Source organism: Xenorhabdus bharatensis (genome assembly GCF_037996705.1).
GTDB lineage: Bacteria > Pseudomonadota > Gammaproteobacteria > Enterobacterales > Enterobacteriaceae > Xenorhabdus > Xenorhabdus bharatensis.
The window spans coordinates 1-57,671 of record NZ_JBBMXG010000011.1 but is presented as its reverse complement, the minus strand read 5'-3'; the positions used below and the strand labels follow the sequence as shown (position 1 = coordinate 57,671).

The following is a 57,671-nucleotide window of genomic DNA, read 5'->3' as shown; positions in this document are numbered from 1 at the left end:
GGATCGAGGTATTCCTTATACATCCGGTCCGCAGTGGCTGCATGATCATGTTTTGCCGGAGCGTTGGGTTCTGGCGGTTGCAGGAACACATGGCAAAACAACAACAGCGGGAATGCTGGCATGGATTCTGGAAGCCTGCGGTTATAAGCCGGGATTTTTGATCGGCGGCGTACCGGGTAATTTTGAAGTTTCAGCACAACTGGGTGAAAGCCCGTTTTTCGTGATTGAAGCGGATGAGTATGATTGCGCTTTTTTTGACAAGCGTTCAAAGTTTGTCCACTACAGCCCCCGCACGCTCGTTATGAACAATCTTGAATTCGATCATGCCGATATTTTCGAAAATTTGGCGGCGATTCAAAAACAGTTCCATCACCTTGTCAGAGTTGTGCCGGGAATCGGTAAGATCCTTGCTCCTGATCATGACATTAATCTGAAACAGGTTATCGGCATGGGATGTTGGAGTGAATTGGAATATACCGGGGAAACAGGGAGCTGGCAGGCAAAAAAAACGACTCAGGACAGCAGCACTTATCAGGTGTTCCATCATGGTGAGTTGGTCGGTGAAGTTAGCTGGTCATTAGTGGGTGAACATAATATGCAGAATGGCTTGATGGCCATTGCAGCAGCTTACCATGTTGGAGTACAACCTGCGGACGCTTGTCAGGTATTGGGTAACTTTATCAATGCCCGTCGCCGTCTGGAATTAGTGGGTAAGGTGAATGGCGTCACTATTTACGATGATTTTGCTCATCACCCGACAGCAATTCTGGCAACACTGGAAGCATTGAGAAGTAAAGTTGGGGGTATGGCGCGTATTCTTGCTGTGCTGGAACCTCGTTCAAACACCATGAAACTCGGCATGAGCAAAAATGAAATTGCGCCTTCTCTGGGCCGTGCAGATGAAGTATTTCTGTTTCAGCCCGGTAATATTCCGTGGCAAGTTGCTGAAATTGCTGAACAGTGTATTCAACCCGCCCGTTGGTGTTCTGATATAGATGCGTTGGTACGCATGATCGTTGAATCAGCGCAGCCCGGCGATCATATATTGATTATGAGTAATGGCGGTTTTGGTGGTATTCATGAGAAATTACTGATGGCTTTGAACAAGAAGGAACAGGCAGCCTGATTGTTCATGTGAGAGGATCGCAATGATCGGGCGATCCTCTGTCTGGCTAAATAGCGTTTAGCCTATGATTAATTTACAGTTCTTGATCAAACAAATTGAGTATAGCTTCATAGAGCTGTGTTGTTGTAACGGCCTTTGTCGGCGTAGAAAAAACAGTATCATCTCCGGCGATGCTACCCAGGATCCCTTCCGCTTTACCTAATGAATCCAGCAAACGGGCAATCAACTGTGCTGCGCCGGGGCTAGTGCGAATAACCACGACTGAATGGTTATAATCGACATCCAAGACCAGATTTTTTAATGGGCTGGTGGCAGTAGGAACACCTAATTCAGCTGGCAGACAGTAGACCATTTCCATTTTTGCATTGCGGGTTCTGACTGCACCAAATTTTGTCAGCATTCTGGAAACTTTAGATTGGTTAATGTTTTCAAAGCCTTCTTCCTGAAGCGCTGCCACAATCTCGCCCTGAGAACTGAATTTTTCTTCTTTAAGTAATGCTTTGAACGCTTTTACCAAATCTTCCTGTTTCGAAGGAATTCGCATATTTCACCATCGTTGAATCCGTTATGAAGTCAATATTATGCAAAAGAGTGAATTTTTATGCAAGGAAGGGACTGAAAGACCGTGATAGGCTGCATAATTACATGATTGAGCAAGGTAAATATATTGTTAATAAAATGGAATCACTTGCAGTAAAAGAGAATAACAGATTAATTAACTCATTAATTCATAAGATAGCAAGAATAATTCCTAAAAAAGTGCCCGTTATCTCATTAACAGATAAGCATTTTGTCTAAAATAAAGAACTTTGGTGTTCCATCCTCAGGCTATTAGGTAGATAATCTGGCTGTTAACAGATTGTTTTTAATACGTAGTGATGAGTAAGGCAGAAGGCTTATCCCATACCTGTATTGAATAGGGTAAATTAAGCCTCTTAACCAGACAGATTTCAGTTTATTACAGCACTTAATTTTTAAAGGAGTATCAGGATGAAAGTTGCAGTTCTCGGTGCAGCCGGTGGTATTGGTCAGGCACTTGCCCTTCTACTCAAGACCCAGCTTCCTTCAGGTTCAGAACTTTCTTTGTATGACATTGCCCCAGTAACCCCAGGCGTTGCTGCCGATCTGAGCCATATCCCGACAGCCGTGAAGGTCACTGGTTTTGCGGGTGAAGATGCAACTCCAGCACTGGCAGGTGCAGATGTTGTATTGATTTCTGCTGGTGTGGCACGTAAACCTGGTATGGATCGCTCTGATCTATTTAATATTAATGCAGGCATTATCCGTAATCTGGTTCAGCAGATTGCTAAAACATGCCCGAAAGCATTAATCGGAATTATTACTAACCCTGTGAACACGACTGTAGCCATCGCTGCTGAAGTTCTGAAAAAAGAGGGTGTTTACGATAAAAACCGTCTGTTTGGTATAACAACACTGGATATTATCCGCTCTAATACCTTCATTGCTGAACTGAAAGGCAAGAAACCAGAAGAGCTGGAAGTTCCTGTTATTGGTGGTCACTCTGGGGTAACTATTCTGCCATTACTGTCTCAGATCCCGGGTGTGAGCTTCACTGCTGAAGAAATTGAAGCTCTGACAAAACGTATCCAGAATGCTGGTACTGAAGTTGTTGAAGCAAAAGCGGGTGGCGGATCTGCAACTTTGTCTATGGGACAAGCTGCTGCGCGTTTCGGTCTTTCCCTGATCCGTGCTCTGCAGGGTGACAGCAATGTTATCGAATGCAGCTATGTGGAAGGTGATGGCAAACACGCTCGTTTCTTCGCACAACCTATTCGCTTAGGTAAAAATGGTATTGAAGAACGTTTAGATATTGGTCAACTGAGTGAGTTTGAACAAAACGCACTGAATAATATGTTAGACGTTCTGAAAAAAGATATTGAATTAGGCGAAAAATTTATTAATGGTTAATTCAATTAATTCGTAATTTATTAATATACGAATTAACTTAAATATATTAGATAACTAAAACCGCTAACTGAAATACAGTTAGCGGTTTTTCTTTTCAATAATTATATTGATAGCTAATTATTCTTTTTTCTCTCTGACTTTCCTTTCTAATAATTCTCCGGTGTGGGGATCGAAATAGCGGCTGGGCCATATTTCAGACGGATGAATACCTAAATAGTTTGCTATTATCCATTCTCCCTTGGGCCATGGGCGAGAAAGAGTATTCGCCAAAGTTGATGAGCTTAATCCTGATTCACGGGAAACAGCGGCCAGAGTTGTTCCACGTTTACGTAAAGCAGCAATAATATCAGCAGGATGCCAATCCGATTTCATAGAAATCATTTTTTTAATCCTTTCCTATTAAATTTAGAGCCACATTAGTGGTATAACTAAAGCGTTAGAGTGAAATTAATAACGAACATGGATCTGTTATTAAGAAAATAAAATAACATTATTTTTTCTAAAAATATTTCTAATTTTTTCTTAATAACTTCTTTTTTGAACTTGGTTACAAAAATAGAGAAACATTATGAAAAAAGAGTGGTATACGGCAATGGAGTTGACCGGTGTAGGTGAGTTACCTAGATCACCACAAGGAGTGAATGCCAGAGCGAAACGTGAAGAATGGATGAGACAAAAGCGAGCGGGTGTTCAGGGTAGGGCAATTGAATATCACTATTCTTGTTTTCCTGAATCAACATTATCAGCTCTGGAACTTAATGAAATATCGCCTGAATATCAGGTTCAGAAACAAGACCCTCTATCTATTTGGGTAAGTGCATTTAATTTACTCACGGATGAAGAAAAGGAGGTAATTACAGAAGTGATATTAAGAGATGGTATAAGAAGTTTTTTGGAAAAAATTCTAGCTACCTGAGCCAGCTTTTGAAAAGCCAAATTGAAAAACAAAGGGTATAGAATTTGGTTTCCTCTTTACTGCTCCGGTAATAAGCGAGGAGAGAGAGATGAAAAAAGAATGGTATTCTGCAAAGGAACTCATTGGCCTCGCTGGTCTGCCATCATCCCCTCAGGGGGTGAACCTGATGGCAAGACGTGAAGGTTGGGAACAGCGTCGTAAGCGTGGAGTGCAGGGAAAAGCCCTCGAATATCATGTCAACAGCCTGCCTGAAGATGTTCTGAATGTACTGGCCGTGAGTGAAAGCTCGGTTGAGTACTACCGGAACAAACGGCAAGATCCGTTTATGATTTGGGTGGAAGCTTATTATCAACTGACCAAGCCCGAAAGGGAGCGCATGGTTAAGTTCATTTTACGGAAAGGACTAGCCAGTCTTGTACAATACACAGGAATTCAAGAAGTTGAAACCAAAGGCAGTATCTCAGACTGAACAGTCTGAGATACTGATTGCATAAGCTCAGGAAAGTCGCTGTACAGCGATATGGGCAAGCCCCACAAGGGCCGCTTTGTATGGAGACTCATCAAGTACTTGTAACGCTGAAATTGCCTTATCAGCTTCTTCCTCGGCCCGCTGACGGGTGTAATTGAGTGAACCACACTGTTTCATCGTTGTAAGCACAGTATCCAACAAATGGCGGCCATTCCCTTTCTCAATCGCCTCGCGGATCAAGGCTGACTGTTCAGGAGTTCCATGATTCATCGCATGTAAGAGCGGAAGTGTCGGCTTACCTTCATTCAGATCATCCCCGGTATTTTTTCCGAGCGTATTATCATCGGAATCGTAATCTAAAAGATCATCGATCAACTGGAATGCAGTACCAAGATAGCGACCATAATCGCGTAGTGCTGCTTCCTGATCCGGGGTTGCATTGGACAAAATAGCGGAAGAGTGCGAGGCCACTTCAAACAGACGCGCTGTTTTGCTGTAAATGACGCGCATGTAATCATCTTCTGAAATATCCGGATCATTACAATTCATCAACTGCATCACTTCGCCTTCTGCAATGACATTCGTGGCATCGGACATCAGTTTCAGCACGCGCATTGAGTTGAGGTCAGTCATCATTTGAAACGAACGGGTATAGATAAAATCACCGACCAGTACGCTGGCTGCATTGCCATACATGGCATTAGCCGTTGCCCGCCCGCGACGCATATCGGATTCATCTACGACATCATCATGAAGCAGGGTTGCTGTATGAATAAATTCGATCAGTGCAGCAACTTTGATATGTTTCTCTCCCTCATGACCCAGTGCCTTAGCGACCAGAACGGCAATCATAGGGCGAATGCGTTTACCACCGCCGCTAATAATGTAATAGCCAAGCTGGTTGATAAGTGCAACATCGGAATTTAATTGGTTAAGAATGGTTTCATTAACCGCTGCCATATCATCAGCTGTAAGTTTAATTATCGATTCTAAGTTCATGTTTTGGCTTCGGACTCTGATTCAGAGCTGTGCTCATTAATTAGTATATCAATAGATATCACGTTTTATTGATTGTACTTGAAAAACCGTTCAAATAAATGACAATCGAAAAACTCCGATTTTTTCTCATCTGTTCTAATTCTGCACTTGTCTTCCAAACGGTTTTTGCGTAGAATTCGCGCCCTATTGTGAATATTTTATAGCGCGCTCTGGAAAGAATTTTAGGGGGTGCGCGGAAAGCGGAGTTTATATGTACGCGGTTTTCCAAAGTGGTGGTAAACAACACCGAGTAAGCGAAGGTCAGACAATTCGCTTGGAAAAGCTGGACATCGCAACAGGTGAAACTGTTGAGTTTGACCAGGTTCTGATGGTCGCTAATGGCGAAGAAATCCAGATCGGCGCTCCAGTAATCGAAGGCGTTAAAGTTAAAGCTGAAGTTGTTGCACACGGTCGTGGCGAGAAAGTTAAAATCGTTAAGTTTCGTCGTCGTAAACACAGCCGTAAGCAGCAGGGCCACCGTCAGTGGTTCACTGAAGTTAAGATCACTGGCATCGCTTAAGATATTAGGAGAGCAGATAAATGGCACACAAAAAGGCTGGCGGCTCGACTCGTAACGGTCGCGATTCCGAAAGTAAACGTCTGGGTGTAAAACGTTTTGGTGGTGAGTCTGTATTAGCAGGCAGCATCATCGTTCGTCAACGTGGTACTAAATTCCACGCAGGCAACAACGTAGGTTGTGGCCGTGACCACACCCTGTTCGCATTAGCTGACGGAAAAGTTAAATTCGAAGTTAAAGGTCCAAAAAACCGTAAATTTATCAGCATCGTAGCTGAATAAGTTTTTTGAACTTCGATAGAATCGGAAGCCCTGCAATGTGTGTTGCGGGGCTTTTTATATTTTGGATTACGCCATCTCTGGGTACGATCTGCCATCCAGCTTTATAGTGGCTATCCTACGGAGAAAAATGATGAAATTTGTAGATGAAGCCAGAATACTGGTTGCAGCGGGAGATGGTGGCAATGGCTGTGTCAGCTTCCGTCGTGAGAAATATATTCCAAAAGGTGGGCCGGACGGTGGTGACGGCGGTGACGGCGGTGACGTTTACCTGTTGGCAGATGAAAACCTTAATACCCTGATTGACTACCGTTTTGAAAAATCCTTCCGCGCTGAGCGTGGGCAAAATGGTCAGAGCCGCGATTGCACCGGTAAACGTGGTCAGGATATTACCATTAAAGTGCCGGTAGGAACCCGTATCCGCGATATCGCGACAGGAGAGATTCTGGGTGATATGGTGCGTCATGAGCAGCGTCTGATGGTTGCTAAAGGCGGCTTCCACGGGCTGGGTAACACCCGCTTTAAATCCTCAGTGAACCGTGCGCCGCGCCAAAGGACGATGGGAACACCGGGAGAGACTCGTGACCTGATGCTGGAGCTGATGCTGCTGGCTGATGTTGGTATGCTTGGCATGCCGAATGCGGGTAAGTCCACCTTCATTCGAGCGGTTTCGGCAGCCAAACCTAAAGTAGCTGATTATCCATTTACTACGCTGGTACCAAGCCTTGGTGTTGTGCGTATGGATAATGAGCAGAGCTTCGTAGTCGCTGATATCCCGGGTCTGATTGAAGGTGCATCAGAAGGCGCAGGATTAGGTATCCGTTTCCTGAAACATCTGGAGCGTTGCCGTGTTCTGCTGCATCTCATTGATCTTTGCCCGATCGATGAATCTGATCCAGTCGAAAATGCCCGTATTATTATCAACGAGCTGCATAAATACAGTGAGAAACTGGCTGAAAAACCACGTTGGCTGGTATTCAATAAAGTTGATTTGACTGATCCAGAAGAAGCGAAGCTGAAAGCAAAAGAAATCGCGGATGAACTGGGTTGGGAAGGCGACTACTACATGATCTCAGCCGTGAATCGTCAGGGTGTGAAAGAACTCTGCTGGGATATCATGGAATTCATTAAAGTTCAGCCTCGCCAGATGAATGCTGAAGAAGGCACTCAGCCGGAAAAAGTTGAATTCATGTGGGATGACTATCATAAGGAACAGTTGGAGCAGGCATCTGAGACCGATGATCTGGATGATGACTGGGACGAAGAAGATGAAGAAGGCATTGAGTTTATTTATAAACGTTAATCGCTTATTTCAGATGCTTTAATGATGAAAAAGGGTGCTTGTTAAAGCGCCCTTTTTTCTCTCTGGAATTTCTCTTTTATGATTTCCTTATCAATTATTCTGGTATAAGGATTTATATAAATGATGCTCGAAACGAACCAGAGGAGCCCGACGATTCCGTAGGTTTTCTGGGGTAACAGAGTAGGATGAAATAAATTGGACGAAAGCAATCTGCTGCCCACTAGCTGCGGTCATAAAGCCGGCAAGATTATACACTCCTTGCAGTGAACCTGTTTTTGCAAATACCTTACCATCCACACCCGCAGTATGAAGCCCCGGACGATAGGCTAACGTGCCGTCAAAACCTGCTTTAGGCAACATAGAGATCATATCCAACTCATTGTTGTGCTGTGCAATGAATTGCAGGATTTCCATCATTGTTGAAGGGGTAATGAGATCGTGACGTGAAAGACCAGAACCATCAACGATGACCGCATTGCCGATATCAATACCGGCTTTTTGTTTTAGGATTTGGCGGATAGCATCCGAACCGGATCGCCATGTACCGGGAACATTAAAGTAATAATGGCCCAGAGTACGATAAACCGTATCTGCTATCATATTATCTGATTTTTTCAGCATCACCTTGAGCAGGTCAGGTAAAGGTGCAGAATGATTCATTGCCAGCGTTTTTTCGGGCGGCTGAGGAAGTGATTGGCGTCGTAGGTGGCCTTTCAGTTCAATTCCGGCGATGCGTAATTCATTTTTCAGAATAGTTCCAACATAACTTGCCCCATTCTGGACAGCAAATGCCAGCGGCAAGGGTTCGCTGCGCTGCGTCAGGCAGCCAGTCAGGGTATATCGGTTTAATTCGCCTGTGGTCACATCAAGTTCACAGTATTTTGCTTCTGGTGAGCCTTTAGCAAGTGTTTTAACTTCACTGAAGACGTTGACAGGATAAAAAGAGGGCGTGTGAACAATAGCTGGCTCATTAGCCTGTTCTGCGCTATAGAGTAGGACAGAAAAGCAGTTTTTATCGACAATGGCAGCTCCGGGCGGCGCGCTGAAACATTGGGTCATATCATTCCATACCCAGCCCGGCGCTTTATCGTGGCTGGAAAAAATAGAAATGTCGATGATGAGATCGCCGTTAATCTGCTGTATACCGGATTGTTTCAGCTTTTCTACCATATTGCGTAGTTGCGTACGCGTCAGTGATGGATCGCCGACAAAACGGGCAATAAGGTGACCTTTTAATATGCCATCTTCAATATTGGCATTACTCTCCAGAGTTGTGACAAAACGGAAATCTTTGCCAAGCTGTAATAAGGCAGCCAATGCTGTCACTATTTTCTGAGTACTGGCCGGTAATGCCAGTTGTTGCCCGCGATAATCAATAATAGGTGCTTTTTCACCGACTTTTTGGGCGATAAATGAAACATTGGCCCCTGCTGGCAAATATTCAATATTCTTCTCAATTGAAGAAGCATTTGCACTAAAAACGCTCAGGCTCAAACTGAGCATACAAGCTATTTTGCTGGTAACTTTTAAAAGAGCCATAGGTCTCGCATATAAATGTGGGTGTATTTCAATAAAATTTGTATTAATAATACTAAGACGCAATCTAGGAAAAAGTAAACGATGATCCATCACCAACTCTACGTTAAAATGATAGATTAGCAGGTAGAATGTGTATGTGAACTATCAGACTATTCTGTAGTTTACGCCCCTTTTATTGTCTGGAAGCTCGCCTGATAGGGTGTGCTCATTGTGTTGCAATATATTGCAATCTACTGTTATTGCAAAAATAAGTTGTTCTTTTGCAAAAATCAGGAAGATGTTGTCTGGGCTTAGGATTGATTTAGAGGTTTAATAAATGAAACAAATTCCGATGACGGTACGTGGCGCGGATAAGTTGCGCGAAGAATTAGAACATTTGAAAAATGTACGTCGCCCTCAAATTATTGCTGCAATCGCTGAGGCACGTGAACACGGTGATTTGAAAGAAAATGCCGAATACCATGCTGCCCGTGAGCAACAGGGGTTTTGTGAAGGCCGTATTCAAGAAATTGAAGCTAAACTTTCTAATGCGCAGGTGATAGATATCACGAAGATGACCAACAATGGCCGCGTGATTTTTGGTGCGACGGTAACGGTGCTGAATGTTGATTCTGATGAAGAACAGACTTACCGCATTGTGGGTGACGATGAAGCGAATATCAAAGAAAATCTGCTTTCGGTGAATTCACCTATTGCCCGTGGCTTAATTGGCAAAGAAGTGGATGATGTCGCTGTGATTGAAACACCCGGCGGTAAAGTGGAATATGAAGTTCTGAACGTCGATTACGTTTGATATTTAGCTTAAAAGTTAAGTTTTCCTTCCCACACAATGGTGCGGGAAGGAGAATGGCAAGTGGTCATAATACCGGTAATGATAATGAAAAGGCCCGATGAGGTCTTTTTTTGTCATGATAAAATGGCACTTTTGTATAAAGATATCGAGATTATTTCGGTAAACTAATCTTACGCTCTTCAGAAGGGCGATAGAGAACTAGCATTTTACCAATAATTTGCACATTATATGCACCAGTTTCACGAACAATAGCTTCCGCGATCAAAGTTTTGATTTCACGGTCTTCGCCTGCAACTTTGACTTTGATAAGCTCGTGATGCGAAAGGGTTTGTTCGATTTCGGCCAATACGCCTTCAGTCAGTCCGTTGTTACCGATCATAACAACAGGCTTTAATGAATGAGCGAGACTTTTCAGGTATTGCACTTGTTTCTTGTTAAGAGTCATCGTTTTTTTGCTTAGTTGGGATTGAAAACGACCTATTCTACCGCCATCTCTTATCTATCACCATAAGTGTGTGGTGTGGTTTGATAAGAGAGTGAAAAAAATAAGACTCTCTGTTAGTAACAGTTGGAAAGAACAATGGCCAATAAAAAACGCTCAGCAAGCTCAAGTCGCTGGTTACAAGAACATTTTAGTGATAAATATGTTCTTAAGGCGCAGAAAAAAGGGCTTCGCTCCCGCGCTTGGTTTAAACTTGATGAGATACAGCAAAGCGACAAAATATTTAAACCGGGCATGACCGTTGTTGATTTAGGCGCTGCTCCAGGTGGGTGGTCTCAATACGTAGTCAGTCAGATTGGTGGACGTGGTCGGGTCATTGCCTGCGATCTTTTGCCAATGGATCCCATTGTCGGCGTTGATTTTCTGCAAGGGGATTTTCGTGATGAGCAGGTATTGAAAACATTACTTGAGAGAGTTGGTGATAATAAAGTCCAGGTCGTCATGTCGGATATGGCTCCCAATATGAGTGGAACCCCCGCGGTCGATATTCCTCGATCCATGTATCTGATTGAGTTAGCGTTGGATATGTGTCGTGATGTGCTGGCCCCTGGGGGCAGTTTTATTGTCAAAGTGTTTCAGGGAGAAGGCTTTGATGAATACCTGAGGGAAATACGCTCCCTTTTTACGAAAGTTAAAATTCGTAAACCGGACGCTTCGCGGGCACGTTCGCGTGAAGTATACATTGTAGCGACGGGGCGGAAAGTGTAGTACCCTGCTGCTATTTGTTAACACAGTTGTAATAAGAGGTTAATCCCTTGAGTGACATGGCGAAAAACCTGATTCTCTGGTTAGTCATCGCAGTTGTCTTGATGTTATTGTTCCAGAGTTTTGGTCCCGGCGATTCTAGTGGTCGTAGGGTGGATTACTCTAACTTCATCAGTGAGTTATCACAGAATCAAATAAGTGAAGTACGTATTTCTGGTCGTGACATTGATTTCACTAAGAAAGACAACGGTGGAAAATACAGCACGTATATGCCAGTTCCAGATGAGAAGCTGCTGGATACACTGCTAAACAAACAGGTAAAAGTTGTTGGTGAACCACCAGAACAACAAGGCCTGTTAGCGTCTATCTTTATTTCATGGTTCCCAATGCTGTTGCTGATTGGCGTTTGGATCTTCTTTATGCGTCAAATGCAAGGTGGTGGCGGTAAAGGAGCGATGTCTTTCGGTAAAAGCAAAGCTCGTATGCTGACGGAAGATCAGATCAAAACGACATTTGCAGATGTTGCAGGTTGTGACGAAGCAAAAGAAGAAGTGGGTGAGCTGGTGGAATACCTGCGTGAACCCGGCCGTTTCCAGAAACTGGGTGGTAAGATCCCTAAAGGCATCCTGATGGTAGGGCCTCCGGGTACAGGTAAGACCCTGCTGGCGAAAGCAATTGCAGGTGAGGCTAAAGTACCATTCTTTACCATTTCTGGTTCTGACTTCGTTGAAATGTTTGTTGGTGTAGGTGCTTCCCGTGTTCGTGATATGTTCGAACAGGCGAAAAAAGCCGCTCCTTGTATTATCTTTATCGATGAAATCGACGCTGTAGGCCGTCAGCGCGGCGCTGGTCTGGGTGGTGGACACGATGAACGTGAACAGACACTGAACCAAATGCTGGTTGAGATGGATGGCTTCGAAGGTAATGAAGGTATCATCGTTATCGCTGCGACCAACCGCCCTGATGTACTGGACCCTGCATTGCTGCGCCCGGGCCGTTTTGACCGCCAGGTGGTTGTTGGCCTGCCGGATGTACGTGGCCGTGAGCAAATTCTGAAAGTTCATATGCGTCGTATCCCGCTGGATACCGACATTGATGCTTCCATCATTGCCCGTGGTACACCTGGATTCTCGGGTGCCGACTTGGCAAACCTGGTGAACGAAGCCGCTCTGTTTGCTGCCCGTGGCAACAAACGTGTCGTTTCGATGGTGGAATTTGAGAAAGCCAAAGATAAGATCATGATGGGCGCAGAACGTCGCTCAATGGTCATGACGGAAGAGCAGAAAGAATCTACTGCTTATCATGAAGCAGGGCATGCCATTATTGGTCGTCTGGTTCCTGAACATGATCCGGTTCATAAAGTGACGATTATCCCACGTGGTCGTGCATTGGGTGTGACTTTCTTCCTGCCGGAAGGTGATCAAATCAGTGCCAGCCGTCAGAAACTGGAAAGCCAGATTTCTACTTTATATGGCGGACGTCTTGCAGAAGAGATCATCTACGGCCCAGAAAATGTTTCTACTGGCGCATCTAACGATATTAAAGTAGCAACATCCATTGCTCGCAATATGGTCACGCAGTGGGGCTTCTCAGAAAAACTGGGGCCACTACTGTATGCGGAAGAAGAGGGTGAGGTTTTCCTTGGTCGTTCGGTCGCTAAAGCGAAACATATGTCGGAAGATACTGCTCGCTTAATTGATCAGGAAGTTAAGGTTCTCGTTGACCGTAACTACCAGCGTGCCCGTCAGATTCTGATGGATAATCTGGACATCCTGCACTCGATGAAAGATGCGTTGATGAAGTATGAAACCATTGATGCACCTCAGATTGATGACCTGATGAACCGTACTACTGTTCGTCCACCTGCAGGTTGGGAAGGCGATAATAGAAATGGCGGTAATAGCAATAATAGTAATAACCGTCAGGATACATCGTCTCAGCAGCAGTCTGCGAAACCTGCGGATGGTAACCCAACCGCATAATCTACTCAGGCCAAGGGCAATCATCAGCAACAGGTTGCCTCTGGTTTTGACAGACCGTACTGATTAAACCCCGGGGCAAACCTGGGGTTTTTAACATTAAGGCCCCCTAGCAATGAAACTGACAGCCAGAGGAAGTATCCTTGACCTTTCCCATCCACAGGTTATGGGGATTTTGAATGTCACTCCTGACTCCTTCTCTGATGGAGGTACACACAATACCCTAGATACAGCCTTACGCCATGCTGTCAGCATGATTGAAGAAGGTGCCACGATTATTGATATCGGCGGGGAATCGACACGCCCCGGTGCAGATGAGGTCAGTGAGCAGGAAGAACTGGACCGTGTTGTGCCCGTAATAGAAACTTTGTCCCGGCGTTTTGATGTCTGGATTTCTGTTGATACCTCAAAGGCTATCGTAATACAGGAAGCTGCAAAAGCAGGTGCTCACATTATCAATGATATTCGCTCATTACAGGAGCCGAATGCGCTGGAAGAGGCTGCCAAAACAGGCTTACCCGTTTGCTTGATGCACATGCAGGGACAGCCCCGAACGATGCAGGCAGAACCTCATTACACTGATGTTATAGCGGAAGTAAAAGCATTTCTGGAAGCTCAGATTGAGCGCTGTATCGCGGCCGGTATTGCAAAAGATAACCTGATAATCGATCCGGGCTTCGGTTTTGGTAAGAATTTATCGCATAATTATCAATTATTGGCTCAGTTGAAAGCATTCCATCATCTTGGTGTGCCCATCTTGGCTGGTATGTCGCGTAAGTCAATGATTGGGCAGTTACTTCATGTACCCCCTCAGGAAAGAGTCACGGGAAGTGTTGCTTGTGCTGTCATTGCAGCAATGCAAGGCGCTCAGATTATTCGTGTGCATGATGTAAAAGAAACTGTGCAGGCAATGCAGATTGTTCAGGCAACTTTGTCAGAGAAAAATACGTTGTCAGCAATAGGCAATTTGTGAACAAAGAACGTCTATGAACAAAGAATACGTTTAGCAAAGGAAGAAAGAAGTTTATGAGTAACCGTAAATATTTTGGTACCGATGGCATCCGAGGCAAAGTCGGCAACAGTCCGATTACCCCTGATTTTGTTTTAAAACTTGGTTGGGCTGCGGGTAAAGTACTGGCGCGCCATGGTTCTCGCAAAATTATTATTGGTAAAGATACCCGTATTTCTGGTTATATGCTGGAATCTGCTCTGGAAGCAGGCCTGGCAGCCGCTGGGTTATCAGCCTCATTTACCGGCCCGATGCCAACCCCTGCCGTGGCATACCTGACACGCACTTTCCGTGCTGAAGCCGGAATTGTGATTTCTGCTTCTCACAACCCTTACTACGATAACGGAATTAAATTTTTTTCCATTGATGGCACCAAACTTCCTGATGATGTGGAAGAAGCGATTGAAGCTGAAATGGAAAAACCACTGACTTGCGTAGAATCTGCTGAATTAGGGCGTGCTAATCGGATTGTTGATGCGGCTGGTCGTTATATTGAATTCTGTAAAGGCACATTCCCTAGTGAACAAAGCCTGAATGGATTGAAAGTTGTACTGGATTGCGCTAATGGTGCGACTTACCATATTGCGCCAAATGTTCTCAGAGAACTGGGTGCTGATGTGATAGCCATTGGCTGCGAGCCAAATGGCATTAACATCAATGAAGAATGCGGTGCAACCGATGTTCGTCTATTACAGAAGCGTGTACTGGAAGAACAGGCTGATGTTGGTCTGGCATTTGATGGCGATGGTGACCGCATTATCATGGTTGATCATCTGGGCCATAAAGTGGACGGAGACCAGATACTTTACATCATTGCACGTGAAGCATTACGACAAGGGCAACTGCGCGGCGGAGCCGTCGGCACGTTGATGAGTAATATGGGGCTGGAGCTGGCGTTGAAGCAGCTCGGTATTCCATTTGAACGTGCAAAAGTAGGTGACCGCTATGTACTGGAAAAATTGCAGGAAAAAGGCTGGCGTCTGGGCGCGGAAAATTCAGGCCATATCATCTTGCTGGATAAGACCACTACAGGTGATGGTATTGTTGCCGGTTTGCAGGTATTGAGCGCAATGGTACGTAATGACATGACCCTGCATGATTTGTGCAGTGGCATGAAGTTATTGCCTCAGGTACTGGTCAATGTGCGTTTTGCGGGCAAGAACGATCCTCTTCAATCTGAACAGGTACTGGAAGTGGTTAAAGAGGTTGAAAACGCGTTAGATGGCCGTGGTCGCGTTCTGCTGCGTAAATCAGGCACTGAACCTCTGATCCGCGTTATGGTGGAAGGAGAAGACGAAGAACAGGTCACCGCATTGGCGCATCGTATCGCTGACTCAGTGAAAAGGATGAGCTGATTTGTTGATTTTTTCCTCAATCAGCGCCAGTATTTAAAATTAACCTTGCTTGTCTGAGATGCTTTGGTTAGTATTCACACCCGCTCAATCAGTTAATTTTTCTAATTGAGTGGGTGATGCAGAATAACGTTACCGTAGTATAACGTCACAGTTATGGTAAATCCCACGAGGAAACGGGTACAACATATGTATGAAGCTCTTTTAGGTATATTCTTGCTGGTCGGTATCGGGCTGATTGCTCTGGTTCTGTTGCAGCAGGGGAAAGGTGCTGATATGGGTGCTTCCTTTGGTGCGGGTGCGTCTGCAACAATATTTGGTTCATCGGGTTCTGCGAATTTCATGACCCGTATGACAGCGGTTTTTGCAACATTGTTTTTTGTTATCAGTCTGATTCTGGGAAATATGACCACGAATAGGACGGGTTCAAGCGGCAAATGGGAAAACCTTGCTGAGCCTGTAAAAACTGAAAAACAGGCAGAGACTCCAGCTGTACCGGAAGCTCCAGCTAAACCAAATAGTGATATCCCTCAGTAATTTTTGGTAGAAAGTTTTCTGTCAGGAATAGTCAGTAAAAGAATTGAAGTAGGGTTGTTTATTTAAACAGTTATTATTAGCCGCTTAAGATAACAGTCCTATAAAATCAGTGCCGAGGTGGTGAAATTGGTATACACGCTACCTTGAGGTGGTAGTGCCTAAACAACGGGCGTACGGGTTCAAGTCCCGTCCTCGGCACCATTAATCTAGAAACTTGCGTTTTTAGTATTATCAGCGTAAGATTTGCCACGTTTTCGAACGCGGGATGGAGCAGCATGGTAGCTCGTCGGGCTCATAACCCGAAGGTCGTCGGTTCAAATCCGGCTCCCGCAACCACTTCTTAACAACTATGTACCTTTTCAAACAGTTATAAGCTTAGCGACCATAGAGGTATTAACCCTGATTTGACAGGTTGCTTCATGAGGTATAGTTTTGATAGGTATTACAAGAAGTTGGTTGAGACCACTGGCAGTAAACAGGGTCCAGTTGCATAAAGCCCCGCGTATCGGGGTTTTTTGTTATTTGACAGCAGAACTACTGGGCTAATATAGCCCTTTTTTTATGTCTTGGGGGTGGGCTTGTCCACATTAGAGCAAAAATTAACAGCGATGATTTCAGCACCAGTTGAAGCTTTAGGTTATGAATTAGTGGGCCTGGAGTTTATTCGCGCACGCGTATCGACACTGCGAATCTATATCGATAGTGAGGAGGGTATCACTGTTGATGATTGTGCTGATGTTAGCCATCAGGTCAGTGCAGTACTCGACGTCGAAGATCCGATCCCAGGGCTTTACAACCTGGAAATATCTTCTCCGGGGCTTGAGCGTCCACTGTTTAAGGCTGAACACTACCAGCGTTTCATGGGGGAAGAAGTCAGCCTGATGTTACGCATGGCAATGCAAAATCGTCGTAAATGGCAAGGTATTATCAAAGCCGTTGATGGTGAAATGATTACGGTTACGGTGGATGGAAAAGACGAAGTGTTCGCACTGAGCAACATCCAGAAAGCGAACCTGGTACCCCACTTTTAAAGTTCGGATGAGGCAACTAGGATGAATAAAGAAATTCTGGCTGTTGTTGAAGCGGTTTCTAATGAAAAATCTCTCCCTCGCGAAAAAATCTTCGAAGCATTAGAGATTGCACTGGCGACAGCCACCAAGAAAAAATATGAGCAAGAAATCGATGTTCGTGTCTGCATCGATCGTAAATCCGGTGATTTTGATACCTTCCGCCGTTGGATTGCGGTAGAAGAAGTCACTCAGCCTACCCGCGAAATCACACTGGAAGCGGCAAAATTTGACGACCCGGAAGTTGAACTGGGTGGTTATATTGAAGACCAGATTGAATCGGTAACTTTTGACCGTATCACAACTCAGACCGCAAAACAGGTTATCGTACAGAAAGTACGTGAAGCTGAACGCGCAATGGTCGTTGATCAATTCCGCGAACAGCAGGGTGAGATCGTGACCGGTCAGGTTAAAAAAGTAAACCGTGAGAACATTACGCTTGATCTGGGTAATAACGCTGAAGCGGTGATTTTGCGTGAAGATATGCTGCCACGCGAAAACTTCCGTCCCGGCGACCGTGTACGTGGTGTCTTATATGACGTACGTCCTGAAGCACGTGGTGCACAGTTGTTCATCACCCGTTCCCGCCCTGAAATGCTGGTTGAATTGTTCCGTATTGAAGTGCCGGAAATTGGCGAAGAGATCATTGAGATCAAAGCTGCTGCCCGTGATCCGGGTTCCCGCGCTAAAATCGCAGTGAAAACTAACGACAAGCGCATTGATCCGGTTGGTGCTTGCGTAGGCATGCGCGGTGCAAGGGTACAGGCGGTTTCCAGCGAGCTGGGCGGTGAAAGAATTGATATTGTGTTGTGGGATGATAACCCGGCACAATTTGTCATTAATGCAATGGCTCCGGCGGATGTTGCATCTATCGTTGTCGATGAAGATAACTGCACGATGGATGTTGCCGTGGAAAACAGTAATCTTGCTCAGGCGATTGGCCGTAATGGTCAAAACGTCCGTCTGGCGGCACAATTGCTGAAAAAACATCGTGGTGATGACCAGTGGGAACTGAACGTCATGACTGCGGAAGAGCTGCAAGCAAAACATCAGGCAGAAGCTCACGCTTCTATTGATACATTTACCAAGCATCTCGACATTGACGAAGATTTCGCCACCTTATTGGTCGAAGAAGGTTTCTCTACACTGGAAGAACTGGCCTATGTACCAGTTAATGAACTTCTGGCTGTAGAAGGTCTTAATGAAGAAACCGTTGAAGTTCTCCGTGAACGTGCGAAAGCGGCCTTGACAACGCTGGAACTGGCTCAGAAAGAGAGTCTTGGTGATCAGCAGCCAGCCCAAGATTTACTGGACTTGCCTGGCATGGAACGTGCTTTAGCGTTTAATCTGGCTGCCCGTGGCATCTGTACTCTGGAAGATCTTGCCGAACAGGGTATCGACGACTTATCTGATATCGAAGGACTGAATGATGAGCAAGCAGGAGAACTCATTATGGCAGCCCGAAATATCTGTTGGTTTGGCGATGATGCATAAATAAACTGTAGCAGGAAGGAACAGAATGACAGAGGTAACCGTTAAATTACTGGCAGAAGAGATCCAGACATCGGTTGAACGCCTGATCCAGCAATTCACTGATGCTGGCATTCAGAAAACCGCAACTGACTCTGTTTCCCAGAAAGAAAAAGAAGCTTTGCTGGCCCACCTGAACCGCGAACAAGGTGGTACTGGTGGCCAGCCAGGCAAATTGACACTACAGCGTAAAACGCGCAGTACACTGAACGTCCCTAGCACCGGTGGCAAAAGTAAATCGGTAGCGATTGAAGTCCGCAAAAAACGCACATATGTGAACCGTGACGCGATTGAACAGGCTAAAGCGGAAGAACAGGCGCAGCGTGAAGCGGAAGAGCAGGCTCGGCGCGAGGCAGAAGAGAAAGCGCGGCTTGAAACTGAAGCGAAGAAACTCGCGGAAGAGCAAGCTCAACGTGAAGCGGAAGAACAGGCTAAACGCGAAGCAGAAAAGCAAGCTAAACGTGAAGCAGAAGAAAAAGCCAAACGTGAAGAGGCTGAAAAGGCTCAGCGTGAGGCAGCGGAAAAAGAAAAAGTGACTACTAAGCAACATACCGAAACCAAGTCTAAATCAGTGCAAACTGAGGCAGCAGCGCAAAATGAAAAAGCGCGCCGTGAAGCTGAAGCAGCAAATTTAAAACGCAAAGCTGAAGAAGAGATGCGCCGTAAAGTTGAAGCAGAAGCAAAACGTGTAGCAGAAGAAGCACGTCGCATGGCAGAAGAGAATAAGGATACATGGTCCAACGATGCTGAAGTAAATGACAGCAGCAACAGTGACTACCACGTAACGACTTCCCGTCATGCCCGTGATGCGGAAGATGAGAATGACGCCAAAGTTGAAGGCGATCGTCGTACCCGCAGTCGCGGTGGCAAAAACACCCGCCAGAAGAAAAATAACAAACATTCTGAATCGAAAGCTGATCGTGAAGAAGCACGTGCAGTTGGCCGTACTAAAGGTAAACAGCGTAAACCTAGTGCTTTGCAACAGAGCTTTAATAAACCTGTCGTCGCTGTTAACCGTGATGTCGTGATTGGTGAAACCATCACTGTTGCTGAACTGGCTAACAAGATGGCAGTCAAAGGTTCTCAGGTTATCAAAACCATGATGAAGATGGGCGCAATGGCGACTATCAATCAGGTTATCGATCAGGAAACCGCTCAGCTGGTTGCTGAAGAAATGGGTCACAAAGTTATCCTGCGTCGTGAAAACGAGCTGGAAGAAGCGCTGATGAGTGATCGTGATACTGGTGAAACTCAGGCTGAACCACGTGCGCCTGTAGTCACTATCATGGGCCACGTTGACCACGGTAAAACCTCTTTGCTGGACTATATCCGTTCAACCAAAGTGGCTTCTGGCGAAGCGGGTGGCATTACTCAGCACATCGGTGCATACCATGTGAAAACTGAGAAAGGTATGATCACCTTCTTAGATACCCCGGGCCATGCTGCATTTACCTCCATGCGTGCTCGTGGTGCTAAAGCGACTGATATCGTTGTTCTGGTTGTTGCGGCGGATGATGGTGTGATGCCTCAGACCATCGAAGCTATCCAGCACGCGAAGGCTGCTAATGTGCCGGTTGTTGTTGCTGTTAACAAAATCGATAAGCCAGAAGCTGATCCGGATCGTGTGAAAAACGAATTGTCACAGTACGGCATCATTCCTGAAGAGTGGGGCGGTGAAACTCAGTTCATGCATGTATCAGCCAAAGCTGGCCTTGGTATTGATGAATTGCTGGAAGCTATCCTGCTACAGGCTGAAGTACTGGAACTGAATGCCGTTCACTCTGGCATGGCAAACGGTGTGGTTATCGAATCCTTCCTGGATAAAGGCCGTGGCCCGGTTGCTACCATTCTGGTGCAATCCGGTACGCTGAACAAAGGTGATATCGTTCTGTGTGGCTTTGAATATGGCCGTATTCGTGCGATGCGCAATGAACTTGGTCAGGAAGTCATGACTGCGGGCCCATCTATTCCTGTGGAAATTCTGGGTCTGTCCAACGTACCGTCTGCGGGTGATGAAGCGACTGTTGTACGTGACGAGAAAAAAGCACGTGAAGTTGCTCTGTATCGTCAGGGTAAATTCCGTGAAGTGAAACTGGCTCGTCAGCAGAAATCTAAACTGGAAAACATGTTTGCTAACATGGAAGAAGGTAAAGTCTCTGAACTGAATATCGTTCTGAAAACTGATGTTCAGGGTACATGCGAAGCAATTTGTGATTCACTGCTGAAACTGTCTACTGACGAAGTTAAAGTGAAGATCATTGGTTCTGGCGTAGGTGGTATCACTGAAACTGACGCAACACTGGCCGCAGCTTCCAATGCTATCATTCTGGGCTTCAACGTACGTGCTGATGCTTCTGCACGCCGTATCATCGAAAACGAAAGCGTAGACCTGCGTTACTACTCTGTTATCTATAGTTTGATTGATGAAATTAAACAGGCGATGAGTGGTATGCTGGCGCCAGAATACAAACAGCAAATCATGGGTCTGGCAGAAGTCCGTGATGTCTTCAAATCACCTAAATTTGGTGCGATTGCTGGCTGTATGGTGACAGAAGGTAACATCAAGCGTAATAACCCAATCCGTGTACTGCGTGATAACGTAGTTATCTACGAAGGTGAGCTGGAATCCCTGCGCCGCTTTAAAGATGATGTCAACGAAGTCCGTAATGGCATGGAATGTGGTATCGGTGTGAAGAACTACAATGATGTTCGCGTTGGCGATATGATTGAAGTCTTCGAAGTGGTTGAAGTGAAACGCTCCATCGATTAAAAACCACAATTGACCCGTTAAATTTCAGGTTGTCCCTAAGCAGGCGACAACCTGAATAAAACAGGGTAGAGATTCATTCCATTCTTGGGGGGCTTTATGCCCCCCAAAATGTCAGGAGATAAAACAATGGCAAGAGAATTCAGTCGTACTCAGCGCGTTGCTCAGGAAATGCAAAAAGAGATTGCCATCATTTTACAGCGTGAAATGAAAGATCCCCGCATCGGTATGGCAACTGTTTCAGGTGTTGAGGTTTCCCGCGATCTGGCTTATGCCAAAGTATTTGTGACTTTTCTGAATGCATTAGTGGACGGACACGATTCAGAGAAAGTTAACCTGGGTATCAAAGCACTGAATGAAGCCTCCGGTTTTATTCGTTCACTGCTGGGTAAAGCGATGCGTTTGCGTGTTATTCCTGAACTGACGTTTTCTTACGACAGTTCTTTGATAGAGGGGATGCGCATGTCAAATCTGGTGACTAACGTCGTGAAAAGTGACGAACAGCGTCGTGCTTCTACGGATCACAACGAGGAAAAATAATGGGGCGTCGTCGTAGGGGTCGTGCGATACACGGCGTACTGTTGCTGGATAAGCCGCAGGATATTTCCTCCAATGATGCTTTACAGAAAGTAAGGCGGGTCTTTAATGCCAGTAAAGCGGGCCATACCGGTGCGCTAGACCCGCTGGCAACGGGAATGCTGCCAATTTGTCTTGGTGAAGCGACTAAATTTTCCCAGTTTTTGTTGGATTCAGATAAACGTTATCGGGTTATCGCTCGTCTGGGGCAGCGCACTGATACTTCCGATTCACACGGTAAAATGATTAGTGAACGTGAAGTTCAGCTGACTGCCTCTCAGCTTGATGCAGCACTGGAAACATTCCGTGGGGATACCATGCAGGTTCCTTCCATGTACTCTGCATTGAAGCATCAGGGGAAACCGCTGTATGAATATGCCCGTCAGGGCATTGAAATTGAGCGGGAAGCTCGCCCGATTACTGTTTATGAATTACAGTTTATTCGCTGGGAAGGTGATGAGCTGGAGATGGAAATTCACTGCTCCAAGGGCACTTATATCCGCACCATCATTGATGATTTGGGTGAATTACTGGGCTGTGGCGCTCATGTTATTTATCTGCGCCGTTTGCAGGTCGCTAATTACCCTAATCACCGTATGGTGACACTGGAACAGCTCTATGAACTAAAAGAGCAGGCTGAAGAACAGCAGATTGAAGCAGGAGAGTTGCTTGATCCATTATTATTGCCGATGGATACTGCTGTTATACACTTTCCGGTTATTCAGTTGTCATCTGTTGTTGCTGCTTATTTTAAGCAGGGTCAGCCGGTTCGCAGTCAACATAGCCTGCCATCTGGCGAATGGGTGCGGGTTAATGAAGGTGATGAAAATAAATTCATCGGCATTGCTATTATTGATGATGATGGTTTGGTAGCCCCGCGTCGGCTGGTTGTAGAAACCACCGAAGATGGTGAAATGCATTAAAAGTAGCATTTATGGGGTTATCTTGCGCTTCATCTATTTGCAGCGTAGAATAATGCGCCTGTATATGAGTGGCTGAATTAGAGATCGGCACTCATCATTTTTAAACTATATTTGGAGTTATACTATGTCTCTAAGTACTGAAGCAAAAGCGCAGATTATTGCTGATTTTGGCCGTGGCGCTAACGATAGTGGTTCAAGCGAAGTTCAGATTGCTCTGCTGACTGCACAAATCAACCATCTGCAAGGTCACTTTGCAGAGCACAAAAAAGATCACCACAGCCGTCGTGGTCTGCTGCGTATGGTTGCACAGCGTCGTAAACTGCTGAACTACCTGAAGCGTAAAGATCTGGCATCTTACACCACGCTGATCGGGCGTCTGGGACTGCGTCGCTAATCGATGAGTTTCAGTGGAAAGGGGCCTATCTGGCCCCTTTTCTTCTAGAAAATGGAGATTAAGGCACTTACATTCCATTTTCTTAACTAGTTGAACCTCTTCAGTTACAGTGACTCGCGCGGCTAATGAGAGTACTTAAAAAGACATTTCCGAAAAATTTCAGGTTACACCGCAGCTATTAACGCTGTTACTTGAAAGGTAAAGGGCAATACCCTATGGATTTCGAGTTGCATCGCGGCGGCAAAGGAGTGAACTCCCTGAGCATAGATAACTATGCGACTGGGGTGAACGAGTACAGCCAACAAAGAGGCAACTTGAAAGACGACGGGTATAAGTACTGTCATTAGTCGTGAGGGTGTAGCGAAGAGAACATCCATTGTTGCTGGTGTTTAAACGTAGCAACACAAACGAAGGAATATTATTTTGCTGAATCCGATTGTTCGTAAATTCCAGTATGGTCAGCACACTGTGACCATCGAAACCGGCATGATGGCTCGTCAAGCGACAGCCGCTGTTATGGTTAATATGGATGACACTGCGGTATTTGTTACCGTTGTTGGTCAGAAAAAAGTGAAACCAGGTCAGGATTTCTTCCCACTGACTGTTAACTATCAAGAACGTACTTATGCGGCTGGCCGTATTCCAGGAAGTTTTTTCCGTCGTGAAGGCCGTCCGGGTGAAGGCGAGACCCTCGTTGCTCGTCTGATCGACCGTCCACTGCGCCCTCTGTTCCCAGAAGGTTTCCTGAACGAAGTTCAAATCATTGCAACCGTTGTTTCCGTAAACCCACAGGTTAACCCGGATATCGTTGCTATGATCGGTTCTTCTGCGGTATTGGCACTGTCTGGTATCCCGTTCAATGGCCCGATTGGTGCTGCGCGTGTTGGTTATATCAATGACCAGTATGTACTGAACCCAACCAGTGATGAGCTGAAAAACAGCCGTCTGGATTTGGTTGTGGCAGGTACAAATAATGCTGTACTGATGGTTGAGTCCGAAGCCGAACTGCTGACAGAAGAACAAATGTTGGGCGCGGTTGTATTCGGTCATGAGCAACAACAGATTGTGATTGATAACATCAACGCACTGGTTGCTGAAGCAGGTAAAGAGAAGTGGGACTGGTCACCTGAGCCGGTTAACCAGTCTCTGCATGAGCGTGTGGCTGAGCTGGCAGAAAGCCGTCTGGGTGATGCTTACCGTATCACTGAGAAACAAGATCGTTATGCTCAGGTTGATGCTATCAAAGAAGAAGTTGCCGCAATCGTTCTGGCTGAAGCAACAGAAAAAGATCTGGAACTGGAAGAGTCAGAAGTTTTTGACGTACTGGCTGTTCTGGAGAAAAACGTTGTCCGTAGCCGTGTTCTGCGTGGTGAGCCACGTATTGACGGCCGTGAAAAAGACATGGTTCGTGCACTGGATGTTCGCACTGGTGTCTTGCCACGTACTCATGGTTCATCTCTGTTCACTCGTGGTGAAACTCAGGCGCTGGTTGCAGCAACTCTGGGTACTGAGCGTGATGCACAGGTCATCGATGAACTGATGGGCGAGCGTACAGACCGCTTCTTGTTCCACTACAACTTCCCTCCATACTCTGTCGGTGAGACTGGTATGGTTGGTTCACCAAAACGTCGCGAAATTGGTCACGGTCGTTTGGCGAAGCGTGGTGTTCTGGCGGTAATGCCGAGCATTAATGAATTCCCGTATACCGTGCGTGTCGTTTCTGAAATTACTGAATCCAATGGCTCTTCTTCCATGGCTTCCGTCTGTGGTGCTTCACTGGCACTGATGGATGCAGGCGTGCCGATTAAAGCCGCCGTTGCGGGTATCGCAATGGGTCTGGTGAAAGAAGGTGAAAACTTTGTGGTTCTGTCTGACATTCTGGGTGATGAAGATCATCTTGGCGACATGGACTTTAAAGTTGCGGGTAGCCGTGATGGTATCAGTGCATTACAGATGGATATCAAAATTGAAGGTATCACCCGTGAAATCATGCAGATTGCTCTGAATCAGGCTAAAGGTGCTCGTTTACACATCCTGAGCGTGATGGAACAGGCTATCCAAAGCCCACGTAATGATATCTCTGAATTCGCACCACGCATTCACACCATTAAGATCAATCCGGACAAGATCAAAGATGTGATTGGTAAAGGCGGTTCAGTTATCCGTGCACTGACGGAAGAAACCGGTACAACCATCGAGATCGAAGATGATGGTACTGTGAAGATTGCAGCAACTGACGGCGACAAAGCCCGCCATGCTATCAGCCGTATCGAAGAGATCACTGCTGAGGTTGAAGTTGGCCGCATTTATGCTGGTAAAGTGACCCGTATTGTTGACTTCGGTGCATTCGTTGCTATCGGTGGCGGTAAAGAAGGTCTGGTACATATTTCTCAGATCGCTGACAAGCGTGTAGAGAAAGTAACTGACTATTTGCAGCTTGGTCAGGAAGTTCCGGTCAAGGTACTGGAAATCGATCGTCAGGGTCGTATCCGCCTGAGTATGAAAGAAGCAGTTGCTAATACTGCCGGTGAAGCACCACAATTACCGGAATCATCAGTAGAATAAGTTTGACGTAATGCACGGCGTCCTGTAAAAAGGGCGCGGCTTACCTCTGATATATTTCTGCTCACCTCTGGTAGGTGGGCTGAAAAATAAAGGGTAAGCCAATTTTCCGGCAGGATGCCTGAAATAAACAATGTGGGTGGAGCAACAGGGCATTCTGATTAATGTCTGACTTCGGGAGTAGGAAATGAATTTTTTTCTGCGCTGGTGTTACGTTGCAGCTATTTTTCTCCTTGTGGGATGTGGCAGCACAGGGTGGCGTAAAAATGAAGTTTTTGCTATTCCACTTCAACCGACATTGCAACAAGAGGTTATTCTGGCACGCATGGAACAAATACTTGCGAGCCGTTCTCTCAAGGAAGATGAGTATGCACAGCTTTTATATGAAAGAGGTGTGTTGTATGATAGCCTTGGGCTGAGGGCATTGGCACAGAATGATTTTTCAGTGGCTTTGTCTATCCGTCCTGATATTCCTGAAATTTTTAACTATTTAGGGATTTATTTTACGCAGGCAGGCAATTTTGATGCTGCCTATGAAGCGTTTGATTCTGTTTTAGAGCTTGATCCAACTTACAACTACGCGCGAATGAATCGCGGCATCGCATTTTATTACGGTGGCCGTTATCGTTTAGCGCAGGATGATCTGCAGGCGTTTTATCAAGACGATCCAAATGATCCCTTCCGTTCGTTGTGGTTGTACCTTGTGGAAGAGAAACTCGATCCCAGGGTTGCAATGACTAGCTTGTCAAATCGTTTTGACAAAGCGAACCGGGGGCTATGGGGCTGGAATATCGTTGAATTCTATTTAGGTAAAATCAGTGAAAAAGCACTGATGGAACGCCTGAAGCAGAATTCGACAGATAACACTTCGCTCGCTGAGCATCTCAGTGAAACTGACTTCTATTTAGGTAAACATTACCTAAGTCTGGGGGATGAGGATAGCGCGGTTGCGTTATTCAAGCTGACGGTAGCTAACAATGTCCATAACTTTGTTGAGCACCGCTATGCATTGTTGGAATTGGCGCTGCTAGGCCAAAGACAAGATGATTTATCGGAATCGAACCAACAATAGCTGACGAACATTTTCACGACAGATTTTTAAGTCCACATCTCAAGAGGTGGGGGCTTGTTTGTTCGTTTAATAACATAATTTGAGCCAGTTCACATTTTAAATGAAAATGACAGAAATTCTTTTCACTGTGTTATGTAGACTGGCCGCCACGATTAATGAGGCACCATTACATGACCACTGAGACTGAAATCTCTTTTGCTGATTTAGGGTTATCAGCACCTATTCTTTCTGCATTGCAAGACATGGGCTATGAGAAGCCCTCTCCAATTCAACAGCAATGCATTCCTCACCTGTTAAATGGTCGTGACGTGCTGGGTATGGCACAGACTGGTAGTGGTAAAACTGCGGCATTTAGCTTACCTCTACTGCATAATATTGATGCTGAGCTTAGAGCTCCACAGATCCTTGTGTTAGCACCGACCCGTGAACTGGCGGTACAGGTTGCTGAAGCATGTTCAGATTTTTCTAAACACATGCGCAGTGTGAATGTTGTCGCACTTTATGGTGGACAGCGTTATGACGTTCAGTTGCGTGCTTTGCGTCAGGGGCCACAAGTTGTTGTAGGTACACCGGGTCGTCTGCTGGATCACCTGAAGCGTGGTACGCTGGATCTGTCCAACCTGAAAGGTCTGGTACTGGACGAAGCTGACGAAATGCTGCGTATGGGCTTTATCGAAGATGTTGAAAACATCATGAGCCAGATCCCGGCAGAACATCAGACTGCTCTGTTCTCAGCAACTATGCCTGAAGCGATTCGTCGTATTACTCGTCGTTTCATGAAGGAGCCACAGGAAGTTCGTATCCAGTCCAGCGTCACCAACCGTCCGGATATCAGCCAGAGCTACTGGTCTGTTTACGGTGGTGTACGTAAAAACGAAGCACTGGTACGTTTCCTTGAAGCAGAAGATTTTGATGCAGCGATTATTTTCGTACGTACCAAGAATGCAACTCTGGAAGTGGCAGAAACCCTTGAGCGTAACGGTTATAACTCTGCGGCACTGAACGGTGACATGAATCAGGCTCTGCGTGAGCAGACTCTGGAGCGTCTGAAGAACGGTCGTCTGGATATTCTGATCGCAACTGACGTTGCTGCTCGTGGTTTGGATGTTGACCGTATTAGTCTGGTGGTTAACTACGACATCCCAATGGATGCGGAGTCTTATGTACACCGTATCGGCCGTACAGGTCGTGCAGGTCGTGCAGGTCGCGCGCTGCTGTTTGTTGAAAACCGTGAACGTCGTCTGCTGCGTAACATTGAACGCACAATGAAGCTGACAATCCCGGAAGTAGAACTGCCGAATGCAGAACTGCTGAGCCAGCGCCGTCTGGAGAAGTTTGCTGGTAGTGTTCAGCAGCAGCTGGAAAGCAGCGATCTGGATCAATACCGCGCTCTGCTGTCTAAGCTGGGCACGGGTGAAGAGCTGGATATGGAAACACTGGCAGCGGCACTGCTGAAAATGGCACAAGGTGAACGTCCACTGATCCTGCCACCAGATCCTGTTCGTCGTCCTCGTCGTGAATTCAATGATCGTGGTGATGATCGTCGCCGTAATGGCAATGGCTTCGGTGAGCGTGACCGTGGTGACAGAGGTGACAGAGGCGAGCGTGGTGATCGTCCTCGTCGTGAGCGTCGCGATGTTGGCGATATGGAGCTGTACCGCATTGAAGTTGGCCGTGATGATGGTGTTGAAGTTCGCCACATTGTTGGTGCTATCGCTAACGAAGGTGATATCAGCAGCCGTTACATCGGTAACATCAAACTGTTCGCAACTCACTCTACCATTGAGCTGCCAAAAGGGATGCCGGGAGATCTGCTGTCACACTTTACTCGTACCCGTATCCTGAATAAACCACTGAACATGCAGCTGTTAGGTGATGCACAGCCATTTGAACGTCGTGAGCGTCGTGGTGGTGGTCGTAACGGCGGTAATGGTGGTAACGGCGGTAACGGTGCACGCCGTGATCGTGACGGTTTCGGCAACGGCAATGGCAACGGTGGTGGCCGTCGCTTTAATAACAATGAACGTCGTGGTGGCGGTGAGCGCGGTTCTTTCCGTGGTCGCAGTAATGACGATTTCAACGGTGGTCAACGTCGCCGTCAGCAACCAAGCAATGGCAACGTATAATACGCTGTTGAGTGTTGTTAAGTGTTAGCGATAACACATTGAAATTTTGAATAAAAAAAGCCCTTTCTTCTTATTGGAGAAAGGGCTTTTTTGCGTATTTGTCTTTTTATTCTGTTATACACTTCGTCTTTCAAGTTGCCTCTTTGCTGGCTGCGTGTATTCCGGATGAAACTGAATCAGTTCAGGATAATCAGTTTTATGGTATTTTTACGTAAATTACCGGAAAAAGATAAAAAAATTATTCTGAAAGCGAGTTCAGATAAAGAATTTAACGACATTCTCCGTAGTTTTTTTAGGATTGAAATTAGAGTACCCAAGATGGTAGGAATAAGATTTGGTCAATATTTTAGGTTTCACTTCGGGGCTAAGTGACATACATTGTTCAATGGCATTTTTATTGGTTACACTCACTTACCCCGTTCTCTGTCACATAGTAATTCCATCTCTATCAGCTGGATTGCCGTTTTTCTTTAACTTATACACCTGAAAATAACTACTCACTTTGATAAATAATTATTTTTTTGATAACTGAATTCAATTCTCACAAGCCAGTAACTAATCATCAAGAGGGTTAAAATGTTTAAAAAATATTATAATTCACTATTAAATAACACGTTGACGGTGGAAGAGAAAAAAAACCTTGTTGCTTTAAGGCTACAAGATGTTTACCGTCAATCAGTATCAATCCGCGTTAATAATAAAATGCTTAAAAAAGGAGGGGTGTGGAATAATAATTTTTCATTACCTGGATTATCAAAAATAAATATTAAAAATCTAAAAGAAAAAGTAAAAGTAGATTCATTAACAATAGATGAAAAAGATTTTTATCAACGTTTTTTAGATGCTAAATTTTATGCTGTTCATGCAACAAATAGTCCAAAGGTGATTGATAAAGAAAGTAATTTAACTTTATTTTCAAGAAATAAACTTATTGAAAAAGGGATTTCATTTCCAAAGAAAAACACGACACTGGTTGACAGAACCTGGATTGCAAATGACGATAACGTGTTTTTCTCATTGGAAGTCGGCTTTGCACCGAGTAAAAATCCTAGAGAAAACAAAGGTAGTCGATTCGGAAATACAATATATAAAATTCCTTTCATAGCCCCTGTTTTTGATTGTGCATCTATGGTTCTTTTTGATCAGATAGAACTGGAGAACCCACGTTGTCATATTAATGGATTAAGTTCTCAAGCAAAAAGTCTGCTGGAACGTCGTTTTAAGCCCAATCCTAATGATATTTGTTTTTATGACCGAAAAGATATTTTGAATTCAATAGCGTTATCAATTATCGAGATAACTCGGAGATTCAAGGAAAAAGATAAAAAAATTATTCTTGGCGCAAGTTCAGATAAAGAATTTAACGATATTCTTCGTAGTTTTTTTAGAATTGAAATTAGAGTTCCTAATACGGTGATGATAGCACATGAAAAGTATTTCCGATTCCACTTTGGATCATGATGAGATATGCTTATCATGTTCATCATCCCCGATTATATAGCTATTTAGATCTCTGCGGATCAGTTAGTAATATTGTTTTAACTTCGGCATCGGAAAGTGCGATTTCACTTTGATGAATAACCATTTTTTTTATTCTGGATCGAGCACCACGATGCGCCACTTCCATGAGTACACGTTCTTCTACGGCACAAAGGCCGCCTTCGGATTGAGCTAGTGGGTGGACGAGCATCCGGTGCTTGCTTCCAAAGAACCTGCGAATAAGTTGCATAAGGCCATGTTGCTTAAACAACAAATGCAATTGCAGCTCTGCATCATAGAAGTCCCCAACGAGTAGGCGGGAAGTGCTGAAATTTCCTGTAATACTCAGTTCTTTTTGATTATTGAGATTTTTCAGGATCATTTGATTGGTTTTAATTTTCAGATAGAGGTCGACCATACATATTCCTTATTTTATTTTGACTTATACACTTCGTCTCTCAAGTTGCCTCTTTGTTGGCTGCGCTCACTTACCCCAGTCACCGTTTTTATAAACAAACGGTTATCTATGCTCCCGGGGATGAGTTCCCTTGCCGCCGCGACGCATTTTGAAATCCATTGTGTATAGATAGGGTGCAGACAAAATGATTAATTCAATCCCAGCGCCTCTTTGAGCGGTTTTAAATAACGGCGGCTGACGGGAATACGTGCATCATTACGTAAAACTAATTCTGCGTGACCGTTTTCTCCGAAAACAATTTCCCGCAGATGGGTCATATTGACCAGATACTGGCGATGGCAGCGGGTCAGGGGAGTGCGGGTTTCCAGCGTACGCAGAGTTAACTCTGTAAAACCTTCTTGCCCATTGGTGTTCATCACATAGACACCGCTCATGCGTGAGGTGATGTATAACACTTCATCCAGTTGCATGAGCCATATCCGGCTGTGTCCTGTGCAGGGAATATACTTAAGCTGCTCATTTTCTGGCTGTAAGTCTGCCAGATGCTGTTTCTGATAGCCTGAACGCAGTCGATGTAATGTTTTGCTCAACCGCTCTTTTTCCAGCGGCTTTAGCAGATAATCAAAGGCATGCTCCTCAAAGGCTTGTATAGCATATTCATCAAAAGCAGTGAGAAAAACGATATAGGGGCGATGCTCTGGGTCGAGCATCCCGACCATTTCCAGCCCGGTAATGCGGGGCATTTGAATATCAAGGAAAACCACATCTGGTTTCAGGCGATGAATAGCACCAATTGCTTCTACTGCATTGGCACATTCACCAATGATTTGAATATCCGTTTCTTCTGCCAACAGGCAGCGTAGATTTTCGCGGGCCAGCGGCTCATCATCAACAATCAATACATTCATATTTACGCTGTCTTATCAGTTTCTTCTTCCAATGGTAAACACAAAATGACACGGGTAAACTCTTCTGGCTGGCAATCAACACGGACACCGTAGTGCTCACCGTAGCGAAGCCGCAGTCGTTTATCTACCAGACTCATCCCAAGCCCGTCCCCCAATTTTTGTGGGCAATACAGCCCTGCATTATCTTCAATTTCAACCAATAACAGATTATTTTTCTGGTAGGCTCTAATCGTAATTCTTCCTGTATCCAGTAACTGTGATGTGCCATGTTTAATTGCATTTTCGACCATAGGTTGCAGGGAAAAAGCGGGTAATCTGGCGTAGCGCAGTGATTCCGGGATATCTATGATTATCTGTAGGCGCTCACAGAAGCGCGCTTTCTCAATCTGTAAGTAAGCATTCACATGCTCGATCTCATTTTGCAGAGTGGCAATTTCTTCCGGACGTTTCAGATTCTTGCGGAAAAATGTTGAAAGGTACTGTACGAGCTGGCCTGCCTGTTGGCTATCACGTCGTATCACGGCCTGCAATGTATTCAGGGCATTAAATAAAAAGTGAGGATTTACTTGCGCGTGAAGCAGCTTCACTTCTGATTGCAGCAAAGATTGTTTATTCCGCTCATACTGCCCGGCAAGAATTTGGGCTGAAAGCAAGCTGGCAATTCCTTCCCCTAGCGTCCGGTTGATTGAACTGAATAAGCGGTTTTTGGCTTCGTACAATTTGATTGTGCCGATGACTTGCTGATTCTCACCCCGCAAAGGAATAACCAATGCTGAACCCAGCTTACAAGTGGGGTTTAGAGAGCAGCAATAAGGAATTTCATTACCATCGGCATAGACGACCTCATTATTGGCGATTGCGCGATGTGATTGCTCCGAGGCAATGGGAGTACCCGGCAGGTGATGGTCTGAGCCAATCCCAATAAACGCCAGTAACTTATCCCGATCTGTAATTGCCACAGCACCGATTTCGAGTTCCTGATAGATGACTTTTGCCACACGCATACTGTTAATTTCATTAAACCCTTTCAGTAATATACCCTCGGTACACACTGCAATTTTCAAAGCCTGAGCAGAAAAGGCGCTGGTATATTTTTCAAAGATAGCCCGTCTGTCCAACAAGATACGGATAAACATGGCAGCGCCGATACTGTTGGCGATGATCATAGGAGCGGCAATGTTTTTTACTAACTGGAGTGCTTCATTGTAGGGGTTAGTAAACAGTAGAATAATGCCCATTTGGGCACATTCTGCAAAAAAAGTCACAATAGCCGCAGTCCATAAATTAAGTAATTTATTAATCCTGCCGCGCTTCATTAAATAAATATGGACAAGGCCGCCAAGTACACCTTCTATGATTGTTGATACCATACAGCTGAATGCTGTCATGCCACCAAGAGAATAGCGATGTAATCCCCCAGTGAATCCGACCATTGCCCCAACAGTCGGCCCACCCAGTAAGCCCCCTAATACAGCTCCGATAGCGCGGGTATTGGCGATAGAATCATTAACATTCAGGCCAAAATAGGTTCCCATTACGCAGAAAATGGAAAAGATGACATAACACATGAGCTTGTGAGGTAAGCGTACACTCACTTGCAATAGAGGAATGAACAGAGGTGTTTTACTCAACAGCCAGGCAATCACCAGATAAATACACATCTGCTGAAGAAGTAATAACACGAGGTTAAATTCATACATTTTTTTTTCACAGTAGATTTGATAATTATAAATAAATTTATACAGTTATTATCAAAGTTTGAATTTAACATCGTCAATAGAATCGCAAGAATTAATGTAGTTTTGGATGGGTAGAAGGTAATCCGCCCTTAACAGAGCGGATTTTTACTCAGGAAATGAGCAGGATGATTATATGCAGATAACGTAATCGGTCACTATTTCATTGATAACATGGGCTGTTCCGTCATCAATATTGACGGCAAAATGGGCATTTTTACCGTCTTCATCTATACCTGATGTTGAAGAACGATAAGAACGGAATTGTGGCCAGCCGTACAGATCATGCATTTCATTCTGCTGGTGGATTTGGTACAGGCTGAGCAAGTCTTCTTTTGTCGGTAATTCTTTGTGTATTTTATGGCAATACCATATGGCTCCCCGATAAATACGGCGGGGCCAGTGTTCACCATTTTCGGTGTATGTCGTCATTCCTTTCATCCCCATCTGATCCAGTTCTGCTTGTAACAGAGGTCGGCCAAAGACGCTTCCATTTGCGCCTGTCACTGTATTAGCCATATGTCCCCAGAAATTGGCATATTTAGAATCAGGGCTGGTTGCAACAGTAAAGATGACATTCTCAGTTTGCAGCGCTGAAACGCCATACCCTGCTACTTGTAACGTTGTTTTGACACCCAGACCCTGTGGATCAGTGAGGGGAAGGGATAATATGCCATTATCACCAGTGGCTCCCTGATAGTGACCGGTATTACCATTGACCTGTAGTGTAACCGCTTGATGAATGCTCTGACGATTCAGTGCCTCAGTGGTTTTTACTTCAACCGGAACATTTCTTACGGATTGGCCGTGATTGAATGCCTGTACACGCAGAGTAATTGTTTCGCCTTTTTTAGCTTTGCCAGTATTGATGGTGACTTTCAGATGATCAGCAATCCCTTTGATTTTGCCGCCTTCTGTGCCGCCATAGGCGTAATTACCCTGTTCCTGACCCATACTGGTATCAATCGTTTTTGTGTTTCCGGTAATATTAAGCCCATTTTGTGCCTGAACAACGAGTGCTTTGACTCTGCCTGCATCTTCCAGTGTCAGTGTATAAGCGGGGATTTTACCTGATTCAGTCACTGTTGAGCCTTTAGTTATATCAACATTTCCTTTATCTCCCCACACATAGCGTGATTTATCTGTATTTTCGCCATTGTTAGCATTGAAGGTATAGGTTGCTTTGAGCGTGTGGCCCATTTCCAATCGGCCTGACATTCTGACATCTTTAATAATGGGTTTATCAGGATGGAAGAAAGTGATCTCTATGGGTTTTAAATTCAGCTCTTTGAATTTAGCGGTGACGGTCAGTACACCTATTTTCTCGCCAGCAGTGAGCTGTGCTTCATAGGTGCCCGGTTGAGTTTCTTTGATTTTTCCAATCGTTGGCGCTTCGCCTGCTCCATTTAATTCGCTACTGACGAATTTGAGATCTTCAGCAGAGTCAGGAATTGGGTTGCCATTGCCATCTTTTAGTATCAATTTAAGGGTGGTACTGGAATGACCATCAGCGGACAACTCGTGATCTCTTGCTGTAAATGTGGATTTATCAACACTGGCCTCTGCTTGTAGCACCTGCACCTGAGTTTCTGCCCGTTTGGAAGCATTATCATGTTCATCATAAGCAATCGCGCTTATGGTATAAGTATTGTGACCACTATGGTGATATTTAGGTAGTGTCAGCAGGTAGAGCTTGTCGCTCTGGCGTTCAATTTTACCACCATTGGCGAGCAGGTTTGCTGCATCCCACTGAATCGCTTTCAATCCATACTTGCTGTTTACGCTAATATGAATCGGTTTTATTTCACCGGCATGACCGGAAATCAGGCTATCTAATGTCAGGCGGATAACTTCCCGTTTACGGTATTCCAGAACGATTTGGTTATTACGATCAACGAGATCGTAGCGGCTACCCTGTAGCGTATGACTGAAACCAACGGCATCAGGATTAATCTGTTTTGACCACGGAGTACCGATTTCATAATTCATTTCTAAATTGAACTGAGTATCTCCATTGCCGGACATATCCTGTTTGCGGTCGATACCGAAAGTCAGTAGCGGGATAGGGGTATAGTTAATGCCTGCGGTAAACGCGGCCGGATTTTTCCCACGGTGATCTTTATTGATTAATCCGACTTCATGACCGAAATATTGTTCATATACCAGCTTACCCCCCAGTTGTGGCAGCGCGGGGATATAACCTTGTGCTCTCAGATCGAACCCATTAGCAGGACGCTCATCATAATCTTTCAGTAAGCGAGATTCTCGCCAGTGACTTAAGCGTAAATAGCCGTTCATACCCAGTTTCAGATAATTGCGTGTATATTCTGCACCGAGGCCAAACCGGGTGTTATTTCCGGTAAAATCGTGATCCAGAAAAGCGTTGTATCCCAACATCCAGCCATCAAAAAATTGTCGCTGCCCGACACCGATATTAATGGTATTGCGTTTATCAATACGGCGTAGACCAAACTGAGTAAAATCCATTTTACTGTTGCTATCATACAGAGGCAGCAGCATATCAAGCTGACTGCCATCCAGATGACCACGTCGATCAATATTAGTCTGTACCCGTGCTGTGCCGTAATGTCCCAGCCAATTCTGGAGTTGTTGATTGGCTTCGCCTACAGCCAGATTACTTAACTGATTGATTGCGCTGTTACCTATTTTGTCACTACTCAGTATTTCTCCGATGCGAGTGGCGGAATTTGCCAGAGTATTGCCGGTATCATCAGTTTCAGAGGACTGCCCTGATACAACCTGACTTGGTTCCATTTGTCCTGATACAACCGGCTTTGATACGAATTGTGCCGATGAAAAGTAATTGAATGGTAAATACTTATTAGGCCGCGCTTTGGGAACGTTAATCTCATCACCAGCACTAAGTTCTGCAAATGGCTTATTGAACGCGTGTAACTTATTTATTTCTTTAAGTTGGTCGATGGTGAAACTATAGCGTTTAGCAATTGTGTAAATAGTTTCTCCTGGCTTCAGAATATAAGACTCTGTCGGTATCGCTATCAAAGGAGCATATTGTGAAGTCGTCGGTGTTTCAGCCATGGCGATAGTGGGAGCAAATGCGCCAGCCAGTGGAAACGAAAATTGGGCGATAATGTTTATCCAGGCTACTCGTTTCAGCGCAGCTTGCTGATTTTTTACCCATGGATCATCAAATTTTTTATACATAAATATTAAACCTGTAACAGTAAAGCGTCAGGTGATGACGATATAAAAGAATGGCAAAGTGACTTTGCCTTATTTAAGGCATCACAAATAAGCTAGTGAAAATTCTGCTAGCCCATTAATGCATGAATTATTTATCTGGCATAAATAATATATGTGGTTTTTTATTCCAGCATAAAATTATTTTTTGGTCAACACTGCTTTCTGTATTAGTCGTTTAAAATAAAAAAATGAGAGCCAGAAAAAGAATAATTAAGAGACAATCTATACCTGTTTTATTATTTTGCAACACTATGATTTTATTGGTTATATTAATTAATTCTAGCGTTTCATAGTGCTTATTTACATGAAGGGAAATTATCTGATGAAGTAATAAAATAATTCTAAATATAATGGGGTTTTTGACAATTAAATTTCTATTGCTAATTATTACTGGTTTTTGTTTTCATTTTCATTTTATTAAGCATTGCTACTTTGATTTATTATCAGAATGTATTCCAGATGCAGAGAAAATAAGAGTAGTTCCTTTATTTATAATAAAATATTAATTAATAAATTAATTTTAATTATAAAAAGTATTAAGTCAGGCAATCCGACTTTGAAAATTTATTAATTTTCTCCTGTGCCGCCCCTAAAAATTGATTAGGTATATAATGTTATAAATGATTGAGCAAAGTATTGGACTTTTGTCAATGACGAAGCGCACGAATTTCTAAAAAGGATTTATGAAAATAGTGTCACACTAGGCAACTCATCGTCATTCGATAAGAAACGGAGCATAGAGATTGGTGGCTGAAACGATAGATTAATACGTTGTCGTTTAATGAGTGCAGCTAAACTTAATGCCGTAAATCTCCGACGAGTTTTGTTCGGGTAGTATGTTTGGAGCTTACAAAACATAATGAAGAAAAGAACACTTTTCACAATATTGCTGATTATTTTTCTGACTGCAATGGCTGTACTTTTTCGTTCACATCATCAGGATTTATTGTTACAGGGAGAGGTAGACGCTCCTGAAGTCATCATTACATCCAAAGCATCTGGACGTGTAGCCGCACTTCACGTCAGGAGAGGTGACGATGTTAAAGCAGGGCAATTGCTGATCAGTCTTGATGGCCCTGAATTGGCAGCAAAAGTTGCCGCCGCTCAGGCAGCCCGTGATCAGGCCAAAGCAAAACTCGATTTATCCATCAGTGGTACACGGGAAGAGAATATCCGTAGTCTGGAAGCGGCATTTTTGCAGGCAGAATTTAGCTATAAAAATGCAAAGCGTGAATTTGAACGGCTAAACAATATTTCAGCCAAAGGCTATTCATCTGCCAGTGAACTGGATAATGCCCGAAATGCCCGCGATATTGCCTATCAGAAAATGTTGGCGGCGAAAGCAGAGCTGGACGCGGGAAAAAGTGGCGATCGTATTGAACTAAGGCAACAGTATCAGGCTGCACTGACTGAAGCGGAAGAAAAATTACAGGAATTAAAAATCCAGAGTAATGATTTACAGGTAACAGCACCTGTTGCTGGTGAAATCGGGCCACTGCCGGCAGAAGTCGGTCAGCTTTTTAATGCCGGCAGCCCATTGGCAACCCTCGTGCGTATTCCTGAAACTTACTTCGTCTATAACCTGCGTGAAGATATTCTGGCCAAAGTGCGCAAAGGTGACAAAGTTAAACTGCGTGTACCGGCGTTGGATAACAAAGAGATTGAGGCAGAAGTGCGTTATATCGCGCCAATGGGGGATTACGCGACCAAACGTGCAACCCGTGCGACAGGGGACTTCGATCTGAGAACATTTGAAGTACGTTTATACCCATCGCAACCCGTTGATGGTCTGCGTCCTGGTATGAGTGCGTTATGGCTCTGGGATCGCTAAGGTGGCAGGCGGATGAACAGAAAAGGTGGATGGTTTGGTGTTAAATGGCGTAGCGTTGGATGGAATAGTTTTAGATGGCATGCTGATGAGTGGAATATCTTTAAGCAGGCCTTTAATAAGGAACTGAAGGTTGCATCCCGTAGCCCGGTTTTTCACTGGCTGAGTTGGCTGTTTCCGTTGTTGCTGTTTATCTTAATCAGTGCCACCTTTTCGGAAGGAACACTGTTAAACCTGCCTGTTTCGGCAGTGGATAATGATCACAGTTCCTTATCACGATCGTTGATCCGCAATTTGAATGCAGCCCCCCATGCTGATATCAAAACTTATGATGGTGGTCTGGCTGAGTCATTAGATCGTCTGGGTAGCGCAGAGGATTATGCTCTGCTCTATCTTCCTTTTGATCTTGAAAAAGATGCGCTGAGTGGTAAACAGCCAACGGTGAGGATGTATTACAATGCACTGTTTTATGGTGCGGGCCGTTATGCATCTGTGGATTTCAGTGGGCTGATGGCAGAAACAAATGCCAAATATCGTGGTGTCATTGCATCTGAAATGGGGCGTCAACTCCCTCCGCTTGCCAGAGCGACTATGTCTTATGACAGTCTGTTCAATGCCAGTGGCAGCTATATTTACTATCAGCAATTCGCTGCCACCATCCACTTATTACAGCTTTTTGTTGTAACCGGTACGATTTATACCATGGCGAGAGGCAAACACCTCCTGAGCGAAAAATCTTTTGTACCGGCTTTAATCGGGAAACTGGCCCCGCATACTGTGATTTTTACCCTATTGCTGATGGTGGAAATTATGGCGCTGGTGGCGTTTTCTGATGCCAAAGTTGCAGGTAACCCACTCTATATGCCTGTGGTCGGGTTTTTCTATGTGATTGCTGCTCAAAGTATTGGCCTGTTACTGTTCACTTTTACTAACAGTGCAATAACGGCTTATACATTGATTGGGATGCTGGTGAGTATCGCAATGTCGTTTTCCGGCATGGTTATGCCAGAATTATCCATGGTATGGCCAGCAAGGCTTATTTCAAATCTGGAACCATTAACCCATGCTTTAAACGCTATGTTCGATATTTTTTTACGGGAAGTGTCATTAAAAATCATCGCTTACGTTTGCATGTTACTCGCAATTTACCCTCTGGTTTGTGCCTTACTGGTTCGCAACCGCCTGTGGAAACGGTTAAGTCAGTCTCAGGAGAGCCTATAATGCAGGGAAAAGTCGGAAAATGAATAATTGGAAAATGTACTGGCAGACTTTCCGCACTGTATTGTTGTCCATGTTGGAAAAACCCATGTGGCTGATGTTAATTGTTTCTCTGTGCGTCATGAGTCTGGTTTATGTGAACCCCACATTATGGGATCTGCCAGTCGCAGTTATTGATCAGGATAACAGCCATATGAGCCGTGCGCTGATCCGTCACGTTGATGCCACAGCAAAAGTAGAAACCAAAAATTATGCCAGTCTCTCGGATGCCCGTGCTGACATGCTGCATCGTGAAATATTTGCCATTATCATTGTGCCGACAGATTTCGAGAAGCGTCTTTTGGGCGGGGAAAACGTGACAGTTCCGGTTTATGGTGATGCGACTAACCGTCTGGCAAACGGGGAGATTCAACAGGATTTGATACTGGCTTACCAAAAGTTACTATCAGAATACAATACAAAATTACTTTTGAAGTCGGGGTTCAGTACAGAACAGGTGAAGGTTCTGCTGCAACCGATCAAAGGGGAAACAGTCGGATTATTTAACCCGGGAGTGAGTTATGCTGCCATTATTTTCCCCGGGTTATTAGTCATGCTTTTGCAGCACTCCTTACTGATTGCTTGTGTGCGTGTAAGCATCGCTATGCGTGAAACCCCCAAAGGCCAGCCTCCGCTACCTGTCTATCTGGGAGCACTGTCCGCACTGTTGCCTATCTGGTTGTTTTTATCTGTCATCTTTTTTGTGCTATGGCCGTGGGTGCTGGGATACCGGCAGGATGCGCCAATCTATCAATTGCTGTTGATGACCTTTCCATTCCTGCTGGCGGTATTGGGGTTGGGTAAACTGGTTACAGAATGCTTACGCAGCGTGGAGATGATTTATCTGACACTGGCATTTATTACCACGCCGGTGTTTTATATTTCCGGTACAACGTGGCCCATACAGGCAATGCCAGATTGGGTAAGGGCGATTTCATCCGTTTTGCCATCCACATGGGCAACCAAAATTATCGCAGGAATGAACCAAATGAATATGCCTCTGCAAAGTATGCTGGGGGATATCGCGATGATCTTACTCCTTGGGGTTATCTATATGTTCCTTGGGATCTTGGTTGGGATGCTACGTAATGGCGAATTACGGGGGCTGAAAGTGTTTATGAAACGACTGAGAAAGAAATAATAATAATCTCGAATTATCGTCAGGCCGATAGTGAAAATATATTGATTTGGGGCAGGTTCCGTGTAAAGGTTTCAGGTGCTGATTTACTGCATCTCAATGTCAGTTTTTATGACGGATTTTTGAGGTAGCATCAGGAAATATCACAGTATTTTGGCAGGATAACAAATTCCTTTTCATGAAAAAGGAACCGGTTTTTTTTAGGTTAAATTCACTCTCCATTTTGATTTATTATAGTTAGCTGAATTTATCAAAATGGAACAGAAAGAGGGCGCTGATCAGCACGATCGCGCGTTATCGTCATGTTAATCAGGGTCGAAATTCCGGTTGATGCTATGGGGATTGATCGCTTGCTGCGGGAATCCTTTGAGACATCAGCAGAAGCTGAGTTAGTCCACAGGTTAAGAGAAGATGGCTTGTTGACACTGGGTGTTGTTGCGACTGATGATGAAGGTCACGTGATTGGCTATGTTGGTTTCACACCGGTTGATGTCAATGGACAGGATCACAACTGGGTTGGGTTAGCGCCATTGGCGGTGGCTCAATCGTACCGTCGTCAGGGGATTGGCGAGAAGCTGGTATATGAAGGCTTGGACAGCCTGAATGAGTTCGGCTATGGGGCAGTTGTCGTACTTGGTGAGCCTGAATATTATCAGAGGTTTGGTTTCAGGCCTGCCGAAGAATATCAACTACATTGCCAGTGGCCGGGTAGTGAACGATATTTTCAGGTTTACACACTGGCAGATGTCTCGCTGGATGATTGCCATGGTCTGGTCACGTATTCCCAGCATTTTGCTGACGTATGACATGTTACCGGCATTCTGATGGCAACATGTAAGTTAACAAAACTCAGTTAACAGAACTTATGATAAGTAGGTAACTATACAGACAGGCTGGGCAGTCACCAGCCTTTCTTTTTGCTGCTTACTCAGTTGTTTTACCTGATATTCCAGTCTCAAAGCCGTACTCCTGTCCGGCACTGCGCTATGATAGACCAATGTTAATGGCCCTTTTCCTTTCAGCGCTTTTGCACCTTTTCCGGCTGTATGTTGAGCCAGACGACGAGAAATATCTGTCGTAATTCCAGTATATAATGAACCATTCTGGGTTTTTATCAGGTAAAGATACCAATCAGATTCTTTAATATTCATTATTTTTTTTAAGTTATTTTCAATGTATTAATTACAAAAAAAACTAATACATTGCTTGGCTATCATTATCATGATTACATTTTTACAATTATAACTTATGGATTATATTAAATTATATGTCTATTAACCGTATGTGATCATTTTTTTAGTTCAAAATTATTGAATAAGAATAGCAGTAATAGCTAATTATCATTTTTCCGATAAGCGTATAAATTGATCCGCATCACAAGGGTAACACCTATATTTAAAAGTAGTCAGAGGATCTAAAGATGAAAAACGTAAAATTTATTGCTGCCGTGTTGTCATTAAGTGCTATTTCATTTGGTTCATTTGCTGCAACCGAAGTTAAAAGTGCTACTGGAGAGAAGATTGGTGTGGTTTCTGTCGCTGGGGCGGAAACACTGGATAGTCTGACTGAAGAATTATCCAAAAAAGCTGATAAAGCCGGAGCCGAATCTTTCCGTATTATTTCTGCAACAGGCAAAAATAAATTGTATGGTATTGCTGAAATCTATAAATAACTTATAGTTATTTCAGACTATGCTTATTTTTTAGATTAAATATCAGAACACGTCACTGGAATCTATCTAACGTGTTCTGATTAAAAGACAGAAATATAACGGTATATAAACAGATGGAATCGGATAAAAAAAAATTAACAATATGTCAGTATCTTGCCAATCAACATGTCTTCACACTTTGTACTTCTTCACCTCATGATCTCTGGTGCGCCAGTTGTTTCTATCTCTTTGATGCAGAAAAAATGGTTCTTTGGTTTATGACCGAAGCTGACACGCGTCACGGTAAAATCATGCAGGAAAATGCCGTCGTTGCGGGGACGATTGCAGAGCAAACGCATAATATTTCCCAGATCAGAGGCATTCAGTTCCGTGGTGAGGTTGTTGCGCTGACAGGAAAAGATGAAACCATTGCCAGAGCGGCTTATTGCCACCAGTTTCCTGTTGCGATAACGGCAAAAACACCTATTTGGCAATTGAACCTGAATGAGATAAAAATGGTGGATAATTCGCTCGGTTTTGGCAAAAAATTATACTGGCAGCGTTAATATCAGCGCAGATTCAGCGCAGATAGTGAATCACCTGATTACGACTGCCTCGCCAGATTAGCCGCGGATCTTGTTGCTCTTGTTCAAATTTCCCATCAATTAACACGTTAATATAGCTGACAATCTCCTGCTGAAGTCCACTTAATTCGCCGAGAACATAGCCTGTCCATAGCCAGATATCTTTATCCGGGCACTCTTTTTTGACCCGTTTGACCAACCGGAGAATTGTTACTGTGTTATCGGGATGAAGAGGATCGCCACCGGATAATGACAACCCTTGTCGCTTGATACGATGATCATTCAGATCTGCAATGAGCTGATTTTCAACTGACAGCGTGAAAGGGCAACCGGAATCAATCCGCCATGTTGTTTGGTTATAGCAGCCACGACACTGGTGGGAGCAACCCGCGACAAACAGCGTACAGCGGGTTCCGGGGCCATTGACCACATCGACCGGATAATATTGATGATAATTCATGGATATTAGCCAATATTCCCATTATTGAGATGTTTAATGCGGCGTTTTACCTCTTCCTGTTTACCCGTATTAAATGGGCGGGCATCAGGGCTGCCAAGGTATCCGCAAACCCGTCTTATCACGGAAACCTGAGTTGAATCATGATTACCACAAGCGGGGCAGGTAAAGCCTTTGCTGGTACAGGAAAACTCACCGGTAAAACCACATTGATAGCATTCATCGATCGGGGTATTGGTTCCATAATAAGGAACACGGGAATAACTGTAGTCCCACACATCTTCCAGTGCCTTTAAATTATGCTGTAGGTTGGGATATTCGCCGTAGCAGATAAAACCGCCATTCGCTAACGGAGGATAGGGTGCTTCAAAATCCAGTTTATCGTAAGGATTGACCTTCTTTTCTACATCCAAATGGAAGCTGTTTGTGTAATACCCTTTATCTGTAACCCCGCTGATGACTCCGAACTCAGCAACATCAAGACGACAAAAACGGTCACATAAACTTTCGCTCGGCGTACTGTATAAACTGAAGCCATAGCCGGTTTGCTGTTTCCATTCATCAATGGTTTTTCGCAGATGTTTGACGATAGCAAGAGCTTTTTTGCGGCGCTGTTCATCATCAAATAAATGAGTATGGTCACCATATAACGCATTAATCGTTTCATGGATACCGATATACCCTAACGAAATAGAAGCCCGCCCATGTTTGAAGATTTCGGCAATGTTGTCATCTTCTTTTAGTCGTATCCCACACGCTCCTTCCATATAGAGAATAGGGGCGACCCGTGCTTTGGTACTTTCCAGTCGTTCAATGCGCGTCATTAACGCTTTTCTGGCAATGAGCAAGCGCTGATCTAATAATTGCCAGAAGTGTCTCTCATCACCTTTTGCTTCAATGGCAATGCGGGGAAGATTCAGGCTGATAACCCCCAGATTATTGCGTCCGGCATGAATTTTCTGACCATTCTCTTCATAGACGCCAAGAAAACTCCGGCAACCCATCGGAGTTTTAAATGATCCGGTGACTTTAACCACCTGATCGTAATTAAGAATATCGGGATACATACGCTTACTGGCACATTCCAGCGCCAATAATTTGATGTCATAGTTGGGATCACCAAACCGGTGATTTAGTCCATCACGAATGGCAAAAACCAATTTGGGAAATACCGCCGTTTTGCGGTTTTTACCCAGACCGGCGAGGCGATTACGTAAAATAGCGCTCTGAATTAAACGGGATTCTTTTGATGTGCCCAGCCCAAATCCAAATGTCACAAACGGCGTTTGCCCATTGGCGGTATGCAGCGTATTCACTTCATATTCCAGAGACTGGAACGCGTCATAACATTCCTTTGCCGTGCGTGACTCTGCGTAAGCTTTCTTATCTGCGATTTGCCACTCTTCAGCAATAATCAGGTGCTTGTGATAGCTGGCTTTAACAAAGGGAGCAAGCACTTCATCAATGCGGTCAATGGTTGTGCCGCCATAAATATGACTGGCGACCTGAGCAATAATTTGGGCTGTGACGGCAGTTGCTGTGGAGATCGATTTTGGCGGCTCAATTTCAGCATTTCCCATTTTAAAGCCGTGGGTCAGCATCCCTTCTAAATCGACCAACATACAGTTAAACATCGGGAAAAATGGCGCATAATCCAGATCATGGTAGTGAATTTCGCCTTTCTCATGTGCCAGAACAATATCATCCGGTAGCATATGCTGTTTGGCATACTGTCTGGCAACGATCCCCGCCAGCAAATCACGCTGAGTAGGGATAACTCTGGCATCTTTATTCGCGTTCTCATTGAGCAAAGGCAGGTCACTTTGTTCGATCAGCCCGCGTATTTCCTGATCCAGACGATCATGCCATTCGTGGCGATTTTCCCCGACGTTAACCGGATGGTCATTGCGCTGTATCACAACCGTTTTCACAATAGGATTCCTCAGTATGTTATCCATCACCCCATCACAACGACCATTGCATAATGGTTAGTTTCTGATTCTGTGTGGATAACCTTGTGCATAAGCACTATATATAGTGAATATTTTATATTTAAGCACAATATGTGGAGTTTTGAAGGGAATATACCGCTCAATAAGTTGATCTGAGACAAAGAAAGGGAAAGTTGTTCCGGAAAGAGATATACACAAAAAAGAGCAACCAACCCCGATATTGAGCCTATCAGGGTTGATAACGCTATGAATTAGCTACGTACTGCAATCGCTTCGATTTCGATTTTTACATCTTTTGGCAGACGGGCAACTTCAACACATGAACGGGCAGGGAATGGCGCGTTATGTTCAGTGAAGAACGCTTCATAAGCAGCATTCACAACAGTGAAGTCATTCAGGTCTTTAACAAACACAGTTGTTTTCACAATATTGGCAACTTTCAGGCCAGACTGCTCAATAATGGCTTTCACGTTTTCCAGTGACTGGCGAGTTTGTGCAGTAATATCTTCAGAAACAGCACCGGTTTTTGGATCAACAGGGATTTGACCGGAAGTAATAACCATGCTGCCCAGATCAACACCCTGAACATAAGGGCCAATTGCGGCTGGTGCATTTTCGGTATGAATGGAACGTGACATTAGGAACTCCTGTTTAACGTCAGAATGAAAGATACCCGTCGTCTTTCAAGTTGCCTCTTTGTTGGCTGCACTAGCTCACCCCAATCACATAGTTATCTATGCTCAGGGGACTTGCTCCTTTGCCGTCGCGATACAACTGGAAATCCATAAGGTATATGTTGAGAAGGCTTTATTATAGTGCCACTCAGCCCGGCATCAACTGCGGGATCTTAATCGTTGTTGATAACAGCCTGACGATCAAACTCTTTCTCACAGTACTTGCAGCGAACGATAACATCATTTGCCGTTTCCATGACATGGAAGCTGCTTTCTACAGGCTCATTATGGCTGATACAGTTACCATTAGGGCAGACAAGGATACCGTCAATCTGTTCTGGCAGGTTGATTGGCATTTTCTTTACAACAACATAATTTTCAATGTTATTGACGGTTGCATGTGGTGCGTACATAGCGAGCTGGTTTGCCTGCTGGGCTGTCAGGAAGGTATTTTCGAGTTTAATCAGATCTTTCTTCCCTAAGTGATTGGAAGGCAAATTCAGGCCAATAGTAATACGCTGATCAGTTTCTGTGAGTTTGAAGAGAGACAATAATTTAAAACCGACCTGAGCCGGAATATGGTCGATAACTGTGCCGCATTTAATGGCTTCTACTTGCAACTGATGGTCTTGTGGGTGCGCTTGAGTCATGTTGTGTTGTGAATACCGTCTGGTATTCTTCCTCCGAATATTAGGGGATACCGACACATATTTTGTCATATAAGATTTGGCATTGCATCTGGTGTAACCGACACAATTTTAAATGATATTTAACCTGCTCAACAGAAAGAAAATTAAAATTTGATAGCTTTTAACTTTGTTGCTAGTCTGTAAATACCTTGTTATTTTCAAATAAATTAAATTAATGATTAAAGTCTCTTTTATTTAACTAATTAATAAATTTTATTTAAATATAACTAAGTGAAAACAAAAAAGAAGATGAAGGTTAATATGCTGCATTCTTTTACTGAGCAGAAAATTAGTACAAAAAAGCTTTTTGACTGGGAAGCTATTAATAAAATATCTATTAATGAATGTCATGAGCCTTTAGAAATCATTGATGAAACGGATAAGATAAAACTGAAACCGGTTTATTTTCTTGCTGGTATCAACGGTGCTGTTGAATATTGTGCAGTAAGGAAAAGTGTGGCTGAAAAATTAATACAAGCCTCCAAGTTATTACCTTCTCATTTAGGGCTTTTAGTTTTGGATGGGTGGCGTTCACGGGAAACTCAGCTTGCATTGCAGGAGAAAACACGGGCTACCATTGCACAGCAGTACAGCGACTTATCCCTTGAAGAACAAAAAGAATTACTGGAACAGTTTGTGGCACCGGCCCCGACTGAGCAAAATCCGGTGAGTCCCCATCTGACAGGGGGTTCAGTGGATGTGACGCTGTTTGATATGGCCTCCGGTAAGGCACTGTTTATGGGAACAGAATTCGATGAAGTTGATGACCTGTCTTACACCGCAGCCTTAGAACAAGCATCGGATACAAACATGCCCGCAATATTATATCGCCGGATACTGCATCACGTTATGGTTCAGGCTGGCTTTACTAACCTGCCGACTGAATGGTGGCATTACGATTATGGCAATGCTCTATGGGCATTCTATAAAAATGATCAAGCTGTTTATGGTGCAGTGGAAGGCATCAGGGGATCAGACAGCACAATATAGAATATTATCGGCCTGAACAGAATAAGAGGTTAAATGACATAATGAAAAATACCTTAATTAACGCTGATAATTCATTAATGCTGTGGGCTTTTATTATGATTGCGGTCGCGGCTGCAATTATACTGGAACAAAAATATAAATGGGCGACTAAAATACCGGGCGCTGTTATTGCTCTGGTCATAGCCATTCTGGCTTCTAACTTACATATTATTCCGACCGAAGCACCCGCTTATGATGTTGTCTGGGAATATATTGTCCCTTTAGCCATTCCGCTGCTGTTATTTAAAACTAATTTACATAATCTGATTACCGGTAGTTGGCGCTTATTTATATTATTTTTGATTTCTTCTGTCGCAACAATGATTGGTACTGTTGTTGCCTTTCATTTACTCCGGGGGTATATCCCTGAGCTGGATAAAATCAGTGGGATGATTTCCGCATCTTATACCGGTGGTGGTGTCAACTTTGCTGCAATGGCGGCCAAATTAGCACCATCTGAAAGTATGACAGCATCCACTATTGTCGCCGACCACATGATGATGGCGGCGTATTTTATTATCCTGATGGTTATATCCGGTTGGTCAGTGGCAAGGAAATTCTGGGGAAGCCCTTATTCTGATGCGATTGACAATAATCCTGAACTGGATAAATCTCAGACGTTAGCGGCTGCTTACTGGAAACCAAAAAATATTGCTCTGAAAGATATTGCGTTGGCACTGGCATGGTCAATTTTTATCGTGGCGCTGTCATTCCATCTTTCGTCATGGTTAAAGGCACTGTTCGGGCAACCTGACAGCATCTATCAGGAACTGGTTTTCAGTTTGATATCAGATAAATATCTACTTCTTACTACAGTGACATTTATTCTGGTATCGATATTCAAAAAAACATTCAGCAATCTTAATGGCACGCAGGAATTAGGTACTTACGCTATTTATATGTTTTTTGTTGTTATCGGCATACCGGCTTCTGTCCACGCTATTATCAGCAATGCACCTTTACTGTTTGTCTTTGTTTTTATTATTGCCATGATTAACCTGTTGATTACTTTCTCAGCAGGGAAAGTATTTAAATTTAGTCTGGAAGAAAATATTCTTGCCTGTAATGCCAATATCGGCGGGCCAACCACAGCGGCGGCAATGGCAATCAGCCGCGGCTGGAATTCTCTGGTCGGGCCGATTATGGTCATTGGTACAGTCGGTTATGTTATTGGTAATTATGTCGGCACGTTTGTTTACTTTGTGGTGGAGTATATGTGATAACCGGTTAAATTTAGTCTGTTAGGAAAACGTCATTTTCCTGAGCATACTGTTCACAATAATACTGTGTGCAAAAGAGACTGGGATCATATACATTTTCCCGAAAAAATTATGGGTAATAACGGATGCTGTGATTGTAACTTTATCGTCTTTTTTCTGATTATCACTTGATAAAATATTCAGGGAAACTAGAACGGTTAAGTGTATATCTTCTGATAACAGACATAATTCATCATCACTGATATGGGTAATCTTAAAAAAATCAACAGAGCTTCCTTCACGCACATTTTCTTCTGAATGCCCGCCAGAGAATCCATGGATTTTTTCAACACCCGCGAGGCTGGATATTCTATCTCTTATTGCAAAAGACAAACGTATCCATAATGGTGTTTTCTTTGTCATTTCATTATAAATAGTCAGGGCAGTGGTTTTATTTTTAATAAAAGTATGTTGCTGGCTGTAATAGTCTAATTGATCTTTTTTATTTAAAAGCAAGAAACCAAACTCATCACGATAGTACATATGACACCACGCTATTATTTTTTCCTGATTGGAATTAGGAATATTCGGCTTGTTCGCCATTTTGCAGTAGATACCTTACGCCTTTCAAGTTGCTTCTTTCATAAAGTATAAAAAATGCACACAATTGAATTAAAATTGAACAATACTTTACCTTGCTAACGTCTTATCATTGTATTTATTTTCGCCAATTCAAATAGGTTATCTGGCAATGTGATGGACATCACATTGGAGGTCACCGTATTAACGGGAAGATAATTCGGTTTTCTCGTTGTATAAGAACGGAATAAGTATCACAATAAATCTGTTCGGCGTTCCTGATTCATCTGCCAATCCGTGGCCAATTCTTTGACCACCATGTTAAAAATAGAGATTGTTATGAAATTCAAATCAAAAATAAAACCCTATCACGCTGCGGCGGGAGGCTGGGGGTCATTGGAGGCAACAACACGCTTTGTCTTTGATAGTAAACAAGTATTAAAGAACATGGTTAATCTGATGCGCATGAACAAACCCAGAGGCTTTGACTGCCCGGGATGTGCATGGGGTGATGATAACAAAAGCCTTTTCAGCTTTTGTGAAAATGGCGCGAAAGCAGTGACTTGGGAAGCCACCCGGCGTCATGTAGACCGGACGTTTTTTGCCACACATAGTGTTAGCAAACTCTACGAACAAAGTGATTACTTTCTGGAATATCAAGGGCGCGTTATTGAACCGATGCGCTATAACCATGAGACCGATCACTATGAGCCGATTAGCTGGGATCAGGCTTTTTCTTTGATCGCCAGACACATTAACGGAATGGAAAACCCTAACCAGCTGGAACTGTATACTTCCGGTCGGGCCAGTAATGAAGCTTCATGGCTGTATCAGCTATTTGGCCGGGTACTGGGAACTAATAACTTTCCTGATTGCTCAAATATGTGTCATGAAGCAAGCGGTTACGGCTTACTGAAAAGTCTGGGAGTGGGTAAGGGAACGATTCGTCTGAATGATTTTGATCATGCAGATGCTATTTTTGTCTTTGGGCAGAATCCCGGTACAAACCACCCACGGATGCTGCATAGTCTGCGGCATGCGGCAGAACACGGAGCCAGAATTGTCACCTTCAATACATTGCGTGAACGCGGCTTAGAGCGCTTTGCTGATCCACAAAAACCCCTCGAAGTTGTTACTCCAATGGCAGGCAGTATCAGCCACCGTTATTATCAGCCTAAATTAGGCGGAGATATGGCTGCTGTGCGGGGGATGGTCAAAGCGTTGTTGGAAATTCATAACTCTCGTATCGCTGCCGGAGCAGCGGGTATTTTTGATCAAGACTTTATTTCAGATCATACCGAAGGTGTGGATGCTTATTTACAGGAAGTGACCGTGACTAAATGGTCATTTATAGAGGAACAATCTGGTCTGACGCAGCAACAGCTACGTGAAGCTGCGGATATTTATCTACATGCTGAACGTGTGATTTGTACTTGGGCAATGGGGATTACTCAGCATAAACACTCTCTTGATACAGTCCGTGAGATCACAAACCTGCAATTACTGTTTGGCCAGTTAGGTAAACCCGGTGCTGGTGTATGTCCGGTGCGTGGTCACAGTAACGTACAAGGAAACCGGACGATGGGGATTAATGAGCAACCGCCTCAGGCTTTCCTTGATAGTCTGGCAAGCCACTTTGGTTTCGAACCTCCCCGTGCTCATGGTCATAATGTGGTGGAAGCGCTGGAGGCGATGCTGCGTGATGAAGTGAAAGTGCTGATTGCGCTGGGAGGAAATCTCGCTGCCGCTGCGCCGGACAGCCCACGAACAGAAACAGCACTCCGGCATTGTGATTTGACTGTTCATATCAGTACAAAATTAAATCGGAGTCATCTTGTTACCGGTAAAAAAGAGGCTCTTATCCTACCGGCACTGGGGCGTACAGAACAGGATATTCAGCGCAGTGGTGCGCAGTTTGTGACGGTAGAAGATTCTTTCAGCATGGTGCATGCTTCTGAAGGGATAAACAAACCACTCTCTGATACACAGCGTTCTGAAACTGCAATAGTTGCGGGCATTGCTGATGCGGTCTTAGGCAATACTCCGACAATTAACTGGCTGGAATTAGCCGGAGATTACAACAAAATCCGCGATCATATTGGGGCAACTATTCCCGGATTTACTGGTTTTAATAAAAAATGTGAACATCCGGGCGGTTTCTATCTTGGTAATGCGGCAGCGGAACTGCGCTTTCAGACCCCGAGTAAAAAAGCTGAATTTAGCCATGCACCATTGCCAGACACACTGTTTCCCCAAATTGATGGAAAAGACGTTCCCTTTGCTTTGCAGACCCTGCGCTCCCATGATCAATACAACACAACCATCTACGGTTTAGACGACCGCTATCGTGGCGTTTATGGTCAACGGGAAGTCTTGTTTATGAACCCGGAAGATATTGCTCAGTTGGGTTATCAGGAGGGCGATCTGGTCGATATTGAGACAATCTGGCATGACGGCATTAAGCGCAAAGTCTATGGATTTAAATTAGTCCCTTACACTATCCCGCGCGGTAATCTGGCCGCTTATTACCCTGAAACCAATCCGTTAGTACCGATGGACAGCATTGGTCATGGTACAGGTACACCAACATCCAAATCTGTTCCGGTGAAATTATCATTGACTGCATTGCAGGATTCAGAATCTCAGCGCCTCATATAATACCTTAATTCAGGCTCGTTTTTGGGAAAGACATTAAAACCGAGCCTGTTGTTCTATTTTTAATCAAATAAAGATGCGTAATCAGAGCAGATTAAATTTTTCGTTAGGTTGTAATAAAGCCGGCAATGGTGTCTGGTCATTCATTTCCATCAGATGGCGTTCAATAACGGTACAAATTGCATTAAGGGGTAAATCATTGGGTGAAGTTCCGAATGGATCTTCTAACTCTTCAGCCAACGCATCCCATGATAAAAAAGCATAAGAAATAAATACCGAAACAAACGGTGTCATATAGTGTAAATCGGTAACCAGAGCAAAAGGCAGCAGGGTACAGAAGAGATAAACCGTTCGCTGGAGTATCAGCGTATAGGCGAAAGGAACGGGCGTACTGGCGATACGCTCACAGCCACCCAGAATATGGGAAAGCTCATTGAGGTTCTTATCCATCATTTCATAGGTGATATCACTTAATAAACCTTCTTTCCTCCATCTACCGAGGAGAAGGCTCATTTTCAGTAATAACCGATTAGTTGGCATCGGGCTGCGAATAATTTCAGCATATATTTCTGCGGGCAGAAGGCGATATAAATCTTCTTTTGGATCAGTGCCACGTAGCTGATGTTTTAAACTCCAGCTAAACGCGATAAGTAAGACAGAAAATTGTTGATGTAAGTGAGTTTCATCTGGCTGGATACTCTTAATCTGGCGTAACAACGAGCGCTGAGTCACCAATAACGATCCCCACAGTGCTCTGGCCTCGACAAAACGGCTGTAACTGGTGTTATTACGAAAGCCGAGAAAAATGGCGATAGCGATCCCCAGCAGGCTGAACGGGGCGACCGTCAAATGAATGCCAAGGTGTTCATACCACTGATAACTCACAACTGCGATGATAGACATGAGTATATTCAGCATTAAACGGAAGGTTATTTTTGATAAGACTGAGCCGTGCCAGTCAAATAAACGAAAGAACCAGTGTTGGTTAGGACGGATGATCATGGTGAATACAAACTTTTATAATTATTAACTAACTAAATAAGACCATCCTAATACTATTGTAATTCCAGCTCCAGAATTTCGCAGTTTTTCTTAGTCTTAGGTTAAAAAAGCGCCTCCAATCAGGAGGCGCGAGCCTGTAAACTATGTGGGACAAACTCCTTCGCGAAAACGTCAGCATTTCTTTGTTCTTTATCGAATAATATTTCATCAAGTGCCGATTTTCTCGTCAGACAATAAAGGAATCCTTGTAGCGGTTCCTTTAGTGGCGAGGATTATATTTTTCTCAAAGCCAAGACTCATTATTCTGGGAGTTAGTTTGCAGTTCATCAGAAATTTTGCCTACCGCTGCTTTCTGTGCTCATTTTGGTCACGTATTCAAGGCGTTGATCTTGCGATGAACAATGCCGGCATCAGTGACACTGCCAAAGCCCTGCATATCAGTATTAATGCGGTCGTTCGTGTTTTAAAAAACTCCAGCCACGGTGACGATTTCACCACTGGGTGAAGTTGAAATTGTATTTATTTGTGAAGTTGACGAAATGTGGTCATTCGTCGGGAATAAAAAGTGCCAACGTTGGTTATGGTATGCTTGGGAGCCTCGTCTAAAATGCATTATTACGTATGCTTTTGGTAGACGAAACAAAAAAACGCTAAAAAAGTCATTGAAAAAACTGTCTAAATTCAAGGTAGCCTTTTAGTGTACTGATAATTACCGAGCCTATAATGTACTGCCTCCAGCCAAACATCTGGTTGGAAAATATTTTACTCAACATATCGAACACGAAAACTTAACCTTACGTAACCGAATTAAGCGTCTTAACCGTAAAACACTCGGTTATTCAAAGTCACCTGAAATGCATGACAAAACCACTGGCACTTTTATTGAACTGAATATTATGTTTGAAGGTGGTTAACGTGTTGAATACATGGCCAGGAATGGAAATCTCTATCCGTAGTTTTCATCGCACATAAATTGCCATCAATACTTTCGATACATATAGATAGGGGCGCTTTTCCTAGTTTGTTACTTAGTAATGGAGTAGTAAGTAACTCTTTTGGGTTGCAATAAATGGCGTCGGGGTTATTTTGCTCAGAGCTTTGGCTGGTATATTGTACCATTTAATATCATTCATGATTTTTCTATCCATTTTTAATTGTTTTTTATTTTCTCTTTCTAAATTTAATTCATAAATATCAACCAGCTGAATACCTGCTGGTTGATGTAAAGTAGCGATATCATAAATGTCGTAACATAATTTATCTGACTATTTATGTATTTTTCTGACTGTTATCCCTGCCATCTCGTTTGTCCAGTTCCGCCAAAATATGCTCTAGCTGTTCATTAAAATCTGCGGGTTTTTTATCCTTGAATAAGAACAAAGCGGGAAAACGTTTATAATCAGTAGCTGCAACGGCATCTTTGCCTTGTATAAGGTATTTAACGATAAAGGCGTGTGCTTCATCTTGTCGTAGTTTTGTGTTGAATCCTAATATAGAACCATAAGAGAGACACATCTGGAAAGCACGACGAGTCAATGTATTGTTTTCATCCAGTGTATACATGGCTAACCCCATCAGATGGATAATTTTCATGGGATCGGTTTGATTGGAAACACCTACCTGAGAATAGCGGGCAGCATAGACTTTGCCTTTATACCAACTGAAAAACAATTGCCGTTCTCGATCAATAAATATGGGTGCTTGCAGTTTCCAGAAAAAGCATCTGTGTATTAAATAGAGAGAATATGCAAGCAGAAACCCAAAGAGAAGAAGATCCTTAATTAAAATTCGGGTACTAGCGTGATAATAGTTGTAGCGATAGTAAAGATATTTCCAAAAAGAAACGGTGTTATCATTACCAATAAAACGGGCGTTTTCCATATAATCAGGAAGATCTTTACGTAGATAAAAGTTTTCTCCATATTCTTCACGAACAAGTTTAACCCATCGCAGAATATATTCTTCATCACTTTTTTTCTGATCAATAAAGTCAATGATACTGTAATGAAAAGCTAGCAATATACCAATAAATATAGGGAATAGCACAAACATTCTGGCAAGTCGTTGAGAATTACGAAGAGTACATTGAGTATTGTCAATGCTGTTAAGAGGAAGATAACTTTGTAATGCTTCGTAACTTTTTCTCTCTATTGGTGTGGCTAACAGGGATTCCTGCTGATCGATCAGTGGAATTGGTGTCACATCATGAAGGGTTGCGGATATTTTTTTTGAATAGCTCATTTATCGGAACTCCGTGCCTTTAAATCCTAAAATAGGTTTTTTACTGATATCTGATTTTTCTGTTTTATGTGCTAAATAACGTAATGGAACAGCGGCATCTTCGAATGGAATATAGTGCCAGAATAATTCAGCTGTTTTTAAAGATTCCCGGAATCTTGCCGTGAGTTCTTTATCATATACATAGAGTTTTCCATCAATCTTTTCTGCTTGAGACTTGAGTTTTTCATAGTGCTCTTGTTCTTCTTTGAGTGATTTTACATGTTTTTGTATAAGTTCACTGGGAGCTGCGTTGCCTGATAGCCATGTATTTACCGGCTTTTGAGGTTGAAGTTGGTAGAACGCATATTGAAGGTCAGATGTTCCTCGTTGGAATGCAGGCAATTTGAAGGTATAAATACTGCTGAATTTGTTGTATTTCTGCTTACGTGTAATGGTTAATTCAGGCATAAAAAATAGATTTAAGAATTCCTGACTCTCAATTTTGAAGGCTTTTTGGGTCTTACTATTCATTTTTCTGGCTATGTCTAGTTGCCTGTTAAAAGATGGGCGTTTGTCTTCATTCCAAAACGGATACTTATCTCCATTTCCCCAAAAACTATTACAGAATAGATTTTGTGTATCAGAACGATTAAATATTATTAAGCTAATAGTGCCACCAATAACTAATACCCATCCCATAAAAGCCATACCAGCCATCAATGTAGCTCCTATTGCTACGGAATTGGCACTAGCAGCCATATCAATACTCACCATACCTAATGCTGCACTTCCCAGCCCTATTGCATAGTTACTGTATGCCGCTCCTTTATTACTGATAGCGCTGGCTTTTCTTCCATCAATACGTCGCAGAGCATGGAGTACTTTCAGGTTTCACCAAATCTGCCACCCGCAGCACAAACTGGGCTTTGATATTGCATATTCAGAAGGGGCAAGGCGCTCTTTCTGAACGCGGGTCATATACAGAATAGCCATGTTTACATTCCTCTTTTATGACTTTCAGCCTTGGACTGGGCAGGCGAAAAAAAGCGCCTCCAATCAGGAGGCGCTATGCCGTAGTTCATTTCGTTCAAATCTCCTTAAATAGAAGGCCTAATATTTGTTTAATGGCGATTAGAATGTAAGTAGATTACTGAAGAAGCGCCATGCGCTGGCTGGATTTCATAGGATATCTGTGCCGTAGAGTGCAGTTCATGGTTGATAAACTGTTCAGCCGATATCGTGAATTTCCCCTTCCCGAATAGGTAAGGCCCGCAAGACCAGTCTCCGGATTCAGTAACGGTGGTATCACACGCTTTATTATCACCTTTTTTGCCTATATGTATTTGGGCACCGGGTTCGCCTATTCCGGCAATGTCAAAAGGTTTCCGGTGGAATTTAGCACTCTGTTCAGGCGCTGTGATACTGATTCGGTTTTGGGTGATCTCATATTGGCGTGTCACTTCCGAGGTTCTTTGATAATGGTGTATGGTCAGATCTTCTGAGGGGAGTTCTTGATATTGGGCGGCATAAAGGGAGAATATTCCTTCCAGTTTTGCCGTCATGACGGGATTATTTGGGCATACCCATTTACCGTTGGCATCCACTTTGGTCTGACAAATCAGTGTGCCAGATGAAGTCGGCAGGACGGTTTCTTTTGGCGGTAAAAACGATTTTGAACTGGCGATAAGGATCAGTTGGCCGGGAGTACCTTCTCCCTGAATTGATATATCGCTATTTATCCGGTAGTGAGCGTTTTTTTGCGGCTCGGTAATCCGCATTGGCATGGTAAAGTGCCATTCGATAGGTATACCAATTTTATTCCCATCCTTGGTTTCCTGTATCACTAATGTATAGGCTTCTCCTCCGTGTAATTTGCTTGTGTCAATGTTTAACCCCCAATGAGGCATAGCAAGGCCAGCTATGATAGCAACAGCACCGATAACAGCACCCGAAGCCACTCCGGCCAGCCCGGTGGCAAGCCC

At 43.9% G+C, this 57,671-nt stretch carries 50 protein-coding genes, 2 tRNA genes and 3 pseudogenes (1 of these 55 running past the window's edge); 35 read left to right on the top strand and 20 right to left on the bottom strand.

Annotation, left to right across the window (positions count from 1 at the left end; translation table 11 throughout):
• Nucleotides 1–1,126: the 3' portion of a UDP-N-acetylmuramate:L-alanyl-gamma-D-glutamyl-meso-diaminopimelate ligase gene (gene mpl / locus AAC855_RS12015; protein WP_340609873.1), read on the top strand. The gene continues 245 nt to the left of window position 1, outside the view; 1,126 of the gene's 1,371 nt are visible here — the last part of the coding sequence; its start codon lies off the left edge, out of view; it ends in the stop codon at nt 1,124–1,126.
• 73 nt (nt 1,127–1,199) lie between these two features.
• Here mpl and argR read toward each other — a convergent pair whose 3' ends face one another.
• A complete protein-coding gene (gene argR, locus AAC855_RS12010) occupies nt 1,200–1,670 on the bottom strand; it encodes a transcriptional regulator ArgR (protein ID WP_340609872.1) in 471 nt (156 codons plus the stop codon).
• A gap of 446 nt (nt 1,671–2,116) precedes the next feature.
• Here argR and mdh point away from each other — a divergent pair, with 446 nt between their 5' ends.
• A complete protein-coding gene (gene mdh, locus AAC855_RS12005; protein WP_340609871.1) occupies nt 2,117–3,055 on the top strand; it encodes a malate dehydrogenase in 939 nt (312 codons plus the stop codon).
• A gap of 117 nt (nt 3,056–3,172) precedes the next feature.
• Here the strand turns inward: mdh and AAC855_RS12000 are convergent, their stop codons facing one another.
• A complete protein-coding gene (locus AAC855_RS12000; protein WP_099120009.1) occupies nt 3,173–3,436 on the bottom strand; it encodes a helix-turn-helix domain-containing protein in 264 nt (87 codons plus the stop codon).
• Nucleotides 3,437–3,623: 187 nt separating this feature from the next.
• On the opposite strand from AAC855_RS12000, the gene AAC855_RS11995 reads away from it, so the two are divergent.
• Both AAC855_RS11995 and AAC855_RS11990 read left to right on the top strand, forming a co-directional pair.
• The gene (locus AAC855_RS11995) at nt 3,624–3,971 is read left to right on the top strand and encodes a DNA-binding protein (RefSeq protein ID WP_099120010.1); all 348 of its coding nucleotides are present in this window, start codon (nt 3,624–3,626) and stop codon (nt 3,969–3,971) included.
• Between the two features lie 88 nt (nt 3,972–4,059).
• Nucleotides 4,060–4,440: a DNA-binding protein gene (locus AAC855_RS11990; protein ID WP_340609869.1), complete on the top strand. Its 381-nt coding sequence runs from the start codon at nt 4,060–4,062 to the stop codon at nt 4,438–4,440.
• Nucleotides 4,441–4,467: 27 nt separating this feature from the next.
• On the opposite strand, the gene ispB is transcribed toward AAC855_RS11990, so the two are convergent.
• A complete protein-coding gene (gene ispB, locus AAC855_RS11985) occupies nt 4,468–5,439 on the bottom strand; it encodes an octaprenyl diphosphate synthase (protein WP_099120011.1) in 972 nt (323 codons plus the stop codon).
• Nucleotides 5,440–5,689: 250 nt separating this feature from the next.
• Here ispB and rplU point away from each other — a divergent pair, with 250 nt between their 5' ends.
• The 3 genes from rplU to cgtA all read left to right on the top strand — a co-directional run bounded on the left by rplU (nt 5,690) and on the right by cgtA (nt 7,576).
• The gene (gene rplU / locus AAC855_RS11980; protein WP_340609867.1) at nt 5,690–5,998 is read left to right on the top strand and encodes a 50S ribosomal protein L21; all 309 of its coding nucleotides are present in this window, start codon (nt 5,690–5,692) and stop codon (nt 5,996–5,998) included.
• A 20-nt stretch (nt 5,999–6,018) separates the two neighbouring features.
• Entirely contained in the window at nt 6,019–6,276 is a 258-nt protein-coding gene (rpmA, locus tag AAC855_RS11975; RefSeq protein WP_038261469.1) for a 50S ribosomal protein L27, read from the top strand.
• 130 nt (nt 6,277–6,406) lie between these two features.
• The gene (gene cgtA, locus AAC855_RS11970) at nt 6,407–7,576 is read left to right on the top strand and encodes an Obg family GTPase CgtA (RefSeq protein WP_340610013.1); all 1,170 of its coding nucleotides are present in this window, start codon (nt 6,407–6,409) and stop codon (nt 7,574–7,576) included.
• A gap of 90 nt (nt 7,577–7,666) precedes the next feature.
• Here the strand turns inward: cgtA and dacB are convergent, their stop codons facing one another.
• Nucleotides 7,667–9,115, bottom strand: a complete 1,449-nt coding sequence (dacB, locus tag AAC855_RS11965) for a serine-type D-Ala-D-Ala carboxypeptidase (protein WP_340609865.1) — start codon at nt 9,113–9,115, stop codon at nt 7,667–7,669.
• A 316-nt stretch (nt 9,116–9,431) separates the two neighbouring features.
• On the opposite strand from dacB, the gene greA reads away from it, so the two are divergent.
• Nucleotides 9,432–9,908: a transcription elongation factor GreA gene (gene greA, locus AAC855_RS11960; protein WP_340609863.1), complete on the top strand. Its 477-nt coding sequence runs from the start codon at nt 9,432–9,434 to the stop codon at nt 9,906–9,908.
• A gap of 151 nt (nt 9,909–10,059) precedes the next feature.
• Here greA and yhbY read toward each other — a convergent pair whose 3' ends face one another.
• Entirely contained in the window at nt 10,060–10,353 is a 294-nt protein-coding gene (gene yhbY / locus AAC855_RS11955) for a ribosome assembly RNA-binding protein YhbY (RefSeq protein WP_038261477.1), read from the bottom strand.
• Between the two features lie 135 nt (nt 10,354–10,488).
• Between yhbY and rlmE the strand changes: the two genes are divergently transcribed.
• The 17 genes from rlmE (at nt 10,489) to AAC855_RS11870 (ending at nt 30,470) form a co-directional block, all read left to right on the top strand.
• Entirely contained in the window at nt 10,489–11,118 is a 630-nt protein-coding gene (gene rlmE / locus AAC855_RS11950) for a 23S rRNA (uridine(2552)-2'-O)-methyltransferase RlmE (protein ID WP_099120015.1), read from the top strand.
• A gap of 47 nt (nt 11,119–11,165) precedes the next feature.
• Nucleotides 11,166–13,097: an ATP-dependent zinc metalloprotease FtsH gene (gene ftsH, locus AAC855_RS11945; RefSeq protein ID WP_169926585.1), complete on the top strand. Its 1,932-nt coding sequence runs from the start codon at nt 11,166–11,168 to the stop codon at nt 13,095–13,097.
• A gap of 112 nt (nt 13,098–13,209) precedes the next feature.
• Nucleotides 13,210–14,067 (top strand): dihydropteroate synthase, encoded by an 858-nt coding sequence (gene folP / locus AAC855_RS11940; protein ID WP_340609861.1) that lies wholly within the window; start codon nt 13,210–13,212, stop codon nt 14,065–14,067.
• A 53-nt stretch (nt 14,068–14,120) separates the two neighbouring features.
• Entirely contained in the window at nt 14,121–15,458 is a 1,338-nt protein-coding gene (glmM, locus tag AAC855_RS11935; RefSeq protein WP_340609859.1) for a phosphoglucosamine mutase, read from the top strand.
• Between the two features lie 186 nt (nt 15,459–15,644).
• A complete protein-coding gene (gene secG / locus AAC855_RS11930) occupies nt 15,645–15,992 on the top strand; it encodes a preprotein translocase subunit SecG (RefSeq protein WP_340609858.1) in 348 nt (115 codons plus the stop codon).
• 111 nt (nt 15,993–16,103) lie between these two features.
• Nucleotides 16,104–16,193: transfer RNA gene (locus AAC855_RS11925), tRNA-Leu, on the top strand.
• A gap of 58 nt (nt 16,194–16,251) precedes the next feature.
• Nucleotides 16,252–16,328, top strand: a tRNA-Met gene (locus tag AAC855_RS11920).
• A 242-nt stretch (nt 16,329–16,570) separates the two neighbouring features.
• A complete protein-coding gene (rimP, locus tag AAC855_RS11915) occupies nt 16,571–17,023 on the top strand; it encodes a ribosome maturation factor RimP (RefSeq protein ID WP_340609856.1) in 453 nt (150 codons plus the stop codon).
• A 21-nt stretch (nt 17,024–17,044) separates the two neighbouring features.
• Nucleotides 17,045–18,553, top strand: a complete 1,509-nt coding sequence (nusA, locus tag AAC855_RS11910) for a transcription termination factor NusA (protein ID WP_340609854.1) — start codon at nt 17,045–17,047, stop codon at nt 18,551–18,553.
• Between the two features lie 25 nt (nt 18,554–18,578).
• Nucleotides 18,579–21,359, top strand: a complete 2,781-nt coding sequence (infB, locus tag AAC855_RS11905; protein WP_340609852.1) for a translation initiation factor IF-2 — start codon at nt 18,579–18,581, stop codon at nt 21,357–21,359.
• A 126-nt stretch (nt 21,360–21,485) separates the two neighbouring features.
• Nucleotides 21,486–21,896: a 30S ribosome-binding factor RbfA gene (gene rbfA, locus AAC855_RS11900; protein WP_099109403.1), complete on the top strand. Its 411-nt coding sequence runs from the start codon at nt 21,486–21,488 to the stop codon at nt 21,894–21,896.
• Entirely contained in the window at nt 21,896–22,855 is a 960-nt protein-coding gene (gene truB, locus AAC855_RS11895; RefSeq protein WP_340609851.1) for a tRNA pseudouridine(55) synthase TruB, read from the top strand. The genes rbfA and truB overlap by 1 nt, the downstream gene beginning before the upstream one ends.
• 124 nt (nt 22,856–22,979) lie before the next feature.
• Nucleotides 22,980–23,249 (top strand): 30S ribosomal protein S15, encoded by a 270-nt coding sequence (gene rpsO, locus AAC855_RS11890; RefSeq protein WP_340609849.1) that lies wholly within the window; start codon nt 22,980–22,982, stop codon nt 23,247–23,249.
• 423 nt (nt 23,250–23,672) lie between these two features.
• Nucleotides 23,673–25,814 (top strand): polyribonucleotide nucleotidyltransferase, encoded by a 2,142-nt coding sequence (gene pnp, locus AAC855_RS11885; protein WP_340609847.1) that lies wholly within the window; start codon nt 23,673–23,675, stop codon nt 25,812–25,814.
• A 184-nt stretch (nt 25,815–25,998) separates the two neighbouring features.
• Complete coding sequence (nlpI, locus tag AAC855_RS11880) at nt 25,999–26,883, top strand: lipoprotein NlpI (RefSeq protein WP_340609845.1); 885 nt, start codon at nt 25,999–26,001, stop codon at nt 26,881–26,883.
• Between the two features lie 170 nt (nt 26,884–27,053).
• Nucleotides 27,054–29,009, top strand: coding sequence for a DEAD/DEAH family ATP-dependent RNA helicase (locus AAC855_RS11875; RefSeq protein WP_340609844.1), 1,956 nt, complete (start codon nt 27,054–27,056; stop codon nt 29,007–29,009).
• 576 nt (nt 29,010–29,585) lie between these two features.
• Complete coding sequence (locus tag AAC855_RS11870; RefSeq protein WP_340609842.1) at nt 29,586–30,470, top strand: hypothetical protein; 885 nt, start codon at nt 29,586–29,588, stop codon at nt 30,468–30,470.
• 40 nt (nt 30,471–30,510) lie between these two features.
• Here the strand turns inward: AAC855_RS11870 and AAC855_RS11865 are convergent, their stop codons facing one another.
• The 4 genes from AAC855_RS11865 to AAC855_RS11850 all read right to left on the bottom strand — a co-directional run bounded on the left by AAC855_RS11865 (nt 30,511) and on the right by AAC855_RS11850 (nt 36,736).
• Nucleotides 30,511–30,906, bottom strand: coding sequence for a hypothetical protein (locus tag AAC855_RS11865; protein WP_340609840.1), 396 nt, complete (start codon nt 30,904–30,906; stop codon nt 30,511–30,513).
• Nucleotides 30,907–31,094: 188 nt separating this feature from the next.
• Complete coding sequence (gene btsR / locus AAC855_RS11860; RefSeq protein WP_340609838.1) at nt 31,095–31,814, bottom strand: two-component system response regulator BtsR; 720 nt, start codon at nt 31,812–31,814, stop codon at nt 31,095–31,097.
• Between the two features lie 2 nt (nt 31,815–31,816).
• Nucleotides 31,817–33,514, bottom strand: coding sequence for a LytS/YhcK type 5TM receptor domain-containing protein (locus AAC855_RS11855; RefSeq protein WP_340609837.1), 1,698 nt, complete (start codon nt 33,512–33,514; stop codon nt 31,817–31,819).
• Nucleotides 33,515–33,682: 168 nt separating this feature from the next.
• Nucleotides 33,683–36,736 carry an inverse autotransporter beta domain-containing protein gene (locus AAC855_RS11850; protein WP_340609835.1) on the bottom strand — a complete coding sequence of 1,018 codons (3,054 nt, stop codon included), beginning with the start codon at nt 36,734–36,736 and terminating at the stop codon, nt 33,683–33,685.
• An 898-nt stretch (nt 36,737–37,634) separates the two neighbouring features.
• Between AAC855_RS11850 and AAC855_RS11845 the strand changes: the two genes are divergently transcribed.
• From AAC855_RS11845 to AAC855_RS11830, 4 genes are all read left to right on the top strand, one after another.
• Nucleotides 37,635–38,606, top strand: coding sequence for an HlyD family secretion protein (locus tag AAC855_RS11845; RefSeq protein WP_340609833.1), 972 nt, complete (start codon nt 37,635–37,637; stop codon nt 38,604–38,606).
• Between the two features lie 12 nt (nt 38,607–38,618).
• Nucleotides 38,619–39,824: an ABC transporter permease gene (locus AAC855_RS11840; RefSeq protein WP_340609831.1), complete on the top strand. Its 1,206-nt coding sequence runs from the start codon at nt 38,619–38,621 to the stop codon at nt 39,822–39,824.
• A gap of 19 nt (nt 39,825–39,843) precedes the next feature.
• The gene (locus tag AAC855_RS11835; protein WP_340609829.1) at nt 39,844–41,001 is read left to right on the top strand and encodes an ABC transporter permease; all 1,158 of its coding nucleotides are present in this window, start codon (nt 39,844–39,846) and stop codon (nt 40,999–41,001) included.
• 299 nt (nt 41,002–41,300) lie between these two features.
• Entirely contained in the window at nt 41,301–41,804 is a 504-nt protein-coding gene (locus tag AAC855_RS11830; protein ID WP_340609828.1) for a GNAT family N-acetyltransferase, read from the top strand.
• 57 nt (nt 41,805–41,861) lie between these two features.
• On the opposite strand, the gene AAC855_RS11825 is transcribed toward AAC855_RS11830, so the two are convergent.
• Nucleotides 41,862–42,149, bottom strand: a complete 288-nt coding sequence (locus AAC855_RS11825; RefSeq protein WP_422824378.1) for a GIY-YIG nuclease family protein — start codon at nt 42,147–42,149, stop codon at nt 41,862–41,864.
• Between the two features lie 269 nt (nt 42,150–42,418).
• On the opposite strand from AAC855_RS11825, the gene bhsA reads away from it, so the two are divergent.
• Both bhsA and AAC855_RS11815 read left to right on the top strand, forming a co-directional pair.
• Nucleotides 42,419–42,670 carry a multiple stress resistance protein BhsA gene (gene bhsA / locus AAC855_RS11820; RefSeq protein WP_340609826.1) on the top strand — a complete coding sequence of 84 codons (252 nt, stop codon included), beginning with the start codon at nt 42,419–42,421 and terminating at the stop codon, nt 42,668–42,670.
• Between the two features lie 113 nt (nt 42,671–42,783).
• A complete protein-coding gene (locus tag AAC855_RS11815; protein WP_340609824.1) occupies nt 42,784–43,215 on the top strand; it encodes a YhbP family protein in 432 nt (143 codons plus the stop codon).
• 13 nt (nt 43,216–43,228) lie between these two features.
• Here AAC855_RS11815 and nrdG read toward each other — a convergent pair whose 3' ends face one another.
• From nrdG to pyrI, 4 genes are all read right to left on the bottom strand, one after another.
• Complete coding sequence (nrdG, locus tag AAC855_RS11810; protein WP_340609823.1) at nt 43,229–43,693, bottom strand: anaerobic ribonucleoside-triphosphate reductase-activating protein; 465 nt, start codon at nt 43,691–43,693, stop codon at nt 43,229–43,231.
• Between the two features lie 5 nt (nt 43,694–43,698).
• On the bottom strand, nt 43,699–45,606 hold the full coding sequence (nrdD, locus tag AAC855_RS11805) for an anaerobic ribonucleoside-triphosphate reductase (protein WP_422824381.1): 1,908 nt from the start codon (nt 45,604–45,606) through the stop codon (nt 43,699–43,701).
• Between the two features lie 287 nt (nt 45,607–45,893).
• On the bottom strand, nt 45,894–46,280 hold the full coding sequence (gene ridA / locus AAC855_RS11800) for a 2-iminobutanoate/2-iminopropanoate deaminase (RefSeq protein ID WP_086955166.1): 387 nt from the start codon (nt 46,278–46,280) through the stop codon (nt 45,894–45,896).
• Between the two features lie 209 nt (nt 46,281–46,489).
• Nucleotides 46,490–46,966 carry an aspartate carbamoyltransferase regulatory subunit gene (gene pyrI / locus AAC855_RS11795; RefSeq protein WP_340609822.1) on the bottom strand — a complete coding sequence of 159 codons (477 nt, stop codon included), beginning with the start codon at nt 46,964–46,966 and terminating at the stop codon, nt 46,490–46,492.
• 300 nt (nt 46,967–47,266) lie between these two features.
• Here pyrI and AAC855_RS11790 point away from each other — a divergent pair, with 300 nt between their 5' ends.
• Complete coding sequence (locus AAC855_RS11790) at nt 47,267–47,995, top strand: M15 family metallopeptidase (protein ID WP_340609821.1); 729 nt, start codon at nt 47,267–47,269, stop codon at nt 47,993–47,995.
• Between the two features lie 41 nt (nt 47,996–48,036).
• A complete protein-coding gene (locus tag AAC855_RS11785; RefSeq protein ID WP_340609820.1) occupies nt 48,037–49,254 on the top strand; it encodes a DUF819 family protein in 1,218 nt (405 codons plus the stop codon).
• A gap of 21 nt (nt 49,255–49,275) precedes the next feature.
• Here AAC855_RS11785 and AAC855_RS11780 read toward each other — a convergent pair whose 3' ends face one another.
• Nucleotides 49,276–49,776, bottom strand: a complete 501-nt coding sequence (locus tag AAC855_RS11780; RefSeq protein ID WP_340609819.1) for a DUF2867 domain-containing protein — start codon at nt 49,774–49,776, stop codon at nt 49,276–49,278.
• A gap of 375 nt (nt 49,777–50,151) precedes the next feature.
• Here AAC855_RS11780 and AAC855_RS11775 point away from each other — a divergent pair, with 375 nt between their 5' ends.
• A complete protein-coding gene (locus AAC855_RS11775; RefSeq protein WP_340609817.1) occupies nt 50,152–52,470 on the top strand; it encodes an FdhF/YdeP family oxidoreductase in 2,319 nt (772 codons plus the stop codon).
• Nucleotides 52,471–52,551: 81 nt separating this feature from the next.
• On the opposite strand, the gene AAC855_RS11770 is transcribed toward AAC855_RS11775, so the two are convergent.
• Nucleotides 52,552–53,469, bottom strand: a complete 918-nt coding sequence (locus tag AAC855_RS11770; protein ID WP_340609814.1) for a bestrophin family protein — start codon at nt 53,467–53,469, stop codon at nt 52,552–52,554.
• A 322-nt stretch (nt 53,470–53,791) separates the two neighbouring features.
• Between AAC855_RS11770 and AAC855_RS11765 the strand changes: the two are divergent.
• Nucleotides 53,792–54,373, top strand: a pseudogene (locus AAC855_RS11765) (IS1 family transposase); the annotation flags it as partial.
• 365 nt (nt 54,374–54,738) lie between these two features.
• Here the strand turns inward: AAC855_RS11765 and AAC855_RS11760 are convergent.
• The 4 genes and pseudogenes from AAC855_RS11760 to AAC855_RS11745 form a co-directional block, all read right to left on the bottom strand.
• Nucleotides 54,739–55,710, bottom strand: coding sequence for a hypothetical protein (locus AAC855_RS11760; RefSeq protein WP_340609812.1), 972 nt, complete (start codon nt 55,708–55,710; stop codon nt 54,739–54,741).
• On the bottom strand, nt 55,711–56,448 hold the full coding sequence (locus tag AAC855_RS11755; protein ID WP_340610021.1) for a hypothetical protein: 738 nt from the start codon (nt 56,446–56,448) through the stop codon (nt 55,711–55,713).
• Between the two features lie 96 nt (nt 56,449–56,544).
• A pseudogene (locus AAC855_RS11750) lies at nt 56,545–56,676 on the bottom strand (aspartate carbamoyltransferase); the annotation flags it as partial.
• Nucleotides 56,677–56,810: 134 nt separating this feature from the next.
• Nucleotides 56,811–57,671 (bottom strand): annotated as a pseudogene (locus AAC855_RS11745) (S1 family peptidase); the annotation flags it as partial.

Coding starts and splice junctions, on each gene's coding strand:
- argR (WP_340609872.1), bottom strand. CDS start 1,670: ATGCGAATTCCTTCGAAACAGGAAGATTTGGTAAAAGCGTTCAAAGCA.
- mdh (WP_340609871.1), top strand. CDS start 2,117: ATGAAAGTTGCAGTTCTCGGTGCAGCCGGTGGTATTGGTCAGGCACTT.
- AAC855_RS12000 (WP_099120009.1), bottom strand. CDS start 3,436: ATGATTTCTATGAAATCGGATTGGCATCCTGCTGATATTATTGCTGCT.
- AAC855_RS11995 (WP_099120010.1), top strand. CDS start 3,624: ATGAAAAAAGAGTGGTATACGGCAATGGAGTTGACCGGTGTAGGTGAG.
- AAC855_RS11990 (WP_340609869.1), top strand. CDS start 4,060: ATGAAAAAAGAATGGTATTCTGCAAAGGAACTCATTGGCCTCGCTGGT.
- ispB (WP_099120011.1), bottom strand. CDS start 5,439: ATGAACTTAGAATCGATAATTAAACTTACAGCTGATGATATGGCAGCG.
- rplU (WP_340609867.1), top strand. CDS start 5,690: ATGTACGCGGTTTTCCAAAGTGGTGGTAAACAACACCGAGTAAGCGAA.
- rpmA (WP_038261469.1), top strand. CDS start 6,019: ATGGCACACAAAAAGGCTGGCGGCTCGACTCGTAACGGTCGCGATTCC.
- cgtA (WP_340610013.1), top strand. CDS start 6,407: ATGAAATTTGTAGATGAAGCCAGAATACTGGTTGCAGCGGGAGATGGT.
- dacB (WP_340609865.1), bottom strand. CDS start 9,115: ATGGCTCTTTTAAAAGTTACCAGCAAAATAGCTTGTATGCTCAGTTTG.
- greA (WP_340609863.1), top strand. CDS start 9,432: ATGAAACAAATTCCGATGACGGTACGTGGCGCGGATAAGTTGCGCGAA.
- yhbY (WP_038261477.1), bottom strand. CDS start 10,353: ATGACTCTTAACAAGAAACAAGTGCAATACCTGAAAAGTCTCGCTCAT.
- rlmE (WP_099120015.1), top strand. CDS start 10,489: ATGGCCAATAAAAAACGCTCAGCAAGCTCAAGTCGCTGGTTACAAGAA.
- folP (WP_340609861.1), top strand. CDS start 13,210: ATGAAACTGACAGCCAGAGGAAGTATCCTTGACCTTTCCCATCCACAG.
- glmM (WP_340609859.1), top strand. CDS start 14,121: ATGAGTAACCGTAAATATTTTGGTACCGATGGCATCCGAGGCAAAGTC.
- secG (WP_340609858.1), top strand. CDS start 15,645: ATGTATGAAGCTCTTTTAGGTATATTCTTGCTGGTCGGTATCGGGCTG.
- nusA (WP_340609854.1), top strand. CDS start 17,045: ATGAATAAAGAAATTCTGGCTGTTGTTGAAGCGGTTTCTAATGAAAAA.
- infB (WP_340609852.1), top strand. CDS start 18,579: ATGACAGAGGTAACCGTTAAATTACTGGCAGAAGAGATCCAGACATCG.
- rbfA (WP_099109403.1), top strand. CDS start 21,486: ATGGCAAGAGAATTCAGTCGTACTCAGCGCGTTGCTCAGGAAATGCAA.
- truB (WP_340609851.1), top strand. CDS start 21,896: ATGGGGCGTCGTCGTAGGGGTCGTGCGATACACGGCGTACTGTTGCTG.
- rpsO (WP_340609849.1), top strand. CDS start 22,980: ATGTCTCTAAGTACTGAAGCAAAAGCGCAGATTATTGCTGATTTTGGC.
- nlpI (WP_340609845.1), top strand. CDS start 25,999: ATGAATTTTTTTCTGCGCTGGTGTTACGTTGCAGCTATTTTTCTCCTT.
- AAC855_RS11875 (WP_340609844.1), top strand. CDS start 27,054: ATGACCACTGAGACTGAAATCTCTTTTGCTGATTTAGGGTTATCAGCA.
- AAC855_RS11870 (WP_340609842.1), top strand. CDS start 29,586: ATGTTTAAAAAATATTATAATTCACTATTAAATAACACGTTGACGGTG.
- AAC855_RS11865 (WP_340609840.1), bottom strand. CDS start 30,906: ATGGTCGACCTCTATCTGAAAATTAAAACCAATCAAATGATCCTGAAA.
- btsR (WP_340609838.1), bottom strand. CDS start 31,814: ATGAATGTATTGATTGTTGATGATGAGCCGCTGGCCCGCGAAAATCTA.
- AAC855_RS11855 (WP_340609837.1), bottom strand. CDS start 33,514: ATGTATGAATTTAACCTCGTGTTATTACTTCTTCAGCAGATGTGTATT.
- AAC855_RS11850 (WP_340609835.1), bottom strand. CDS start 36,736: ATGTATAAAAAATTTGATGATCCATGGGTAAAAAATCAGCAAGCTGCG.
- AAC855_RS11845 (WP_340609833.1), top strand. CDS start 37,635: ATGAAGAAAAGAACACTTTTCACAATATTGCTGATTATTTTTCTGACT.
- AAC855_RS11840 (WP_340609831.1), top strand. CDS start 38,619: ATGAACAGAAAAGGTGGATGGTTTGGTGTTAAATGGCGTAGCGTTGGA.
- AAC855_RS11835 (WP_340609829.1), top strand. CDS start 39,844: ATGAATAATTGGAAAATGTACTGGCAGACTTTCCGCACTGTATTGTTG.
- AAC855_RS11830 (WP_340609828.1), top strand. CDS start 41,301: ATGTTAATCAGGGTCGAAATTCCGGTTGATGCTATGGGGATTGATCGC.
- AAC855_RS11825 (WP_422824378.1), bottom strand. CDS start 42,149: ATGAATATTAAAGAATCTGATTGGTATCTTTACCTGATAAAAACCCAG.
- bhsA (WP_340609826.1), top strand. CDS start 42,419: ATGAAAAACGTAAAATTTATTGCTGCCGTGTTGTCATTAAGTGCTATT.
- AAC855_RS11815 (WP_340609824.1), top strand. CDS start 42,784: ATGGAATCGGATAAAAAAAAATTAACAATATGTCAGTATCTTGCCAAT.
- nrdG (WP_340609823.1), bottom strand. CDS start 43,693: ATGAATTATCATCAATATTATCCGGTCGATGTGGTCAATGGCCCCGGA.
- ridA (WP_086955166.1), bottom strand. CDS start 46,280: ATGTCACGTTCCATTCATACCGAAAATGCACCAGCCGCAATTGGCCCT.
- pyrI (WP_340609822.1), bottom strand. CDS start 46,966: ATGACTCAAGCGCACCCACAAGACCATCAGTTGCAAGTAGAAGCCATT.
- AAC855_RS11790 (WP_340609821.1), top strand. CDS start 47,267: ATGCTGCATTCTTTTACTGAGCAGAAAATTAGTACAAAAAAGCTTTTT.
- AAC855_RS11785 (WP_340609820.1), top strand. CDS start 48,037: ATGAAAAATACCTTAATTAACGCTGATAATTCATTAATGCTGTGGGCT.
- AAC855_RS11780 (WP_340609819.1), bottom strand. CDS start 49,776: ATGTACTATCGTGATGAGTTTGGTTTCTTGCTTTTAAATAAAAAAGAT.
- AAC855_RS11775 (WP_340609817.1), top strand. CDS start 50,152: ATGAAATTCAAATCAAAAATAAAACCCTATCACGCTGCGGCGGGAGGC.
- AAC855_RS11770 (WP_340609814.1), bottom strand. CDS start 53,469: ATGATCATCCGTCCTAACCAACACTGGTTCTTTCGTTTATTTGACTGG.
- AAC855_RS11760 (WP_340609812.1), bottom strand. CDS start 55,710: ATGAGCTATTCAAAAAAAATATCCGCAACCCTTCATGATGTGACACCA.
- AAC855_RS11755 (WP_340610021.1), bottom strand. CDS start 56,448: ATGGCTGCTAGTGCCAATTCCGTAGCAATAGGAGCTACATTGATGGCT.